Source organism: Neisseria sp. 27098_8_139 (assembly GCF_041433195.1).
In the GTDB taxonomy this organism is placed as follows: domain Bacteria; phylum Pseudomonadota; class Gammaproteobacteria; order Burkholderiales; family Neisseriaceae; genus Neisseria; species Neisseria subflava.
In genome coordinates this window covers 1-57671 of the sequence record NZ_JAPWBA010000006.1, presented here as the reverse complement: position 1 = coordinate 57671, position 57671 = coordinate 1, and the positions used below count along the sequence as shown (strand labels likewise).

50 protein-coding genes and 1 pseudogene (1 of these 51 running past the window's edge) are annotated in these 57671 nt (G+C 49.5%); 25 read left to right on the top strand and 26 right to left on the bottom strand.

Translation table 11 applies throughout. The features are described 5' to 3' along the window. The 4 genes from gyrA to O3660_RS07385 all read left to right on the top strand — a co-directional run. Positions 1 to 2357: the 3' portion of a DNA gyrase subunit A gene (gene gyrA, locus O3660_RS07400; RefSeq protein WP_049351047.1), read on the top strand. It extends 415 nt beyond the left edge of the window; the window shows 2357 of its 2772 coding nt (coding positions 416-2772); its start codon lies beyond the left edge, outside the window; the stop codon is at positions 2355 to 2357. A gap of 64 nt (positions 2358 to 2421) precedes the next feature. Next, positions 2422 to 4263 (top strand): excinuclease ABC subunit UvrC, encoded by a 1842-nt coding sequence (gene uvrC / locus O3660_RS07395; protein WP_049351046.1) that lies wholly within the window; start codon positions 2422 to 2424, stop codon positions 4261 to 4263. 26 nt (positions 4264 to 4289) lie between these two features. Next, positions 4290 to 5039: a type I 3-dehydroquinate dehydratase gene (gene aroD / locus O3660_RS07390; RefSeq protein ID WP_049351045.1), complete on the top strand. Its 750-nt coding sequence runs from the start codon at positions 4290 to 4292 to the stop codon at positions 5037 to 5039. Between the two features lie 134 nt (positions 5040 to 5173). Further along, a complete protein-coding gene (locus tag O3660_RS07385; protein ID WP_049351044.1) occupies positions 5174 to 5743 on the top strand; it encodes a GPR1/FUN34/YaaH family transporter in 570 nt (189 codons plus the stop codon). A gap of 77 nt (positions 5744 to 5820) precedes the next feature. Here the strand turns inward: O3660_RS07385 and yfaE are convergent, their stop codons facing one another. The 3 genes from yfaE to nrdA form a co-directional block, all read right to left on the bottom strand. Beyond that, on the bottom strand, positions 5821 to 6120 hold the full coding sequence (yfaE, locus tag O3660_RS07380) for a class I ribonucleotide reductase maintenance protein YfaE (protein WP_003686421.1): 300 nt from the start codon (positions 6118 to 6120) through the stop codon (positions 5821 to 5823). Between the two features lie 105 nt (positions 6121 to 6225). Further along, positions 6226 to 7359, bottom strand: coding sequence for a class Ia ribonucleoside-diphosphate reductase subunit beta (nrdB, locus tag O3660_RS07375; RefSeq protein WP_152333318.1), 1134 nt, complete (start codon positions 7357 to 7359; stop codon positions 6226 to 6228). Positions 7360 to 7895: 536 nt separating this feature from the next. Next, a complete protein-coding gene (gene nrdA, locus O3660_RS07370) occupies positions 7896 to 10175 on the bottom strand; it encodes a class 1a ribonucleoside-diphosphate reductase subunit alpha (RefSeq protein ID WP_049351042.1) in 2280 nt (759 codons plus the stop codon). A 392-nt stretch (positions 10176 to 10567) separates the two neighbouring features. Here nrdA and O3660_RS07365 point away from each other — a divergent pair, with 392 nt between their 5' ends. Beyond that, entirely contained in the window at positions 10568 to 10900 is a 333-nt protein-coding gene (locus tag O3660_RS07365; RefSeq protein ID WP_049351041.1) for a hypothetical protein, read from the top strand. Positions 10901 to 10951: 51 nt separating this feature from the next. Here O3660_RS07365 and O3660_RS07360 read toward each other — a convergent pair whose 3' ends face one another. Together O3660_RS07360 and O3660_RS07355 are read right to left on the bottom strand one after the other, a co-directional pair. Continuing rightward, positions 10952 to 11686: an epoxyqueuosine reductase QueH gene (locus tag O3660_RS07360; RefSeq protein ID WP_049351040.1), complete on the bottom strand. Its 735-nt coding sequence runs from the start codon at positions 11684 to 11686 to the stop codon at positions 10952 to 10954. 112 nt (positions 11687 to 11798) lie between these two features. Further along, positions 11799 to 13232, bottom strand: coding sequence for a patatin-like phospholipase family protein (locus O3660_RS07355; RefSeq protein WP_371464792.1), 1434 nt, complete (start codon positions 13230 to 13232; stop codon positions 11799 to 11801). Positions 13233 to 13372: 140 nt separating this feature from the next. Between O3660_RS07355 and recO the strand changes: the two genes are divergently transcribed. From recO to O3660_RS07305, 10 genes are all read left to right on the top strand, one after another. Beyond that, positions 13373 to 14116, top strand: coding sequence for a DNA repair protein RecO (recO, locus tag O3660_RS07350; RefSeq protein WP_371464791.1), 744 nt, complete (start codon positions 13373 to 13375; stop codon positions 14114 to 14116). A 68-nt stretch (positions 14117 to 14184) separates the two neighbouring features. Continuing rightward, entirely contained in the window at positions 14185 to 14913 is a 729-nt protein-coding gene (pdxJ, locus tag O3660_RS07345) for a pyridoxine 5'-phosphate synthase (RefSeq protein ID WP_049351038.1), read from the top strand. An 88-nt stretch (positions 14914 to 15001) separates the two neighbouring features. Then, positions 15002 to 15379 carry a holo-ACP synthase gene (gene acpS, locus O3660_RS07340; RefSeq protein WP_003686416.1) on the top strand — a complete coding sequence of 126 codons (378 nt, stop codon included), beginning with the start codon at positions 15002 to 15004 and terminating at the stop codon, positions 15377 to 15379. A 153-nt stretch (positions 15380 to 15532) separates the two neighbouring features. Next, a complete protein-coding gene (locus tag O3660_RS07335) occupies positions 15533 to 16336 on the top strand; it encodes an NUDIX domain-containing protein (RefSeq protein WP_318250440.1) in 804 nt (267 codons plus the stop codon). A 1-nt stretch (position 16337) separates the two neighbouring features. Next, complete coding sequence (locus O3660_RS07330; protein ID WP_049351036.1) at positions 16338 to 16760, top strand: hypothetical protein; 423 nt, start codon at positions 16338 to 16340, stop codon at positions 16758 to 16760. 763 nt (positions 16761 to 17523) lie between these two features. Next, complete coding sequence (prpB, locus tag O3660_RS07325; RefSeq protein WP_049351035.1) at positions 17524 to 18399, top strand: methylisocitrate lyase; 876 nt, start codon at positions 17524 to 17526, stop codon at positions 18397 to 18399. 84 nt (positions 18400 to 18483) lie between these two features. Beyond that, positions 18484 to 19638 (top strand): 2-methylcitrate synthase, encoded by a 1155-nt coding sequence (prpC, locus tag O3660_RS07320; RefSeq protein ID WP_049351034.1) that lies wholly within the window; start codon positions 18484 to 18486, stop codon positions 19636 to 19638. 400 nt (positions 19639 to 20038) lie between these two features. After that, complete coding sequence (gene acnD / locus O3660_RS07315; RefSeq protein ID WP_049351033.1) at positions 20039 to 22645, top strand: Fe/S-dependent 2-methylisocitrate dehydratase AcnD; 2607 nt, start codon at positions 20039 to 20041, stop codon at positions 22643 to 22645. Positions 22646 to 22762: 117 nt separating this feature from the next. Then, positions 22763 to 23932: a 2-methylaconitate cis-trans isomerase PrpF gene (gene prpF / locus O3660_RS07310; RefSeq protein WP_049351032.1), complete on the top strand. Its 1170-nt coding sequence runs from the start codon at positions 22763 to 22765 to the stop codon at positions 23930 to 23932. Between the two features lie 212 nt (positions 23933 to 24144). After that, a complete protein-coding gene (locus tag O3660_RS07305; RefSeq protein ID WP_049351031.1) occupies positions 24145 to 25356 on the top strand; it encodes an acetate kinase in 1212 nt (403 codons plus the stop codon). Between the two features lie 75 nt (positions 25357 to 25431). Here O3660_RS07305 and purM read toward each other — a convergent pair whose 3' ends face one another. After that, on the bottom strand, positions 25432 to 26466 hold the full coding sequence (purM, locus tag O3660_RS07300; RefSeq protein ID WP_049351030.1) for a phosphoribosylformylglycinamidine cyclo-ligase: 1035 nt from the start codon (positions 26464 to 26466) through the stop codon (positions 25432 to 25434). Between the two features lie 205 nt (positions 26467 to 26671). Between purM and O3660_RS07295 the strand changes: the two genes are divergently transcribed. Next, entirely contained in the window at positions 26672 to 27742 is a 1071-nt protein-coding gene (locus O3660_RS07295; protein ID WP_049351029.1) for an AI-2E family transporter, read from the top strand. Between the two features lie 66 nt (positions 27743 to 27808). Continuing rightward, entirely contained in the window at positions 27809 to 28525 is a 717-nt protein-coding gene (locus O3660_RS07290; RefSeq protein WP_049351028.1) for an S-methyl-5'-thioinosine phosphorylase, read from the top strand. A 46-nt stretch (positions 28526 to 28571) separates the two neighbouring features. Here the strand turns inward: O3660_RS07290 and O3660_RS07285 are convergent, their stop codons facing one another. From O3660_RS07285 to O3660_RS07275, 3 genes are all read right to left on the bottom strand, one after another. After that, positions 28572 to 29066, bottom strand: a complete 495-nt coding sequence (locus O3660_RS07285) for a hypothetical protein (protein WP_049351074.1) — start codon at positions 29064 to 29066, stop codon at positions 28572 to 28574. 145 nt (positions 29067 to 29211) lie between these two features. Continuing rightward, positions 29212 to 29646: a hypothetical protein gene (locus O3660_RS07280; RefSeq protein WP_049351027.1), complete on the bottom strand. Its 435-nt coding sequence runs from the start codon at positions 29644 to 29646 to the stop codon at positions 29212 to 29214. Further along, positions 29639 to 30946 carry a homoserine dehydrogenase gene (locus tag O3660_RS07275; protein WP_049322346.1) on the bottom strand — a complete coding sequence of 436 codons (1308 nt, stop codon included), beginning with the start codon at positions 30944 to 30946 and terminating at the stop codon, positions 29639 to 29641. Before O3660_RS07275 ends, O3660_RS07280 begins: the two co-directional genes overlap by 8 nt. A 206-nt stretch (positions 30947 to 31152) precedes the next feature. Here O3660_RS07275 and O3660_RS07270 point away from each other — a divergent pair, with 206 nt between their 5' ends. Then, the gene (locus O3660_RS07270; RefSeq protein ID WP_049328664.1) at positions 31153 to 31527 is read left to right on the top strand and encodes an Mth938-like domain-containing protein; all 375 of its coding nucleotides are present in this window, start codon (positions 31153 to 31155) and stop codon (positions 31525 to 31527) included. A gap of 376 nt (positions 31528 to 31903) precedes the next feature. Here O3660_RS07270 and O3660_RS07265 read toward each other — a convergent pair whose 3' ends face one another. The 7 genes from O3660_RS07265 to O3660_RS07235 form a co-directional block, all read right to left on the bottom strand. Beyond that, positions 31904 to 33082, bottom strand: a complete 1179-nt coding sequence (locus O3660_RS07265) for a zonular occludens toxin domain-containing protein (protein WP_371464790.1) — start codon at positions 33080 to 33082, stop codon at positions 31904 to 31906. A gap of 10 nt (positions 33083 to 33092) precedes the next feature. Then, positions 33093 to 33413, bottom strand: coding sequence for a DUF2523 domain-containing protein (locus O3660_RS07260; RefSeq protein WP_371464789.1), 321 nt, complete (start codon positions 33411 to 33413; stop codon positions 33093 to 33095). Positions 33414 to 33416: 3 nt separating this feature from the next. Beyond that, on the bottom strand, positions 33417 to 34994 hold the full coding sequence (locus O3660_RS07255) for a virulence factor TspB C-terminal domain-related protein (protein WP_371464788.1): 1578 nt from the start codon (positions 34992 to 34994) through the stop codon (positions 33417 to 33419). A 63-nt stretch (positions 34995 to 35057) separates the two neighbouring features. Next, positions 35058 to 35360, bottom strand: a complete 303-nt coding sequence (locus O3660_RS07250) for a hypothetical protein (protein ID WP_371464787.1) — start codon at positions 35358 to 35360, stop codon at positions 35058 to 35060. A 15-nt stretch (positions 35361 to 35375) separates the two neighbouring features. After that, positions 35376 to 35594, bottom strand: a complete 219-nt coding sequence (locus O3660_RS07245) for a major capsid protein (protein WP_371464785.1) — start codon at positions 35592 to 35594, stop codon at positions 35376 to 35378. Between the two features lie 62 nt (positions 35595 to 35656). Next, a complete protein-coding gene (locus tag O3660_RS07240) occupies positions 35657 to 35962 on the bottom strand; it encodes a hypothetical protein (RefSeq protein WP_371464783.1) in 306 nt (101 codons plus the stop codon). A 1-nt stretch (position 35963) separates the two neighbouring features. Then, a complete protein-coding gene (locus tag O3660_RS07235) occupies positions 35964 to 37262 on the bottom strand; it encodes a replication initiation factor domain-containing protein (protein WP_371464782.1) in 1299 nt (432 codons plus the stop codon). A 172-nt stretch (positions 37263 to 37434) separates the two neighbouring features. Here O3660_RS07235 and O3660_RS07230 point away from each other — a divergent pair, with 172 nt between their 5' ends. After that, positions 37435 to 37626, top strand: coding sequence for a hypothetical protein (locus O3660_RS07230; RefSeq protein WP_049227479.1), 192 nt, complete (start codon positions 37435 to 37437; stop codon positions 37624 to 37626). A 267-nt stretch (positions 37627 to 37893) separates the two neighbouring features. Continuing rightward, positions 37894 to 38223: a hypothetical protein gene (locus O3660_RS07225; protein WP_371464780.1), complete on the top strand. Its 330-nt coding sequence runs from the start codon at positions 37894 to 37896 to the stop codon at positions 38221 to 38223. Between the two features lie 246 nt (positions 38224 to 38469). Here the strand turns inward: O3660_RS07225 and O3660_RS07220 are convergent, their stop codons facing one another. The 7 genes from O3660_RS07220 to O3660_RS07190 form a co-directional block, all read right to left on the bottom strand. Beyond that, entirely contained in the window at positions 38470 to 39087 is a 618-nt protein-coding gene (locus O3660_RS07220) for an NAD(P)H-binding protein (protein ID WP_049351026.1), read from the bottom strand. Between the two features lie 92 nt (positions 39088 to 39179). Then, positions 39180 to 41000, bottom strand: coding sequence for a heme anaerobic degradation radical SAM methyltransferase ChuW/HutW (gene hutW / locus O3660_RS07215; protein ID WP_049351025.1), 1821 nt, complete (start codon positions 40998 to 41000; stop codon positions 39180 to 39182). A gap of 274 nt (positions 41001 to 41274) precedes the next feature. Beyond that, positions 41275 to 42000: an ABC transporter ATP-binding protein gene (locus O3660_RS07210; protein WP_049351024.1), complete on the bottom strand. Its 726-nt coding sequence runs from the start codon at positions 41998 to 42000 to the stop codon at positions 41275 to 41277. Positions 42001 to 42046: 46 nt separating this feature from the next. Continuing rightward, a complete protein-coding gene (locus O3660_RS07205; RefSeq protein WP_049329734.1) occupies positions 42047 to 42988 on the bottom strand; it encodes an iron ABC transporter permease in 942 nt (313 codons plus the stop codon). 149 nt (positions 42989 to 43137) lie between these two features. After that, complete coding sequence (locus tag O3660_RS07200) at positions 43138 to 43929, bottom strand: ABC transporter substrate-binding protein (protein ID WP_049351023.1); 792 nt, start codon at positions 43927 to 43929, stop codon at positions 43138 to 43140. A gap of 72 nt (positions 43930 to 44001) precedes the next feature. After that, on the bottom strand, positions 44002 to 46200 hold the full coding sequence (locus O3660_RS07195) for a TonB-dependent hemoglobin/transferrin/lactoferrin family receptor (protein ID WP_049351022.1): 2199 nt from the start codon (positions 46198 to 46200) through the stop codon (positions 44002 to 44004). 312 nt (positions 46201 to 46512) lie between these two features. Beyond that, on the bottom strand, positions 46513 to 47364 hold the full coding sequence (locus tag O3660_RS07190; RefSeq protein ID WP_049351021.1) for an MBL fold metallo-hydrolase: 852 nt from the start codon (positions 47362 to 47364) through the stop codon (positions 46513 to 46515). Between the two features lie 97 nt (positions 47365 to 47461). Between O3660_RS07190 and O3660_RS07185 the strand changes: the two genes are divergently transcribed. Next, positions 47462 to 48448, top strand: coding sequence for a helix-turn-helix domain-containing protein (locus tag O3660_RS07185; RefSeq protein WP_049351073.1), 987 nt, complete (start codon positions 47462 to 47464; stop codon positions 48446 to 48448). Positions 48449 to 48458: 10 nt separating this feature from the next. Here O3660_RS07185 and O3660_RS07180 read toward each other — a convergent pair whose 3' ends face one another. Continuing rightward, positions 48459 to 48608, bottom strand: coding sequence for a hypothetical protein (locus tag O3660_RS07180; protein WP_318250436.1), 150 nt, complete (start codon positions 48606 to 48608; stop codon positions 48459 to 48461). Positions 48609 to 49080: 472 nt separating this feature from the next. On the opposite strand from O3660_RS07180, the pseudogene O3660_RS07175 reads away from it, so the two are divergent. Next, a pseudogene (locus tag O3660_RS07175) lies at positions 49081 to 52164 on the top strand (TonB-dependent receptor domain-containing protein). A 218-nt stretch (positions 52165 to 52382) separates the two neighbouring features. On the opposite strand, the gene nadC reads toward O3660_RS07175, so the two are convergent. Both nadC and O3660_RS07165 read right to left on the bottom strand, forming a co-directional pair. Next, on the bottom strand, positions 52383 to 53264 hold the full coding sequence (gene nadC, locus O3660_RS07170) for a carboxylating nicotinate-nucleotide diphosphorylase (RefSeq protein ID WP_371464777.1): 882 nt from the start codon (positions 53262 to 53264) through the stop codon (positions 52383 to 52385). A gap of 75 nt (positions 53265 to 53339) precedes the next feature. Further along, positions 53340 to 54278 (bottom strand): membrane protein, encoded by a 939-nt coding sequence (locus tag O3660_RS07165; RefSeq protein ID WP_049227238.1) that lies wholly within the window; start codon positions 54276 to 54278, stop codon positions 53340 to 53342. A gap of 200 nt (positions 54279 to 54478) precedes the next feature. Here O3660_RS07165 and nadA point away from each other — a divergent pair, with 200 nt between their 5' ends. From nadA to nadB, 3 genes are all read left to right on the top strand, one after another. After that, positions 54479 to 55591, top strand: coding sequence for a quinolinate synthase NadA (gene nadA, locus O3660_RS07160; RefSeq protein WP_371464776.1), 1113 nt, complete (start codon positions 54479 to 54481; stop codon positions 55589 to 55591). A gap of 156 nt (positions 55592 to 55747) precedes the next feature. Next, positions 55748 to 56077 (top strand): multidrug efflux SMR transporter, encoded by a 330-nt coding sequence (locus tag O3660_RS07155; protein WP_065424158.1) that lies wholly within the window; start codon positions 55748 to 55750, stop codon positions 56075 to 56077. A 48-nt stretch (positions 56078 to 56125) separates the two neighbouring features. Further along, positions 56126 to 57634, top strand: coding sequence for an L-aspartate oxidase (nadB, locus tag O3660_RS07150; protein WP_371464775.1), 1509 nt, complete (start codon positions 56126 to 56128; stop codon positions 57632 to 57634). Positions 57635 to 57671 lie beyond the last annotated feature (37 nt).

Sequence of the window (57671 nt, the reverse complement as noted above, 5' to 3'; positions counted from 1 at the left end):
CCCATGAAATGCTGGCGGATATTGAAGAAGAAACCGTTAATTTTGGTCCCAACTATGACGGCAGCGAACATGAGCCGCTGGTGTTGCCGACCCGTTTCCCTGCATTGTTGGTAAACGGTTCGTCCGGTATTGCCGTCGGTATGGCAACCAATATCCCGCCGCACAATTTGGGTGATACCATCAATGCCTGCCTGCGTTTGTTGGACGAGCCTGAAACTGAAATCGACGAGCTGATCAATATCATCCAAGCGCCCGATTTCCCAACAGGCGCAACTATTTACGGCTTGAGCGGTGTGCGCGAAGGCTATAAAACCGGCCGCGGCCGCGTGGTGATGCGCGGTAAAACCCATATTGAGCCTATCGGCAAAAACGGTGAACGCGAAGCCATCGTTATCGATGAAATCCCATATCAAGTCAACAAAGCCAAGCTGGTTGAGAAAATCGGTGAGTTGGTACGCGAAAAAACGTTGGAAGGCGTATCCGACCTGCGCGACGAGTCCGATAAATCCGGTATGCGTGTCGTGATCGAATTGAAACGCAATGAAAATGCCGAAGTCGTTTTGAACCAACTCTACAAACTGACCCAGCTGCAAGACAGCTTCGGTATCAACATGGTGGCCTTGGTTGACGGCCAGCCGCGCTTGCTGAACCTGAAGCAAATCCTGTCCGAATTCCTGCGCCACCGTCGTGAAGTCGTTACACGTCGTACTTTATTCCGCCTGAAAAAAGCGCGTCATGAAGGTCATATTGCCGAAGGTAAAGCAGTTGCCTTGTCCAATATCGACGAAATCATTCGTCTGATCAAAGAATCTGCCAACGCGCCGGAAGCCAAAGAAAAACTGCTGTCCCGCCCATGGCGCAGCAGCTTGGTTGAAGACATGCTCAGCCGTACGGATTTGGATCTGCAAATGATGCGCCCTGAAGGCTTACCAGAGAATTTGGGTCTGCACAGCCAAGGCTATTATCTGAGCGAATTGCAAGCTGATGCCATTTTGCGCATGAGCCTGCGTAACCTGACCGGCCTCGATCAGGAAGAAATTGTCGGCGAATATAAAAACCTGATGAGCAAAATCATTGATTTTGTGGATATTCTTTCCAAACCAGAGCGCGTTACCCAAATCATCCGCGAAGAATTGGCAGACATTAAAGCCAACTTTGGCGATGAGCGTCGCAGCGAAATCAATCCGTTTGGCGGCGATATTGCCGATGAAGACCTGATTCCGCAACGCGAAATGGTCGTTACCCTGACTCATGGCGGCTACATCAAAACCCAGCCGACGACCGATTATCAGGCGCAACGTCGCGGCGGCCGCGGCAAACAGGCAGCGGCAACCAAAGACGAAGACTTTATCGAAACCCTGTTTGTTGCCAACACGCATGATTATTTGATGTGCTTTACCAATTTGGGCAAGTGCCATTGGATTAAAGTGTATAAACTGCCGGAAGGCGGCCGCAACAGCCGCGGTCGTCCGATCAACAACGTTATCCAATTGGAAGAAGGTGAAAAAGTCAGCGCCATCTTGGCCGTGCGCGAGTTTCCGGAAGACCAATACGTCTTCTTTGCCACTGCACAAGGCATGGTGAAAAAAGTCCAGCTGTCTGCGTTTAAAAACGTCCGCAGCCAAGGCATCAAAGCCATTGCGCTTAAAGAAGGCGATTACTTGGTCGGCGCAGCGCAAACCGGCGGTGCGGACGACATTATGCTGTTCTCCAACTTGGGCAAAGCCATCCGCTTTAACGAATATTGGGAAAAATCCGGTAACGATGAAGCAGAAGATGCCGATATCGAAATCGAAAACGAAGATTCAGACGGCCTGGATGATGAAAATGCCGAAAACGCATTGCCAAGCGGCAAACATGGTGTCCGTCCGTCCGGCCGCGGCAGCGGCGGTTTGCGCGGTATGCGCCTGCCGGCCGATGGCAAGATTGTCAGCCTGATTACCTTCGCCCCTGAAGCCGAGCAAAGCGATTTGCAAGTATTGACCGCTACCGCCAACGGCTATGGCAAACGCACCCCGATTGCCGATTACAGCCGTAAAAACAAAGGCGGCCAAGGCAATATCGCCATCAATACCGGCGAGCGCAACGGCGATTTGGTTGCCGCGACTTTGGTCAGCGAAACCGACGACCTGATGCTGATTACCAGCGGCGGCGTCCTGATTCGTACCAAAGTTGAGCAAATCCGCGAGACCGGCCGTGCTGCCGCAGGTGTCCGCCTGATTAATCTGGACGAAGGCGAAACCTTGGTCAGCTTGGAGCGCGTGGCTGAAGAGGCTGAAGATGAAGCCGCTTTAGAAAGCGATGCAGCTGAAAACCAAGCGGTAGAAGCTGAAGATACTCCGCCCCAAGAATCTTAAACGTCAATGAAAAAGGCCGTCTGAAAAGTTTTCAGACGGCCTGCTTATTCCAAAAGAAAATCCCGTGAGCGCAACCGAACCGTTCGATTTACCTCTTTTTCTGAAAAATCTGCCCAATCTGCCGGGCGTGTACCGTTTTTTTGACGAAGACAACAATGTTTTGTATGTCGGCAAAGCGGTCAATCTCAAGCGGCGCGTTTCTAGCTATTTCCAAAAAAACGACCATTCGCCGCGCATCGCATTGATGGTAAAACAGGTTCACTATATCGAAACCACCATCACGCGTTCCGAAGCCGAAGCGCTGATTCTCGAAAACAACTTCATTAAAGCCCTGTCGCCCAAATACAATATCCTTTTCCGCGACGACAAAAGCTATCCCTACCTCATGCTCAGCGGGCATCAATATCCGCAGATGGCGTATTACCGCGGCACGCTGAAAAAGCCCAACCAATACTTCGGCCCCTATCCCAACAGCAACGCCGTGCGCGACAGCATCCAAGTCCTGCAAAAAGTCTTCATGCTGCGCACCTGCGAAGACAGTGTGTTCGAACACCGCGACCGCCCCTGCCTGCTGTACCAAATCAAACGCTGCACCGCACCCTGCGTCGGACACATCAGCGAAGAAGACTATCGCGACAGTGTGCGCCAAGCCGCCACCTTCCTCAACGGTAAAACCGACGAACTGACCCGCACCCTACAACACAAAATGCAGACCGCCGCCGCTAACCTGCAATTTGAAGAAGCCGCCCGCTACCGCGACCAAATCCAGGCACTCGGCATCATGCAGAGCAACCAGTTCATCGACAGCAAAAACCCCAACACCCCCAACGACATCGACCTGCTTGCACTCGCCATTTCAGACGGCCTCGTCTGCGTACACTGGGTCAGCATACGCGGCGGGCGGCACGTCGGCGACAAAAGCTTCTTCCCCGACACCAAAAACGACCCCGAACCAAACGGACAAGACTACGCAGAAGCCTTCGTCGCCCAACACTATCTGGGCAAAAGCAAACCTGACATCATCATCAGCAACTTCCCCGTGCCCGACGCATTGAAAGAAGCCTTAGAGGGCGAACACGGCAAACAAATGCAGTTCGTAACCAAAACCATAGGCGAACGCAAAGTCTGGCTGAAAATGGCGGAACAAAATGCACAAATGGCGATTGCCCAACGCCGCCTGCAACAAAGCAGCCAGCAACACCGCATCGACGAGTTGGCAAAAATCCTGAACATGAATTCAGACGACCTCAACCGCCTCGAATGCTTCGACATCAGCCACACCCAAGGCGAAGCCACCATCGCCTCCTGCGTCGTGTACGACGAACAAAACATCCAACCCTCGCAATACCGCCGCTACAACATCACCACCGCCAAACCCGGCGACGACTACGCCGCCATGCGCGAAGTGTTGACGCGCCGTTACGGCAAAATGCAGGAAGCCGAAGCCAACGGCGAAAGCGTCAAATGGCCGGATGTCGTGTTGATTGACGGCGGCAAAGGGCAAATCGGCGTAGCCGTATCGGTATGGGAAGAGCTCGGGCTGCATATTCCTTTGGTCGGTATCGCCAAAGGCCCTGAGCGCAAAGCCGGTATGGAAGAACTCATACTGCCTTTTACCGGCGAAGTCTTCCGCCTGCCGCCCAACAGCCCGGCCTTGCATTTATTGCAAACCGTACGCGATGAGTCGCACCGCTTTGCAATAACAGGCCACCGCAAAAAACGCGACAAAGCACGCGTTACTTCCTCACTCAGCGAAATCCCCGGTATCGGCAGCAAACGCCGCCAAGCATTGCTCACCCGATTCGGCGGTCTGCGCGGCGTGATTGCGGCCAGCCGCGAGGACTTGGAAAAAGTGGAAGGCATCAGCAAAGCATTGGCGGAAACCATTTACGAGCATCTGCACTGATTGGCTTGAACAGCAAAAGGATCAATATGAAACCTGTCATCATCAAAAATATCGAGATCGGCAAAGGCCTGCCTAAAATTGCCGTGCCGCTGGTGGCCGCCAATACGCAGGAATTGGAGCAGGCTTTGCGCGTATTGAAAGAGACGGCTTTTGACATTATTGAATTTCGTGCGGATTTTTTTCAAGAAGCGCTTGATGCCGATTTTATTGCCGAGCAATTAGGCATTGTCCGACAGGCTTTTCCTGATAAGCCTTTGCTGTTTACGTTTAGAAGGGCGCAAGAGGGCGGTAATACGCCTTGTTCTGACGACTATTATTTTGAATTATTGGAAAAAATCATCTGTTCCAAACAAGCCGATATTATCGACATCGAGCTTTTTGCCGAGGAAGGCGGCGTAAAACAAGCCATTGCTTTGGCGCATGAGTATCAAACTGCCGCTTTACTTTGCAATCACGATTTCCAAGCTACGCCGTCTTTGGCAGATATTACAGGCCGTCTGAAAACAATGGCCGAGTGGGGCGCGGATATCTGCAAAATTGCCGTGATGCCGCAATCTCCGCAAGATGTATTGACCTTATTACAGGCAACATATAATGTTTCACAAATTATCGACCGCCCGATTATTACTATGTCTATGGGTAAAATCGGGGCCGTCAGTCGCTTGGCCGGCTCGACTTTCGGCTCGGCCGTTACCTTTGGTGCAGCAGGAAAAACGTCGGCCCCCGGTCAAATTGATGCCAATGAATTGAGGAAAATCTTGGCAATTTTAGGATAGTTTAATTATTAACATTTAAGGCCATCTGAAAAATATTTTTCAGATGGCCTGATTTTTTTAAATTTATTTCTTTTAATTTTAAATAAAACCTGTAACAATAGGCTTCCTATTTTAATAACTAGAGGAGAAATAAAATGACTACTACTAAAGAAAACCTTGCGAATCCAGGTCCAGTAGGCCTGTGCGGCTTTGCATTGACAACTTGGCTGCTCAGTCTGATTAACGGCGGCTTTTTTACTGCTCAAGAGGGTGTCGGCTTAGTTTTGGGTATGGCTCTCGCTTTTGGTGGTATCGCCCAAGTTATTGCCGGTATGTTTGAGTTCAAGAAAGGTAATACGTTTGGCTTTACCGCTTTTATCAGCTATGGTGCATTCTGGTGGACATGGGCTTTGTTTACCATCTTTTTCAAAGGTGAAACAGCTCCGGCATTTATCGGCTGGTATCTCTGCGCATGGGGTATGTTTTCGCTGATGATGTTTGTGGCCACCTTGACCAAGCCTAAAGTATTGAGCGGTATTTTCTTTTGCTTGACACTGACTTTCTTTGCACTGGGTATTGGCGATAGCATGGAAAATCATAGCATCGTCCATATCGGCGGTTGCTTAGGCTTGGTAACTGCTCTCGGTGCGTTCTACTTGGCAGCGGCAGAGGTTATCAACGAATCTTTCGGCAAGACGGTTTTGCCGGTTGGCGAACGTAAATAAGGTTGCTTAAACAAAATACCGTCTGAACGGTGGAAATGAAATCAAAGATTTCGGCCACAATGTTCAGACGGCATTTTTTATTTGTCTTCAAATAAATCGACATCAAATAAATCCGGCTCTTTGATGCGCTCCCGACAATCGAGCTTGATGTCTTCAGTAACCCGACAGCAGCACGGCAAAATTTCTCCGGGCGCGACAAAAGCGAGCGGAAAATTATCATAAGAGACTTTTCCATCCAAGATTTTGACCCGGCATGAACCGCAATAACCGCTGCGACATTGGTATTCAACCTCGTGTCCAGTGCGCTCCAAGCCCTCCAATAAGGTTTCGCCTTGTTGGAGTTGGAAGGTTTTGTCGTGTGTGCTGATAAGTGCCATATGATTCGTTTGGATTGGAAAGGCCGTCTGAAACGGTGTAAAGACGAAATCAAAGATTTCTGCCACACCGTTCAGACGGCCTTGATCATAAAACCGAATGTTCGATTACAGCTCGAAATCGCCCAAATCGTCGGCATTGACTTCCGAATCAATCTGACCAATCAGGTAAGAGGAAATTTCCACTTCCTGCGGCGCAACCTGTACATTATCAGAAGACAGCCACGCGTTAATCCAAGGAATCGGGTTTTGGGTTGCACCTTCAAATCCGGCAGGAAGGCCAACCGCCTGCATACGCAGATTGGTAATATATTCAACGTATTGAGCCAGAATTTCTTTGTTCAGGCCAATCATTGAGCCATCTTTAAACAGATAGGCCGCCCATTCTTTTTCCTGCTCCGCCGCTTTTTTGAAGAGTTTGAAACATTCGTCCTGCAATTCATTCGCAATTTCAGCCATTTCAGGATCATCGGCACCTGCACGCATCAGGTTGAGCATATGCTGGGTGCTGGTCAGGTGCAGGGCTTCGTCACGGGCAATCAGCTTGATGATTTTGGCGTTGCCTTCCATCAATTCGCGCTCGGCAAAGGCGAAAGAGCAGGCGAATGAAACGTAGAAGCGGATGGCTTCCAATACGTTGACGCACATCAGGCAGAGATAGAGTTTTTTCTTCAACTCGCGCAAAGACACGGTAACGAGCTTGCCGCCGACATTGTGCGTACCTTCGCCCAACAGATTGTAATACTGAGTGTATTCAATCAAATCATCGTAATAGCAGGCAATGTCTTCGGCGCGGGCAATGATGTATTTGTTTTGCACAATATCATCGAACACGACTGACGGATCATTCACGATATTGCGGATGATATGAGTGTAGCTGCGCGAGTGGATAGTTTCGCTGAAGCTCCACGTTTCAATCCAAGTTTCCAGCTCGGGAATAGACACCAAAGGCAAGAACGCAACATTCGGGCTGCGGCCTTGGATGGAATCGAGCAAGGTTTGGTATTTCAGATTGCTGATGAAAATATGTTTTTCATGTTCGGGCAGATTGGCGTAGTCGATACGGTCGCGCGACACGTCGATTTCTTCCGGACGCCAGAAGAAAGACAATTGTTTTTCGATCAGTTTTTCAAATACTTCGTATTTCTGCTGGTCATAACGAGCAACATTTACCGGCTGACCAAAAAACATTGGCTCTTTCAGCGCGTCGTTTTTGGTCTTGGAAAAAGTACTATATGACATAGATAAATGTTCGCATGACATTGTAGAAATCCTTTAAATATAAAAAAACCAGCCCGCAGTTAAAAAAACTGCGAGCTGGTTATTATAACCGATTACCGTAATGGTGGTCGGCGAAAATGCTTGCGAACCTGTTCGAAGTTGCCATTACGGAAACGACGATAAGCTCTTACAGGAACAGTTTTCCCGCGCATTCAAGCTCCTTTCATAAAGCACAAAGTGTATTTTTTATGTAGAAAACTAAACTCTACAAAAAATAAACACTTATATTGAGCTCATGAGATTTAGCTTGTACTAACCTTAAAATCGCAGTATCATTCGAATTCTAGCAATAAACCTAATGAAATCATACGATTGAGTTAGGTCTTTAGGTTCTCATGAATGACCTAAAGAAATTTTTAACGTACGCCAATACGTTAAAAATCTTTCAATAGCTTGATACACGCCAATGTATCAAGCTATTTTCATTTTTTAGAGAACTTCTTTATTTTCAGACGACCATTTAAATATGCAAAAAGGTCGTCTGAAATCTCCCATTATCAAATCTTACAAGCCCCGCCTGCGCAGCCGTCATCCTGAATATCGGTCTGCGTATCGTCCGCGCCGTCTCGGGTGTTGTGGTAGTACAGGGTTTTGACGCCGTATTTATAGGCGGTTAGCAGGTCTTTCAGCATTTGTTTCATGGAAACTTTGCTGCCTTCAAATTTATTCGGGTCGTAGGCGGTATTGGCGGAAATCGATTGATCGACGAATTTCTGCATTACGCCAACGAGTTTCAGGTAGCCTTCGTTGCCCGGAAGCTGCCACAGGGTTTCGTAGGCATCTTTCAGGGTTTCAAACTCCGGTACGACTTGTTTCAAAATACCGTCTTTCGATGCTTTGACCGTTACCAATCCGCGCGGCGGCTCAATGCCGTTGGTGGCGTTGGCAATTTGCGAGCTGGTTTCAGACGGCATGAGTGCGGTCAGGGTAGAGTTGCGCAGGCCGTATTTGACGATGTTGGCGCGCAGGCTTTCCCAGTCGTAGTGCAAAGGCTCGCTGCACACGGCGTCCAAGTCTTTTTTATAGGTGTCGATAGGTAGTTTGCCTTGCGAATAAACAGTTTGATTAAACAGCGGGCATGCGCCGTATTCTTTGGCAAGGTTTACCGATGCTTTGAGCAGGTAATACTGCATGGCTTCAAAGGTACGGTGGGTCAGGCCGAGGGCGGAGTCGTCGCTGTAACGTACGCCGTTTTTCGCCAAATAGTAGGCGTAGTTGATGACGCCGATGCCGAGTGTGCGGCGGTTCATGGTCGCGGTGCGGGCGGCTTCGACCGGATAGTCTTGATAATCCAGCAAAGCATCGAGTGCGCGCACGGTCAAATCGGCAAGCCCTTCCAGCTCATCCAAGCTGTTTAATGCGCCCAAGTTGAAGGCAGACAGGGTACACAGGGCGATTTCACCGTTCGGATCGTTGATGTTATCCAACGGTTTGGTCGGCAGGGCAATTTCCATGCACAGGTTGGACTGGTGAACGGGGGCGACGCGCGGGTCAAACGGGCTGTGCGTGTTGCAGTGGTCAACGTTTTGGATGTAGATGCGTCCCGTTCCGGCGCGTTCCTGCATCAGCGTGGAGAACAAATCGGTAGCCGACAAGGTGCGCTTGCGGATGTTCGGGTCTTGTTCGTATTTCGTGTAGAGACGCTCGAATTCGTCTTGGTCAGCAAAAAATGTGTCATACAGGCCGGGAACTTCGTTAGGCGAGAACAGCGTGATGTTGCCACCTTTAATCAGGCGGGTGTACAGCAGGCGGTTGATTTGCACGCCGTAATCAAGCTGGCGGATGCGGTTATCTTCCACGCCGCGGTTGTTTTTCAACACCAACAGGCTTTCGGCTTCGATGTGCCACAAGGGGTAGAACAAAGTTGCCGCACCGCCGCGCACGCCGCCTTGCGAGCAGGATTTAACCGCCGCTTGGAACATTTTGAAAAACGGAATGCAGCCGGTGTGTTGCGCTTCGCCGCCGCGGATTTCGCTGCCCAAACCACGGATGCGTCCGGCGTTGATGCCGATACCCGCACGTTGGGAAACGTATTTCACAATCGCGCTGGTGGTAGCATTGATGGAATCCAGACTGTCGTCGCATTCAATCAATACACAGCTTGAGAACTGGCGTGTAGGCGTGCGCACGCCGCTCATAATCGGGGTTGGCAGTGATACTTTAAACGTAGAAACGGCGTCGTAAAAACGTTTGACGTAATCCAAGCGCGTCTCTTTCGGGTATTTGCTGAAGAGACACATCGCCACCAAGATGTATAAAAACTGCGGCGTTTCATAAATCTGGCGGGTCACGCGGTTCTGCACCAGATATTTGCCTTCGAGCTGCTTCACGGCGGCATACGAGAAGGTCATGTCGCGGCTGTGGTCGATATAGGCATTCAGCTCGTCAAACTCTTCACGGCTGTAATCTTTGATGATGTGGCGGTCGTATTTGCCCGCATCGGTGAGTTTTTTAACGTGATCGAAGAGATGCGGCGGTTCGAACTCGCCGTAAGCGATTTTGCGCAGGTGGAAAATCGCCAGACGCGCGGCGAGATATTGATAGTCGGGCGTATCCTGCGAAATCAGGTCGGCAGCCGCCTTGATAATGGTTTCGTGGATGTCGTCGGTACGGATACCGTTGTAAAACTGAATATGTGATTTGAGCTCGACTTGCGATACGGAGACGTTTTGTAAGCCTTCCGCCGCCCAAGTAACAACGCGGTGGATTTTGTCTAAATTGATATCTTCCAAGCGTCCGTCGCGTTTGGTTACTTTAATATTCGTTGCTGCATTCATTATTCAGTCTTCCCATTAAAAAAACACAAGATACGGTATGTGATTGCTTTGAATGGCACAATATAATGTATTTTTCTTTGTTTAACTAGACTTGACAATGTGCTTTTTTCGGGGTGTGGATTAGGGGATGGGAGGCTTAAACTAGATTTTATGTGGCTTTGTGGCGATTTGGCATTATTTTGAGTTTGCATCACATTTGGCCAGACATTGGCTAGAGGCTTATGAAATAAAGAGATTTATATTCAGGTTTCGTCTAAATGGAAGGTGTGTTAAATTTTGCAAAGCAAGTAGTATGATGTAGTAATTAACCACATTTTTGTCATGTAAAAAATGGGCGTTTTGCCGGAGCCCTGGCGAAACATATAATGGAAAAACTATTTAGGAGGCGAATCATGTTAATGTTGAAAAATTTAGGTTCTGCACTGGCGGCGGTTGCCGTATTGAGCTTGGGTACTTATTCTGCCGAAGCGGCGGCCAAACCGCATGGCCATCATGTGAGCAAACACCAGCAGGTGAAGAAATACAAATTGCATCCTGCTTGCAAGAGATACCTTGAGCGCCGTGCCGCTTGGTATCGTTACAAAGGCAATAAGGCCGAGTTGAGGGAAAACCGAAAAGCGGCAAAAGCGTTCCGCAGTTTACCTTATGCCGAGCAAAAAATTCAATGCCAAGCTGCTTATCAGGCATTTGATGATTTTGATCACGGTAAATTCCGCCGCCGTTAATCATCTGATTTAAACAAAGGCCGTCTGAAACATTCAGACGGCCTTTGATATTTATTTCTCAACAATGATTTTGTTTTCGGCTTGAGGCTCGTATTGGGTGGATTCATCACCGTAATACAACACGCCCAGCTTGATGGGGATGCGGCCTTGCGATTTGCGGTGGGCATTGGAATCGCGCAGTGAGTAGGCGCAACCGCAGTATTCTTGTTGGTAGAAATGCTCGCGCTTGCTGATTTCAATCATGCGTGCGCTGCCGCCGCCTTTGCGCCAGTTAAAATCCCAATAAACCAAGTCATCGTACGGTTCGGCGGCGCGATGGCCGCAGCCGTTGATCTGTTTCATGTCTTTCCAGCGTGAAATGCCCAGTGAGCTGGTGAAGACATGGAAGCCATTTTCATGGGCGTATTGGGCCGCTTTTTCAAAACGCATGTCGAAACACATGGTGCAGCGGATACCGCGTTCGGGTTCGAATTCCATGCCTTTGGCTTTGGCGAACCATTCTTTACGGTCGTTTTCGTAGTCGTCGTCTTTATCGACAAAGGGGATGCCGAATTTGTCCGCAAAGCGCATATTTTCTTCTTTGCGCAACATATATTCTTTGTGCGGATGGATATTGGGGTTGTAAAAATAAATGGTGTAGTCGATACCGCTGGCAAGCATGGCTTCCATCACTTCGCCGGAACATGGGGCGCAGCAGGAATGCAGTAGGACTTTTTTATGGCCTCCCGGTGGAACGAGGACAGGGCGGTCAATATCGGTAACGATGGGAGTGTTTAATTCGGTCATGGTTGGATTCTATTTATTGTTAAGTGTTTCAGACGGCCTTGGGTATTGAGGCCGTCTGAAATATAAGATGAAGCATATATTTTAACAGAGCTACACTTTATGGAACAGTTTGCTACTGCTTTTCTTTTTCGTTCAATGGCTTGAACTCTTGCGCATCTAGAGGCGGGGCTGCGAAGATGGTGTCTGGATTGGGGTGTGCCGCAAATTCTGCCAGCAGGTTGCGATAGTCCAGCGACTGCTTCATCAGTTCGGCGGCGGTGCGCAGATTGTCCACATCTTCCGGCGGCAGATAGAAACTGGTCGGAATATTCAACACCTTGTCCCTCAGCTGGGATGGCGGAAGGTCTTTGAGATTCAGGCTGACGAAAGAGAAATAGATGTCTTCGTTCTGTTTGTCTTTGTTCCATTGGTCGACAAAAGCCCTGAAGCGACGCAAAGATTCTTGCGAATGTTGGTCGATCGGGATATTCACGATGGCGGAAACAACATCGCGGAAACCGGGTACGGCCGCGCTTTTATCCAAATCGCTGCTGACTTCGTTTTGGGCATTGACGTTGATGACGACAATATGGCGGATTTTGTTTTGTTTGATTTTATGCGTCAGGAGTTTTTCCGGATACATTTCCGTCATGTCCAAAAGGCTGCGCATACCCAGATTGTCGGTCAAGCCGCCGTCGATAAGGTGGATGTAGGGACGGTTTTTGCTGTCGCTGTATTTTTGGAAACGCTCGAGAAATTCTTTTCGGGTTTGCAGTTGTTTTTTACCGGCTTCGCTGTCGGAGACAATTTGCAGCGGCGGCGTGTATTGGCAATGGCCGCCGTTGTTATTGAGCGTAATCGGTGCAAACACCATAGGCACGGAGCTTGAAGCGGCAACGGCGCGGGCAAGTCGCAAGTCGGCCAAGTCGATACACATCGGGTCGAAATATTCCTGCGTGAAATTAAAACGCTCGCCTATGCCCATATCGGTGGCGGAAATGATGGCAAACGGGCCTTTGGCATTTTTTTCCAAATCGCGGAAAGTGGTTTTGCCGAAAAGGTAGTTTTCAAACTGCTCCTGTAACAGATCGCCGCGTCCGTATTCAGGCGAGGCCAGTCGGGGCAGGTTGGACATGGAAAATGCTTGTTTGACGACTTGGCGTTGGAAGTTTTGGTGTAGGAAACGTTTATAAAACAGCGGAATGGTTTCTTCACCCTTGAGTGCAAAATAAGCCGCCAAAACCGAACCGCCGGATACGCCGACCACCACATCGACATTCGACATCAAAGACTGTTTTTTGCCGCCTATGGTAATCTGCTGCTTATGAAGCTGCTCCAACACGCCATAACCCAAGGCTGCCGCGCGCGTACCGCCACCTGAGAACATCAACACAATAAGCGTATCGTCTTCGTCGTTGTGCTGAAGCCGGCTGGTCTCAAAACGATAGCCGCGTTGTAGGTCGACCGTATCAATACCGGCAACAGGCTGATATTTCACCAGCGAGCAGGCGGACAATAGGGCTGCGGAGAGCAGGGAAAGGGCGGATTTAAAAGGGAATTTCGGCATAAACATAGGAAAGTCGGTTGTTCATTCAAAACGGATTATAAAGGTTTTCAGACGGCCTTTATAGAAGGCGGACTTTCAGACGGCCTTTTTGCGTCGATTTTCCGTTATAATCGACACAATCTTTATCTTTCCAAACCCTTATGGCGCAACCAAACCGCATCAACCACGAACCTATCTTTCTGCTTGCTTCCGCCCCGTGGCGCGAGAGCAGCTTGTGGGTGGAGGCTTACAGCCGCCGTTATGGGCGGGTGGCTTTGTTGGCCAGAAGCGCGCGCAAACGGCAGAGTGAATTGCGCGGCGTGTTGGTGCCGTTTGTGCCGGTGAACGCGTCTTGGTATGGTTCGCAAGAGTTGAAGACCCTGCATCGCGCCGAATGGATAGGCGGGTGGCCGCAGCCGCAGGGCAGGGCTTTGTTCAGCGGATTGTATGTGAACGAGTTGATGCTGAAGTTGACCGTCCGCGAAGATCCGTTGCCCGAGCTTTACGATGTTTTGGCGGAAACCATGAAAACCATTTGTTGCGAGGCCAACCATATTGCCGCTTTACGCCGTTTTGAGTGGACGTTGTTGACACGCTTGGGATTTGCCCCTGATTTGTTTCATGACGGCAACGGCAATGAAATCAATGGAGAAGAAACATATTGGCTCACGGCTGAAGAAGCTGTGGTTTCCCTGGCCGAGGCCGACCGTTTCCATGCGCTCAATAAGGGCGTTGCTGTATTGGGTGCGACCTTAATCGATTTGAGGGAAGGTAGTTTCGTTCATCAGGAAAGTCTGGGGCAGGCTTTGAAAGTAACGCGGCTTTTGATTGACAACCTTCTACCCGAGGGCATCAAATCAAGACAGGTTTTGCAGCAGTTGCAGCAGTTTGGTTTGGGCAGTTGAATTTTTTCAGACGGCCTTTGATAGGTAATGACTCAGGCCGTCTGAAACCTTAAAGAAAGGACATTATTATGTTATTAGGCGTAAACATCGACCATATTGCCACCGTCCGCAATGTGCGCGGTACGATTTATCCCAGCCCTGTCGAAGCGGCACTGATTGCGGAAACCCACGGCGCAGATTTGATTACCATGCACTTGCGTGAAGACCGCCGCCATATTAAAGATGCGGATGTGTTCGCCGTTAAAAACGCCATCCGCACGCGCCTGAATTTGGAAATGGCGCTGACGGAAGAAATGCTGGAAAACGCGCTCAACGTCATGCCTGAAGATGTGTGCCTCGTGCCTGAAAAACGTCAGGAAGTGACCACTGAAGGCGGTTTGGACGTATTGGCGCAACAGGATAAAGTGGCAGAGTTTACTAAAATCCTGACCGACGCAGGCATCCGCGTGTCCTTGTTTATCGATGCCGACAACGCGCAAATCCAAGCCGCTTATGATGTCGGTGCGCCCGTTATCGAGTTGCACACCGGTGCATATGCCGATGCGCACAGCCATGCCGAGCAAATGAAACAATTCGAGCGGATTCAAAACGGCGCGCATTACGCCAGCGATTTGGGTTTGGTCGTCAACGCCGGACACGGCCTGACCATTCACAACGTTACGCCGATCGCTCAAATTCTCGCCATCCGCGAACTGAACATCGGCCATTCGCTGATTTCCCAAGCACTCTTCCTCGGCCTGCCTGAAGCTGTCCGCCAAATGAAGGAAGTCATGTTCAGAGCCAGAATGCTGCCTTAACGGCATCAGCCATACCGGCTAAGGCAATTGGCTTTGGCCGGTATCCACACTTTCAGACGGCCTGACTATTTAAACAAGGAGCAGACCCATGATTTACGGAATTGGTACAGACATTGTTTCCCTCAAACGCATTATCCGCCTGAACAAAAAATTCGGACTGGCATTTGCGCAACGCATTCTCAGCCCGGAAGAGCTGTTGGAGTTTCCACAGGCAGGCAAACCGGTCAACTATCTTGCCAAACGCTTTGCTGCCAAAGAGGCTTTTGCCAAAGCCGTCGGTACAGGCATACGCGGCGTGGTGTCTTTCCGCAATATCGGTGTCGGACATGACGCATTGGGCAAACCTGAATTATTTTTTGCACCGGCTTTGACTAAATGGCTGGAAGAACAGGGTATCCGAAGCTGCCATCTCAGTATGAGCGATGAAGAGGATACCGTCATGGCTTTTGTCATTGCGGAAAAATAAGGCTGGATTTAAGTAGTTTGAAATAGAAAATCCTTTTCAGACGGCCTGAAGGGTTAGGTATTTGTTGAAGGTCGGGCGTATAGGCCCGACATCGTTTTTGTACGTATAAATTGGCAGGTGTCACTGCCTACCGCATATAAGAATAATCTCATGATGACTGAAGACACACGTCCATTGGTGCAGGTGGTTGCCGGAATTTTGCTCGACCAAAACGGCCGCTACCTGCTCAGTTCCCGCCCTGAGGGCAAACCGTATGCCGGTTATTGGGAATTTGCCGGAGGCAAGGTTGAGGTAGGCGAAAGCGATTTTCAAGCCTTGCAACGCGAGTTTGAAGAAGAACTCGGCATCCGTATCCTTGTCGCTACGCCGTGGCTGACCAAAGTCCATTCCTACGAACACGCACATGTACGCCTGCATTTTTTATGGGTAGAAGCCGACCAATGGACAGGCGAAATCCAATCGAGGGAAGGGCAGAAATGGGCATGGCAAAAGGCAGGGGATTTTACCGTTGCGCCGATGTTGCCTGCCAATAGCGCATTGTTACGCTCCCTATCTATTCCGCGCCAGCTTCAAGGCCGTCTGAAAAGCGGCTTGAGCGGTCAAAACAGCATGGGCGAATATTATGTTGCGCCGTATCTGTCGGCTCAGCATCAAACCGCCTCTGCCGTATTGCTGGATTTTGCCGATTGGCAACAAGGCAAGCCGATAGAAGCGTCCAGCGTGTGGCCAGTCATTGAAAACGCCGAACAATGGTTGCAGGCACAAAATGCTGATGCTGTCGTTTGGAAAGTGGCGAATGAAGCGGCAGCCAAGCAAGTTGTCGATATTTTGGCGCAAGGCGTAGCTATACCGCTGATTGTGGCAGCTCCCGAAAGTATGGTTTCCATTTATCGCGAACAGTGGCAGAGCATGGGTGTGCATGCCGTTTTGACCGATAATGACATTGAGGCCGTCTGAAATGAGTAAAAATCAAAAACTACTGATTGCCGCTGTTTTACTGATTGTGTTTGCGGCGGTCAAACTGCTGCTTCTGGATTGGTGGCAGCGGCAACAGACAAAAGCGAATGTAGTCGAATGTAGTCTGACACAAGGCTGCGTCCTGCCTGACGGTTCAAAAGTGCGAGCGACCTCCATCAATACACACGATCCGTTTGATATTGTGGTGGAAAATGTGCCGAAGAATACGGGCGCGGTCAGTATCAGTTTCAGTATGAAAAACATGGACATGGGCTTCAACCGCTACAACCTGACGCAACAATCGCCGCAAAGTTGGCAGGCTGCGCAAGTCCGCTTGCCGTTTTGCGTAGAAGGCCGCCATGATTACACTGCCGACATTACCATTGGCAAACAGACTTTTCAGACGGCATTTAGTGCAGAGTAGTCATCATGCAAAGGCCGTCTGAAAATTTAAAGGCAAAATTTTTAATTTTTTCAGACGGCATATTTAAAAGTTCCTTACAAATGAATCAATTATAAATTATTTTTAGACAGATTGTTTACAATCATTCTGACTATCAGTCAAAAGTACAAAACGGACAGAAGCTAGGATACATAAGGATTTGATGTGGTATAGCCTGTCCGTTTTTTATATTTGTTGCAAAAAAATCGTTTATTAATAACTGAATTTTTTATAATTTTTTTGAAAAAAGTGTTTGACAAGACCGGTTTTATTTTTTAAATTTGTTTCCATAAATAAAAACTACATCGCACTACAAAGGAACATCATCATGAATCTGTATCAAACCACTCTCTCTTGTTATAGATTTTCTCCCATCTCTGCCGCTCCCGTCGCTGCCAGCTTATTGGCAGTCCCGACGGTCTGAAGGCTCTCAACCCGAATCCAGTTTCCGCATTCCTACGAACGCTTCGGGTTTTAAAATATCTGTATCCCCAACAGCATTCATATATTGATTAATAAAAATTAAAAAACGTATACCTCCGCTTCAGCCTTATTGTATTTATTAGTTTTGATAACTATTTGTATTTATTGATTTTAAATTTTTAGATGGTTGATGATTGAAATTTTACAGGCCGTCTGGAAACAGTTTTTAGAACGATTGTTCCTTTTTAAACGGTTCGTTTCAATTTGTGAAAAACTGAGCCGTCCGATTAATACTGAAAAAAGTCTATAAAGGAGAAATATGATGAGTCAACACTCTGCCGGAGCACGTTTCCGCCAAGCCGTGAAAGAATCAAACCCTCTTGCCGTGGTCGGTTGCGTCAATGCTTACTTTGCACGATTGGCCACTCAAAGCGGTTTCAAAGCAATCTATCTGTCTGGCGGCGGCGTGGCAGCCTGCTCTTGCGGTATCCCTGATTTGGGCATTACCACAATGGAAGACGTGCTGATCGATGCGCGACGCATTACGGACAACGTAGATACGCCTTTACTGGTGGACATCGATGTAGGTTGGGGCGGTGCATTTAACATTGCCCGTACTATTCGTAACTTTGAACGCGCTGGTGTTGCAGCGGTTCACATCGAAGATCAAGTAGCGCAAAAACGCTGCGGCCACCGTCCGAACAAAGCCATCGTTTCTAAAGATGAAATGGTCGACCGTATCAAAGCTGCCGTAGATGCGCGTGTTGATGAGAACTTCGTGATTATGGCGCGTACCGATGCGCTGGCGGTAGAAGGTTTGGATGCCGCTATCGAACGCGCTCAGGCTTGTGTCGAAGCCGGTGCGGACATGATTTTCCCTGAAGCCATGACCGATTTGAAAATGTACTGCCAATTTGCAGATGCAGTGAAAGTGCCTGTATTGGCCAACATTACCGAGTTTGGTTCTACTCCGCTTTATACCCAAAGCGAGCTGGCTGAAAACGGCGTGTCGCTGGTTCTGTATCCGCTGTCATCGTTCCGCGCAGCAAGCAAAGCCGCTCTGAATGTTTATGAAGCGATTATGCGCGATGGCACTCAAGCCGCAGTGGTTGACACTATGCAAACTCGTGCCGAATTGTATGAGCATCTGAACTATCATGCCTTCGAGCAAAAACTGGATAAATTGTTTCAAAAATAAGTAACCGCTTTCAGACGGCCTTTCAACAAATCCGCATCGGCCGTCTGAAAAATAAAACCCATAAAAATACAAAGGAGAAATACCATGACTGAAACTACTCAAACCCCAACGTTCAAACCTAAAAAATCCGTTGCGCTTTCTGGCGTTGCGGCCGGTAATACCGAATTGTGTACCGTTGGCCGTACCGGTAACGATTTGAGCTATCGCGGTTACGACATTTTGGACTTGGCACAAAAATGCGAGTTTGAAGAAGTCGCCCACCTGCTGATTCACGGTCATTTGCCCAACAAATTCGAGCTGGCCGCTTATAAAGCCAAGCTCAAATCCATGCGCGGCCTGCCTATCCGTGTGATTAAAGTTTTGGAAAGCCTGCCTGCACATACCCATCCGATGGACGTGATGCGTACCGGCGTATCCATGCTGGGCTGCGTTCATCCTGAACGTGAAAGCCATCCGGAAAGTGAAGCGCGCGACATCGCCGACAAACTGATCGCCAGCCTCGGCAGCATCCTCTTGTACTGGTATCAATATTCGCACAACGGGAAACGCATTGAAGTTGAAAGCGACGAAGAGACCATCGGCGGTCATTTCCTGCACCTGTTGCACGGCAAACGTCCAAGCGAATCACACATCAAAGCCATGCACGTTTCACTGATTCTGTATGCAGAACACGAGTTCAACGCTTCTACCTTTACCGCCCGCGTGATTGCCGGTACAGGCTCTGATATGTACTCCTGCATCACCGGCGCCATCGGCGCGCTCAAAGGTCCGAAACACGGCGGCGCAAACGAAGTGGCTTACGATATTCAAAAACGCTACCGCAATGCCGACGAAGCCGAAGCCGACATCCGTGAACGCATCGGCCGCAAGGAAATCGTGATCGGTTTCGGTCATCCGGTGTACACCATTTCCGACCCTCGCAACGTTGTCATTAAAGAAGTGGCACGCGGTTTGAGTAACGAAACCGGCGATATGCGCCTCTTTGACATTGCCGAACGCTTGGAAAGCGTGATGTGGGAAGAGAAAAAAATGTTCCCGAATCTGGACTGGTTCTCTGCCGTTTCCTACCAAAAATTGGGCGTACCGACCGCTATGTTCACACCGCTGTTCGTGATTTCCCGTACAACCGGTTGGAGCGCACACGTTCTCGAGCAACGCAAAGACGGCAAAATCATCCGTCCGAGCGCAAACTACACAGGCCCTGAAGATTTGGCATTCGTGGAGATTGAAAACCGCTAATATGCGTAACAGCAGGGTGGGCCGCCTGCCCGCCCCATCTCGAAATGCCGTTTGAAAACAATGAATAAATGATGTTTTCGTTTTTCGACGGCCTAGTGCAGTATGCGAGAGAGAGAGCCGGCCGTTTGGAAAACATGCTGCTCTGCTGTCGTCATTCCCATACAGGCAGAAATTCAAAAGGTGAAATGTTCTGCTGTAAAGAGTACTGAAAGATTTAAGTTTGGATTTCCGTCTATACGGGAATGATGGTAGCGGAGCAGCAATTTTTTTTCATACCGCGAATAGATTTCAGACAACAAGCAATAAAACAGAATTTATGATTTCAGACGGCCTGAAGGTCCGAATCAACAGGCCGTCTGAAACCTCAAACCAAAAAAATAATAGATTTAGGAGAACCGACATGACTGCCAACCAACGCTACCGCAAAGCTTTGCCCGGTACGGATTTGGAATATTACGACGCGCGTCAGGCGTGTGAAGACATCAAACCAGGCTCTTACGACAAGCTGCCGTACACAAGCCGCATCTTGGCGGAGAACTTGGTCAACCGCGCAGACAAAGTCGACTTGCCTACGCTGCAAAGCTGGCTGGGCCAGCTGATTGAGGGAAAACAGGAAATCGACTTTCCTTGGTATCCGGCACGCGTGGTGTGTCACGATATTCTGGGTCAGACAGCGTTGGTAGATTTGGCAGGCCTGCGTGATGCGATTGCAGAAAAAGGCGGTGATCCTTCCAAAGTGAATCCTGTGGTGCAAACCCAGCTTATCGTCGACCACTCTCTGGCCGTTGAATGCGGCGGCTACGATCCTGATGCCTTCCGTAAAAACCGTGAAATCGAAGATCGACGCAACGAAGACCGTTTCCACTTCATCAACTGGACAAAAACTGCATTTGAAAATGTGGACGTGATTCCTGCAGGCAACGGCATTATGCACCAAATCAACTTGGAAAAAATGTCGCCCGTTGTCCAAGTCAAAAACGGTGTAGCGTTCCCTGATACCTGTGTCGGTACAGATTCACATACGCCGCACGTCGATTCATTGGGCGTGATTTCCGTAGGCGTGGGCGGTTTGGAAGCCGAAACCGTAATGTTGGGTCGTGCATCCATGATGCGTCTGCCTGATATTGTCGGCGTTGAGCTGACCGGCAAACGCCAGCCGGGCATTACTGCCACCGACATTGTGTTGGCACTGACCGAATTCTTGCGTAAAGAGCGCGTGGTTGGCGCATTTGTCGAATTTTTCGGTGAGGGCGCAAGAAGTTTGTCCATCGGCGACCGCGCGACCATTTCCAACATGACGCCGGAGTTCGGTGCGACTGCCGCGATGTTCGCTATTGATGAGCAAACCATTGATTATTTGAAACTGACCGGTCGTGACGACGCGCAAGTGAAATTGGTAGAAATCTACGCCAAAACCGCAGGCTTGTGGGCAGATGCCTTGAAAACCGCCGTTTATCCTCGCGTATTGAAATTTGATTTGAGCAGCGTAACGCGCAATATGGCAGGCCCAAGTAACCCGCATGCCCGTTTTGCGACTGCCGATTTGGCCAGCAAAGGCTTGGCTAAACCTTATGAAGAGCCTTCAGATGGCCTCATGCCTGACGGTGCAGTGATTATTGCCGCGATTACTTCGTGTACCAATACTTCCAATCCGCGCAACGTTGTCGCCGCCGCACTGTTGGCACGCAATGCCAACCGCCTCGGTTTGAAACGCAAACCTTGGGTGAAATCTTCGTTTGCCCCGGGCTCAAAAGTAGCCGAAATCTATTTGAAAGAAGCAGGCCTGCTGCCCGAAATGGAAAAACTCGGCTTCGGCATCGTCGCCTTTGCCTGCACCACCTGCAACGGCATGAGCGGCGCGCTCGACCCGAAAATCCAGCAGGAAATCATAGACCGCGATTTGTACGCTACCGCCGTATTGTCAGGCAACCGAAACTTCGACGGCCGTATCCATCCGTATGCGAAACAGGCTTTCCTCGCTTCGCCTCCGTTGGTCGTTGCCTACGCGCTGGCAGGCAGCATCCGTTTCGATATTGAAAACGACGTACTCGGCGTTGCAGACGGCAAAGAAATCCGCCTGAAAGATATTTGGCCTACCGATGAAGAAATCGATGCCATCGTTGCCGAATATGTGAAACCGCAACAATTCCGCGACGTTTATATCCCGATGTTCGACACCGGCACAGCGCAAAAAGCACCAAGCCCGCTGTACGACTGGCGTCCAATGTCCACCTATATCCGCCGCCCACCTTACTGGGAAGGCGCACTGGCAGGGGAACGCACATTGAGCGGTATGCGTCCGCTGGCGATTTTGCCCGATAACATCACCACCGACCATCTCTCACCGTCCAATGCGATTTTGGCCAGCAGTGCCGCAGGTGAATATTTGGCAAAAATGGGTTTGCCTGAAGAAGACTTCAACTCTTACGCAACCCACCGCGGCGACCACTTGACCGCCCAACGCGCAACCTTCGCCAATCCGAAACTGTTTAACGAAATGGTGAGAAACGAAGACGGCAGCGTACGCCAAGGTTCGCTGGCACGCGTTGAACCTGAAGGTCAAGTGATGCGTATGTGGGAAGCCATCGAAACCTATATGAACCGCAAACAGCCGCTCATCATTATTGCCGGTGCAGACTACGGTCAAGGCTCAAGCCGCGACTGGGCTGCAAAAGGCGTACGCCTCGCCGGCGTGGAAGCGATTGTTGCCGAAGGCTTCGAGCGTATCCACCGCACCAACTTGATCGGTATGGGCGTGTTGCCGCTGCAGTTCAAACCGGGTACCAACCGCCACACCCTGCAACTGGACGGTACGGAAACCTACGACGTTGTCGGCGAACGCACACCGCGCTGCGACCTGACCCTCGTGATTCACCGTAAAACCGGCGAAACTGTCGAAGTTCCGGTTACCTGCCGCCTCGATACTGCAGAAGAAGTATTGGTATATGAAGCCGGTGGCGTGTTGCAACGTTTCGCACAAGACTTTTTAGAAGGAAATGCAGCGTAAGGTAAATCGGGTATCGTCAAAATGCCCGGGCTACGCTCAAAAAGGTTTTCAGACGGCCTCGAATGTTTGAGGGGTCGTCTGAAAAAACCATACTAGAAATACAAAGGAGAACTCGAAATGCCGCAAATTAAAATTCCAGCCGTTTACTACCGCGGCGGTACATCTAAAGGCATTTTCTTCAAACGTACCGATCTGCCGGCTGCTGCGCAGGAAGCAGACGAGGCACGCGACAAAATCCTCTTGCGCGTACTCGGCAGCCCAGACCCTTACGGCAAACAGATTGACGGTTTGGGTAACGCCAGTTCATCCACCAGCAAAGCCGTGATTTTGGACAAATCCGAACGCGCCGATCACGATGTCGATTATTTGTTCGGACAAGTTTCCATCGACAAACCTTTTGTCGATTGGAGCGGCAACTGCGGCAATCTGACCGCCGCCGTGGGCGCATTTGCCATCGAGCAAGGCTTGGTCGATAAATCCAAAATCCCTTCAGACGGCCTGTGTACCGTCAAAATCTGGCAGAAAAACATCGGAAAAACCATTATTGCCCATGTACCGATGCAAAACGGCGCAGTTTTGGAAACAGGCGATTTCGAGCTTGACGGCGTAACGTTTCCGGCTGCCGAAGTACAAATCGAATTTTTAGATCCGGCCGATGGCGAAGGCAGTATGTTCCCAACCGGCAATTTGGTCGATGAAATTGATGTGCCGAATATAGGCCGTCTGAAAGCCACGCTTATCAATGCCGGTATTCCAACCATTTTCCTGAATGCCGCAGATTTGGGCTATACAGGCAAAGAGTTGCAAGACGACATCAACAACGATGCCGCAGCCCTGGAAAAATTTGAAACCATCCGCGCATATGGCGCGCTGAAAATGGGTTTGATCAGCGACGTATCCGAAGCCGCCACCCGCGCCCATACTCCGAAAGTCGCTTTTGTCGCCCCTGCGGCCGATTACACCGCTTCAAGCGGTAAAAACGTCAAAGCTGCCGACATCGACTTATTGGTACGCGCGCTGAGCATGGGCAAATTGCACCACGCCATGATGGGCACCGCTTCAGTTGCCATCGCTACCGCCGCCGCCGTGCCCGGAACGCTGGTCAACCTTGCAGCCGGAGGCGGAGCGCGTAAAGAAGTCCGCTTCGGTCATCCATCAGGTACGCTGCGTGTAGGTGCCGCCGCTGAATGTCAGGATGGGCAATGGACGGCTACCAAAGCAGTTATGAGCCGTAGCGCACGCGTGATTATGGAAGGACAAGTCCGAGTGCCGGAAGATTGCTTTTAAGTTTTCAGACGGCCACGCCATTAAACAAGGCCGTCTGAAAACCAAATAAGCAGATTTTAGTTGGGTAGCGATACCTGCAATGGAGATTAGGATTGGGCATGAAGCCTGACTAAACACCAAACCAAAGGCAATCTGGAAAGCTCTCAAATGTTTTTGCTCTTTTCAGACGGCCTGAAGCCAAAAAAACAATTAAAATTCAAAGGAGAAACACCATGTCCGACCAACTCATCCTCGTTCTGAACTGCGGCAGCTCCTCGCTCAAAGGCGCCGTTATCGACCGCAAAAGCGGCAGCGTCGTCCTAAGTTGCCTTGGCGAACGCCTGACCACGCCCGAAGCCGTCATCACTTTCAACAAAGACGGCAACAAACGCCAAGTTCCCCTGACCGGCCGTAACTGCCACGCCGGTGCAGTGGGTATGCTGTTGAACGAACTGGAAAAACACGGCTTGCACGACCGCATCAAAGCCATCGGCCACCGCATCGCCCACGGCGGCGAAAAATATCACGAGTCTGTCCTCATCGACCAAGACGTCCTTGACGAACTGAAAGCCTGCATCCCGCTCGCCCCGCTGCATAACCCTGCCAATATCAACGGCATTTTGGCTGCGCAAGAGCACTTCCCGGGTCTGCCTAATGTCGGCGTGATGGATACTTCATTCCACCAAACCATGCCGGAGCGCGCCTACACTTATGCCGTTCCGCGCGAATTGCGTAAAAAATACGCCTTCCGCCGCTACGGTTTCCACGGTACCAGTATGCGTTACGTTGCCCCTGAAGCCGCACGCATCTTGGGCAAACCGTTGGAAGAGATCCGCATGATTATTGCCCACTTAGGCAACGGCGCATCCATTACCGCCATCAAAAACGGCAAATCCGTTGACACCAGTATGGGCTTCACGCCGATCGAAGGTTTGGTAATGGGTACGCGCTGCGGCGACATCGACCCGGGCGTATACAGCTATCTGACTTCACACGCCGGTTTGGATGTTGCCCAAGTTGATGAAATGCTGAACAAAAAATCAGGCTTGCTCGGTATTTCCGAACTCTCCAACGACTGCCGTTCTTTGGAAATCGCCGCGGATGAAGGTCATGAAGGCGCACGTTTGGCTTTGGAAGTCATGACTTACCGCCTTGCCAAATATATTGCTTCGATGGCTGTGGCTTGTGGCGGCGTTGACGCGCTTGTGTTTACCGGCGGTATCGGCGAAAACTCGCGTAATATCCGTGCCAAAACCGTTTCCTACTTGGATTTCTTAGGTCTGCACATCGACACCAAAGCCAATATGGACAAACGCTACGGCAACTCCGGTATCATCAGCCCGACAGGTTCTATGCCGGCTGTTTTGGTTGTTCCAACCAATGAAGAGCTGATGATTGCCCACGATACGGCTCAGTTGGCCGGTTTTATGGAAGAAGCAGGCTAGGGCGGAGATTTGCTTAGACCATAAACAATAAAAAAGTGCGGATTCATTATCCGCACTTTTTTAATTACATCTTAATCAAGCCACTTGGGTTTGATGTTCGTCGCCATTGCGCTCACGAACTGCGCCCAAACGGTAAACGGTTTCGCCTTGTTCGCTCAAGAATGCCTGTACTGCATCGGCATCTTCTTTGGCAATGATAACAACCATGCCGATACCGCAGTTGAAGGTACGGTACATTTCTTGGGTTTCCACATTGCCTGCTTTTTGCAGCCATTGGAACAGTTTAGGCAATTCCCACGCTTTGGCATCGATTTGTGCAACGGTATTTTCAGGCAAAACGCGAGGTACGTTTTCGGTAATACCACCGCCGGTAATATGGGCCATGCCTTTAATGGTGAATTTTTCCAAAGCGGCAAGGATAGGTTTTACATACAGGCGGGTAGGGGCGATGATGGCTTCGCGCAAGGTTTTGCCGTTGTCGAATTCCGCATCCAAATCGGGGTCGTCGCGCTCGATGATTTTGCGTACCAAAGAGTAGCCGTTGGAGTGTGCGCCGTTGGAAGCCAAGCCCAAAACAACGTCTCCGGCCTGAATGCTGCGGCCGTTGATGACGCGTTCTTTTTCAACCACGCCGACAGCAAAACCGGCCAAGTCGTATTCGCCTTCGGGATACATGCCCGGCATTTCGGCAGTTTCACCGCCAATCAAAGCGCAACCGGATTCTTCGCAGCCTTGGGCAATGCCTTTAATCACATCAGTCGCGCGGGCAACATCCAGCTTGCCGCAAGCGAAATAGTCCAAGAAGAACAAAGGTTCAGCACCTTGAACCAAAATGTCGTTGACGCTCATGGCAACCAAATCGATACCGACAGTATCGTGTTTATCCCAGTCGAATGCCAGTTTCAGCTTGGTGCCGACGCCGTCCGTACCGGAAACCAATACCGGATTTTTGTATTTTTTGCCGATTTCGACCAAAGCGCCGAAACCGCCCAAATCACCCAACACTTCAGGGCGCATTGTACGCTTGGCAAAAGGTTTGATGTTTTCGACCAGTTGATCGCCTGCGTCGATATCCACGCCTGCGTCACGATAGCTCAAAGAAGTGCTCATTGGATTTCCTTATTCGGGTATGGGGGTAGATTGTCGGAGCGTATTTTATCTTAAATTGGAGGATTCAGGCTGAATTTTTTGGCATTATTGTCAACAATTTTTATTTTATCTTAATAGCCGTCTCACTTTCAGACGGCCTTTGTGAATCTGTTATACTGCTTATTGATTTTGAAAACCTTAAGCATCAACTGGGGAACACCTTTTTATGTATCAAAAGAAAACGCGCGGCGCAAAACCGTGGATTATTATGGCTTGCGTCATCGCAGCCTTTATTTGGCTTTTATATGCTTTGGGCGATGTTTTGACGCCGTTTATTGTGGCCGCCGTTTTGGCCTATGTTTTGAATCCCTTGGTCGAGTGGCTGCAATTGAAGCGTATCCGCCGCGCGCCGGCCTCTATGATTATTATGGCGTTTGCCTTACTGGTATTGCTGTCGTTGGTACTGATTATCGTACCTATGTTGTTGAACCAGTTTAACAATCTGGCCGAACGCCTGCCGCAAATCGTGGGCTTTGTTCAAAACAAACTGCTACCGTGGCTCAACAGCATCAGTGGGGATTATATTCAAATCGATCAAGAATCAATCATCGCATGGTTGCAGTCGCATACGGATGAATTGAGTAATACGCTCAAAGCATGGATTCCGACCTTGATGCGTCAAAGCGGCAACGTGATCAGCGGCGTCAGCAATTTGGTGTTGTTGCCTTTGTTGCTGTATTACTTCTTGTTGGATTGGAAACGCTGGTCTTCCGGAGTCAGCAAACTGGTTCCGCGTCGTTTTATCGAGACCTACACGCGTATCAGCGGCAATATGGATGAAGTTTTGGGCGAGTTTCTGCGCGGCCAGCTGATGGTTATGATGATTATGGGCTTGGTTTATGGCTTGGGCTTGATGCTGGTCGGTTTGGATTCCGGCTTTGCCATCGGTATGATTGCCGGTATTTTGGTATTTATTCCGTATTTGGGCGCATTTACCGGCCTTTTACTGGCGACAGTTGCCGCGCTTTTGCAATATGGCTCATGGCAGGGTTTGTTGATGGTCTGGGCTGTATTCGGTGTCGGCCAATTCTTGGAAAGCTTTTTCATTACGCCTAAAATCGTCGGCGACCGTATTGGTTTGTCTCCGTTCTGGGTGATTTTCTCGTTGATGGCTTTCGGACAGCTGATGGGTTTTGTCGGTATGCTTGCCGGCCTGCCGCTTGCCGCCGTAACATTGGTTTTATTGCGTGAAGGCGCATCTGCCTATTTCGGCAGCCATTTCTACAAACATAAATAAATCAATAATATTAAGGCCGTCTGAAATCCAAGTTTCAGACGGCCATTGATAACAAAGGAAGTCTATATGTTAGCCATTATCGGCGGCAGCGGTTTGACCAAACTGCCGGAACTTGAAATTACTGAGCGAAAAATCGTACGCACTCCATACGGCTTAACCAGCAGCCCTATTTTGTTCGGCAGGTTGGGGCGCTTGGATATTGTTTTCCTCGCCCGACACGGCTTTAGCCATACCATCGCGCCGCATGAAATCAACTACCGAGCCAATATCTGGGCGTTACACTCTTTAGGCGTCGAAAACATCATTGCCATTTCTTCAGTCGTCGGTATCAATCCCGATTTTGAAAACGGCAGTCTGGTGTTGCCGGACGATTTGATCGACTATACCTATGGCCGTAAAGATACTTTTTTTGAAGGCCAAGAATGTCCGGTTGTCCATACCGATTTTTTCAACCCTTATTGCGATGAATTACGACAAGAATTGTTGAATATCACGAAAGCGCACAATGTGCCGATTTACGACTCTGCCGTTTATGGCTGCCTGCAAGGCCCACGCCGTCCAACTCGTGCAGAAATCGCCCGTTATCGGCGTGACGGCGTAGATGTACTTGGGATGACCGGCATGCCCGAAGCCGTTTTGGCCAAAGAGTTGAAAATGGCCTATGCCCACTTTTGCAGCGTCAGCAGCATTGATTGCTTTGATAGCGGAGTAGGGACTGTGGGCTGTAATGAACAGACTTCTATGACGATGACCAAAATCCGACAATTATTGAATGGTTTGTAACTGATAATGCCGTCTGAAATGATGTTTTCAGACGGCATTGTTTTATTTAAGAAGCCGTTTCACGCGCCCAATGGGGTAGGGAGGCTGTTTGTTTGCGGAACGAAGCAAGTTGCATGCCCCGACATTTTTCAAAAATCAATTCGACCCCGCTTTGTAGCTGTAAAATCAAATTGGTATGCGTTTCCGTTTTAATAAAGTCAATATTGCGTTGTACCAAGCGCTGAATGACAGCGTATACATCAAGGCAGCCATTTGCAAAAAACCACGGATTCAACTTTACCCAACGGCCGCCGCTTAATGCAGCATCAGGCTGAAAATCAGCACGAATCTGTGTTAAACGATTGTCGAAGAAATGCAGTTCGATATCGCCATAAAGCCAAATATTCCAGCCTTTTTGCACCAACAAGCCTTTAGGGACGCAATCAGGCGCAGGAAACATCTGCAAAATGGACTCTGCCGATTGTCCGATTTCCAGATAGTCAAATCGGCCGGTATACAAAAAATCATAAATATCAACGGCAATAGGAAAGTGGTAGCGCATGGCAACAACCATAGAAAAGCAATTAACCAAGCTATCTTAAACTTAAACAATAATGAAATCAATTCTTATTACTATTTATTTAATATAAGAAAGGCCGTCTGGAATTTCAGACGGCCTTGTATATTTAGTTTAAATCGATATTGGTTTACTCAGCCTTTAAATCAGTCACGCATTGCTTATCGCGTGCCTCAAAAGCTTCCGCGCCACCCAAGAGCTTGAGCTGCTCCTCAGGGCTGATTTTGCCGAAGTTTCGGATTTGCTCGTCAGAGAGTTTGCTTAAAGGCTGATCCCACATGCAGACACAATAGTCTTGAGCCAATTTCTCGTTTTGCGCATCCAAACCTTTTGCTTTCAAATCAGCTTGCCATTTCTCAGCAAAAGGAATGTTTTTCACGCAAGATTCCACCACATTTTGTTTCATCTGCGGCTTGTTCATCGCGCATTGTGAGAGCAGGGCGGTCAGAGCCAGCAAAGACAAAATAATCCATGCCCAAATGCGGATGGTGCGGATTTTTGCCTTGGCTTTTTTTCTGGCCGCCAGTTGCTCTTCAGACGGCCTTTCCGTTTGTTGCTCAGTCATGCAGGCTTTCCATGCGGATCATGGTGATCGGAGCATCCACGCAGCTCAGCGCTTCAATCGCTGCGATAGCGCGTTTGACATTGTGTTCCACTGTGGTGTGGGTCAGAATTACGATTTCAGCAGTGCTTTGATTAATCACGCCTTTTTGAATCAGAGCCTCGATAGAAACATTTTCTTTGGCCAAGAGTGCGGCAATTTGACCCAAAGTGCCCGGTTCGTCAGTTGCTTGAACGCGCAAATAGTAGCTGCTGGTAATTTCATCCATAGGCAGAATATTTTGCGCTTGAACTTGTGAAGGCTGGAATGCCAAGTGAGGAACACGATGGTCAGTTTCCGCTTCAATCAGGCGGGCGATATCAATAATGTCTGCAACCACGGCAGAAGCAGTCGGCAATGCACCGGCGCCCGCACCATAATACAAGGTTTCTCCAACCATATCGGCATTGACACGGACAGCATTCATCACGCCATTAACGTTGGCCAGCAGACGGCTTTCAGGAATCAGAGTAGGGTGTACACGCAACTCGATGCCTTTGTCGGTTTTACGGGTAATACCCAACAATTTGATGCGATAGCCAAACTCTTCAGCGTATTTGATATCGCGACTATCGAGTTTGCTGATGCCTTCCAAATAGCAGGCAGAAAAGTTCATCGGTGTACCGAATGCCAATGCGCTCATGATGGTGATTTTATGGCCGGCATCATGACCTTCGATATCAAAAGTGGGGTCAGCTTCTGCATAGCCCAAAGCCTGAGCTTCTTTCAATACGTCTGCAAACGCGCTGCCTTTTTCACGCATTTCAGTAAGAATAAAGTTGCTGGTACCATTAATAATACCGGCGATACTGCGAATTTGGTTTGCAGCCAATCCTTCACGCAAAGCCTTGATGATAGGGATACCGCCGGCAACAGCAGCTTCAAATTGCACCATGACATTTTTTTCTTCTGCCAAAGGGAAAATTTCATTGCCGTATTCAGCTAACAGTTTTTTATTGGCAGTAACAATGTGTTTGCCGTTTTCAATCGCTTTTAATACCGCATCTTTGGCAATACCGGTACCGCCAAACAATTCAACAACGACATCAACATCTTGATGTTGAACTAGCTCAAACGGATCTTTGATAAAAGCAGCATTCGGGCAAATTTGTTTGGCTTTTTCTTCGCTCAAATCACAAACAGCAGAAATACGGACTTCACGTCCCAAGCGACGGCTGATTTCCGCAGCGTTGTCCTGCAATACAGTGGCCGTACCGCCACCAACTGTACCCAAACCTAAAAGACCGATATTTACTGGCTTCATTGTGTCTCCTTTTGAGCCGATACTTTAAAATAATCACGAAAAACCAAGGCTTGTTATAATCGCTTGCAATCGTAAATTCAGAGCAAAGCATCAATGCACAAGGTCAAACGTTGAATCCTACCTGATATTGCTTGATTTTGCACCTTTTTTTGCAAGGTTTCCCAAGGCCGTCTGAAAATCGTTCTACCATAAAAACAGGAATTGCCATGAAAATCACAGAAAACCATATTGATGAAACCGCATCATTTTTTTCATCCTCACAAGGCATATTGCAAATCGGTGAACAAACATACTCAGAACCCATTTGCTGGCAAAATGGCAAAGTGAGCATCATTCCTCAAACAACCATCGAAGAATTAAACGAACAAATTTTTATATCAGCAATTGAAACAGCAGAAAACCGTCCAGAAGTCATTATCATAGGTACAGGAGCAAAACAAAAATTTCTGCATCCCAAAATTGCTGCAGCCTTATCAGCCTACGGAATCGGCTTCGAATGCATGAACACAGCCTCAGCTTGCCGAACTTTAGTTTTACTGCAAGGAGAAGGACGAAGCACATGGGCTTGGTTGTGGCCATAATCTGTAGAAAAGACTATTGCATCACACTAGTCTAAGTTCGCATAATTTGTCGTTTCGTCAAATTTTCCTAAAACTACAAATTCTTTTTTTGCCTTCGGCGACGTTCGCCACGTGGCAGGGGGGCAGGAAATAAAACCCTTCCTGCCCACCTACCACAAGCGTGATTTTGTGCTTTAAAGAGTAAAGGGGGTATTCATAAAGATTGGGCAAAAAGCACGCCCAATCTTTACAAACCTTCCCCCTTGACTCTTTAAATCCCAATTCCTTAAAAACAAAGGTCGTCTGAATTTCAAACGACCTTTTATATTAACGAAAATTTAGCCTGGAAAAACTCAAGTCACTGAAAATGATTTAAAAAAACATCATTCAATTTAAATCAATTACTAGAGCCAACCACACCGCCACGCGCTGCAAACTGTTGACCCGCTTCAACGTATCCATCATACATCAAATTTTGAGGGCTTTTCCCACCTAAAGATACAATCTGACCGCTTTCGGCTGTTGACGGCTGAATTTGACGGTTTTGGGCGTATTCGCGGGGCTGTTCCTTGTATGGATTAAAGGGCAAGCCATTTTTCACGTATTCATTGCAAGTTTTTTTGTCTATCTCTTTTATGACTGTTCCTTGATAGCTATAACAAGAGCAACCCGACACGCCGCCTGAAATACATGCTACAGGATATTCAAGCTGTTTCACCTGTCTGATATTGTCATAAAGCGGTTTTGACTCGACCATGCCTTCTATTTTTGGCTCAAGCATTTCTTTCGTCAGGTTTTTATTCTGATTCTGCGATATTTGATGACCTATTTCACGAGCAGACGCCGCCGACCCCTGTTCAGCCGTCTTTTTGACCGTTTCGGAAGCTACAACAGATTTTTCAGACACTGACGAAACATCTTCAGACGGTGCGCCCAAACCTGTTAAAAGTTTGAAACCCCAATACGCCGTTATTCCGAATACTATAATAGATATAGGTATGACCCACAAAACACGACTTTTCGGCGTTTGAACTTTGGTATGAATCTCAGCCGACTTATACAAAGAGAATGCCTTTTTATCTAACTTGTACACTTCAGCACGAGCATTTTTCATATCGACTTTAGGATTATTGGCGCAATAATCCCAAAAATAACGCATACGGACACCAAGCGGCGTTTTATGTATATGATAGTGAGCTCCAACCAAATCGCGTACATGTTTATCAATCCTACCCGGCATTTGAGTTATCAAAATAATATCAATACCAGAATGCCTATGGATATGAAGCCATTCAATTAATTCAGGCGTTTTTGAACCAGCAGAGCGGGGCGGAAAAACGTTTTGTGCTTCGTCAATAATCACCACAGAACCATGATTTTCAGGATACTTAAGCCAAACATGCATATCTTTAATATCATGACCTTCAGGAATTTTTTCCGTCTTTATCGTCAATTCTGGAATGCCTTCAATAAAAATTTTTCTATTCGCCCATTCCTTTTTTACTTTTTTTGCCAAATCCGAAACAACCGACAAAGTTTTTCCAGATCCTGGAACGCCTGTAATCAAAGTAATCATTTTTTTTCCTTTATTTCAAAAATTTAAGTGTTCGATAAGATGACCATATACCCAATGAAAACGCGAAACCGCCAAAAATAATATTCAAGGCTTCGGGTATTCCCGCTAAACCAAGCAAACCTATTAAATCGGCAGGCATTTGGAAATAATTCCGTGTCACATAATCTAAAACCCCATCTACAGCAATTGACAAGCCTTCATAAGAGACAAGACTAACGCCCAAACCCAACAAAATTTGAAAAAAGGCGTTTTTAAGCATCGGAAGAAGAGCTATAAACAAACGGCCCAAATACTGAAGCAGTACACGTCCAAAAGCAGCCAAAGCAGGCATTTCCTATCCTTTCATACTGTTTACAGTTTTAAAAATCATCATTGCCGCCGTGAAATAAGCTAACGTTATAAAGACATATCGGAGTTTTTCAGCAGCTTCACACACGAAAGAAAGCGTTAAACTATGGTGACCAAACTGACCAAAATCCAACTGAATATCTTTAGGGCAATAACCGCCCGTAGAGAAAGCAGAGGAGGGCGAAAACTTGCCAAATCCACCATCCGACTTCAGACCACCCCAATCAGGTTCTCCACCTCCATCGGGCGCAGACGGCATATCGCCTAAATCGCCCGAACTATCTGAACCTGTTCCCGTTCCTGTTCCCGTTGTTCCTGTTCCCGTTCCTGTCGTCCCACTTTGACCGCTTCCGCTTTCCTTTCCGCCCCCTTGCATTCCGCCTTCGGGCGTGGTGGCGTGGGAAGCAGAGCTTCCACCACCGCCACCACCGCCCCCAGCGGACGAGCCATTAGGGCTTGATGAATCGCTGTCTTGCTTATTAGTAGAACTTGATGAGCCGGTAGAACCAACATTAGGACTTTCTTCTTTCGGCTTGTGCTTATAAGTACAAACGACGGAATAAGTGCCTCCACTTTTACGAGTAAATTTTCTACTAGAACCCGGGCCACAGTCCCCCTGTTGTAGTGTAACTGGTCCGTAAGATATATAAGGTCTACGTCCCATAGCTTGATGTTCTGATTCTCCTTTAACGTACATTTGACAATAATGGTAGCCATAGGGATGTAGTACATACCTCATTAGCATTCCTTTTTTAGAAATACCAGAGCAAGCGCCTTCTATGGTATCTGAATAAACTCCAGTTTCCTCATTAAAATACACTCCTGTTATTTTGTTTGATTGGCCTGAGCTTCCACCACCGGCATCACCACCGCCATTGCTTCCGCCACCGCCTGAACTTCCACCACCGCCGGAGCTACCACCACCGCCAGAGCTACCACCACCGCCAGAGCTACCACCACCGCCCGAGCTACCACCACCACCGGAGCTACCACCACCACCGGAGCTACCACCACCGCCGGAGCTACCACCACCGCCGGAGCTACCTGTTCCTGAATTTTTATTTTTTTCCTTTTCCTCTTCCTCTTTCTGCCTTTGCTGTTCTTTTTTAACTTGAATTTCTCTTAACAGTCTTTGGTATTCGTTCTCATCGTCTAAAGCCTTTTTTAATTTCTCCTTTTCTACACCTAGCTTTTTTGCATTTTCATCAACATCCTTATCGCCCAAACTTATTTTTTTATTACCCGAATTTTTAGGCAAAACATCTTCAATATCAAAAACTTGCATTTCTTGCTTTTTTCCTTGTGTCCCTTGATATTCAGTGCGATATAGGCATTGATCCAAAACACAAGCTACTTTTGTGATTGTCGTTATATGCGTGATTCCGGTTTTTTTATCCAAAATGCCTATTTGTTTAGGCTCCCATAAACTAGTCATATCGTTGAGCCTTTTATCAGTACGAAAACCCCAAGTAACATCGCCAACCTTTGCAGTTTCAGCAAAAGATTGAACCGGAAACAAAAAAGCGACCGCCAAAAATGCGACCGCCAGACTATTTTTTTTCATATCTACCCCTTAAACAAATAAATTAAAGAAACCACAGCGAAAAAACCAATCATAAAAGGAAAATCAACCAACATCTGAAACCCCCATACCACTTATAAATTTTGCCGCCAATCTAAATGCAAACATCAAAACAAAAATCATGACAAAAGACCCACCGATTAACGCCCCATCGGCAAACTGACTAACAGCCGAACATTCAGGAAACGAAAGCAACACTTTTTCGCCATTCAAAAACCACTCTTTCCCTACCTTCTCAGGAGCTATAATCTTTCCGTCTGCCGTTATAACGGGGGCTGTTTGAGACAATACATAGTCATTTGCAGTTTCGATATTGCCAAAGCACTGAAAACCAACTCGATATCCCATACAGCCCCCAATCAATTAACGACCGCCAACGAATGACGCGACGAGGCGGAACGCCTTCATCAATACATAGACGGCGAGCAACGCGACACCGACAGAAGTTACAACAGGAGCAACAGCATTTACTTGAGTTACAATCTGCGTACCGATATCGGCAATACCTTCAGCAGAAGCAGCAGCCGAACCAGTAGCCAACAGGGCAACAACGCCCGCTTTTTTAAAATTCAAGATTTTCATAAAATTTCCTTTTTTTAAAAAGTGAGTACCGTTTTCAAAAGGCAAACGGAAAGCCCTAAAAATCATGCTTTCGAAGCCGAATTCTGACCACCGGCAACCTTCATAGAATAAACTTTCTGAAGAACCTTTTTGCCTTTAATCTCAGGCATAAGTTCAATTTCAACTTCCACAGGGAGCTTGCCGCGCAAATGTTCCAATTCGACCTTTTTGGCTTCTTCGCCATATTCACACTGAATCAAATCAAAACCGAATTCGTTAGCCGAACTGTCAGAAATAGGGCGTTCAATAAAAACTCGCGTATAGTCAAAAATCACACCGTTATCCGTCTGACCTTTATTCCAAGTTACTTTTCTTAAAATTGCTTTCATTTCATTTCCTTAAGTTAAAATTCGGCGTATGGTGTTTACGCCACATATAGGCTAAATAATCGTCTTCCGACTCAAAATCACGCCCGAAATTTCCAAACTGTTCATTAATCTGACGTTTTTGACATTCGTTCAAATATTCGTCATATGTTCTATGTCTTATAGCACTTCGTTCACTGCCGAACATCATATCAATGACCGAATAAACATCACGCGGGACGCGATGACATTCGTGAATATAAGTCAGACTTTCCGTTGCACAGTCAAACGCCGCAGGATTCAAACGACGGGGCATTTTTTTTTTACCGTCTTTCAAAACTTCCACAATCGCATCAGCGTCAAGGCCCATACGCTCAAGCAAATTAACCACCCCCGAAACCTGAATCGCGCCATATTTAACACAGTGTTCTGCCGATACGTCTTGCTGCTTTTTTACCCGCTCAACTTTAGCCGGAGCTTCTTCATAAGATGAAAAAAGTCTTTCAAAAACTGGAAATGCGCCCGTCAAATACTGACCCGCATCTATCAGGATTTCATGAGGAATCACGATATCCCGATTGTGCAGCTCAAGCTCAACACGAACCCAAGGACTTTCAGAATCGCCAAGCTGTTTACCTTTCTCATACACCCGAACAAAACGGCTGGAATTTTTACGACTGCCGATATACAGAGTTTTTCCGGTGCCTAAATAATGAAGCCAGTCCCCACCGACACATTCCGCAATCGGCTTTGTATGTCTTGATGTATATCCGCCGTTTTCCCAATCTTTAAGAGCCATTTCAGGGTTATACTGACCTTCCAAAAAATCATGCGCCAAGTCAACGCGGGTTATTTTTGCGGTAGGAGCATCATTTTTAATAAATTCATAAAGGCGCGTTTCCCAACCATCAAAAACTGCCGTCAAACCTACACCCGTCAAGTTAAAGCAGACCGTTTCATTTTGACGTTTACCGCCAATGGCAAAAAAGCCGTAGTTCTCAACATCCGTCCCCATGTGATAGGACATCTTATAGCCATTACGGCCGCCCGAATTCTGTTTCAAAAAACCAAAGCCGAAAATTTCTTGAGCAACCGCTGAAGCATTGGCGGCTACTTCTTCTTCCGTTCCAAGTTGATCAGGACGTACAAAAACGCTTTCAGGCATGACAACTGTCAAAGTGTCAATAAATGCAGCAGTCGATTTACCGCGTTTCAAAAGGACTTCTTTGAGCTGTCCTTTGACAACTACGAAATATTCAAAAGTTTCGCTTTTCGGCAGTCCCCCCGTGTTACTAGCGGGGGGATAGATAACAGCTTCATTCATTTACACACCCTAAAATTACTTTTGCACTATTACAACACGTTAAATTAACGCGTTAACGCGTTAACAAATTTCCGTTATGTTAACGCGTTAACACATTAAGTCAACAACAAATTACTTGTTAACACACAAGACATTGTTTTATATTGCATAAAAGATTTAAGGAATATGAAAAATGAAAGCACTAAGAATCAAAGACGATCAGGAAGAAAAAATCAGACAGCTAGCCGTAGCAGCAAATAAAAAACTGATACAACTAGGAAGAGAGCCACTCAGAGACAGCGAGCTAGCTCATATGCTGTTAAACGAAGCCTTAAAAAGGGCATACATAAACGACGACGGCGAAATAGATATAAAGGACAAATAATGCTCAAAAAGGCATTAAAAATCCTAATTTTCGCTGTTTGTTTGATAATAAGCTGGATTCATGGATACTCGGAAGGCGCAATCAAAGGATACGAATGCCTAAGACCTGAAAATAAAAACCGAATAGACTGCATTGTTAATTCAGGAAATATAGAAATTATCGAACTTGACAAACTCGAAGAAATAAACCTACAAAATAAGGAGCAAACGCTCAAATAGAGAGCGTTTGCTCATTAAAGTAAAATAAGCCCCGGAAAGGGGGCTTATCATGGCAACACAATCCGAACTCATCGACCAAATCAAAGACAGACTTTTCATCCTGTCAGATTATGCCTTGGCTCAACGATGGCAGGTAGAGCCGACCCGAATCAGCCAATACAGACGAGACCGTCTTCGCCTGCCGATTAGGTTTATTGAAGACATTGCCGAACAAACCGGCATTGACGCGCTGACACTTATCAAAATGCTGGATACGGCGCGACTGACCAAAAATAACAAGGACGCAGCCAAAATCGTATTATGGCGACCAAACGAAAAAGTTAGGCGTTATCCGCCACCATGGGTAGATCGGAAACACTTTTTCAGACGAAAACGTTAATTCGCATAATTTATATTATGTTAAATTCATAAGTCTAATATTTTAGCCTGCCAACTCCTGTTTCTCTCAGTAGTACAATCACTTACAGAATTCAAACATAAAAGGCCGTCTGAAATTTTCATACGGCCTTTTTATTTATATCCTCCAGCCTTTTCTAAGCAAATCCTTTATTGTTTTGATCGGCTGCTAATCAATTACCTACTCCAACTTTAATAAAGAGAAAGTGGGCAATCTACTCAATCCGTTTTATGCCGCACCAACGCTATACGTTTCGCCCTTGCTGTCCGCTTGGCCGACAATGGCAGCAACGGCAGCGGCCAAGCCGTTGCGCGTCATGTATTTTTGCGGAATTTCTTGGGTATTTTGTGTCAAGGTATAGGTATTATCTTCGCCATCAGCAAGGCCGCAGGGGCGCAGGATGGTCCAATTCAAACCGCTTTGTTTGAGATAGATTTCAGCTTCTGTTTTGGCACGGACGGCTTCGCCGAGTGCCTGTTTGAACGGCTCGCTCATCATGTCCCATTGTTCACCGCAGCCCATGCTGGTAATCAGTACAAAGCGAGCTTGCGGATTGGCGGCTTTCGTAGCGGCAATGATGTTGATATTGCCCAGCGCATCGCTGCGGATGCCCTCTTCGTTTTTGCCGCCGACAAAACTGATCACAGTATCGGGACGATATTGTGCCAACGCTTTATCGAGCGCGTCGGCATCAAGCGCATCGGCGACGACGGTTTGAATATTGTGTGCGGCAAAAAAGCTGTCTTCAGACGGCCTTCTCAATACGGCGACGGTATCGGCTGAGTCAGTCAATGTGCGGATATAGGCGCGGCCGGACGGGCCGTTGGCTCCGAAGATGAGTTGCATGTTTGGGGTTCCTTTGTATGGTAGATGTTTGTTGTTAGAAAATCCGCTCCTCTATGCAACAAGGAACGGATTATCAGGCCGTCTGAAGCCGTTTAAGCGGCATCAAACAATTTGCGCATGGCTTCGATTTGGTGTTGTTTCAACTCGCCTGCCTCATCGCGGCCGACAAAAATTTTAAACATGGCGCCGCCGTTGCGGTTGATAAAGTTGAGCGAGCAAGTAGCTTTGCCCATGAACGGGCGTTCCAAAAGGTAGATGGAGGCGCAGTTTTCGTAATAGATATGACCGTGTACGCCGCCATCGGTTTCAGGATGGTCAAAGTTGTAGAAACCGCGGCCGACTTTGCCGTTAGGCAGTTTGCCGCTGACTTCGACGATGGCATCGGGGGTGTGGGCGATGAAGGTAACGGATTCATCCCATGCGGCAATGGCTTGGAGGATTTCGACTATGCGGCTGCCTTCGGTTTGGCGCACGTTCTCTTCTGGCAGACAGCGGATAACGTCTTCAAAACTGCATTGGTTTTGCGCTGCCAGCATTTCCAGTACTTGGCCGGGATTTTTTTCCAATGATTGACGCAACATGGTTTGTTGTTCGGCTGAAAGTTTTTGCATGGTTTGATCCTTTTCTTGAGTCGGAAGAGTGAGCATGAGTTTGCGGATAAGGGTGGGCGACCAATAACGGCCGCTGGTATTCAAACGGATAAGGCCGTCTGAATCAGGTTCTTTAAAAAGCTGCATTTCCTGCCATTGGGCAATCAGCTTTTGCGCTGCTTTGTTGCCGTCAAACAATAATGGATTCAGACGGCCTGTTTCAATATCGTGCTGGACTTTGCTGAGCAGTGCTTTATTTGGACTATGGCCGCTCATAAATGCGATGTTTTTCTCGCCTTTCGGCGTGGCAAGATAACTCTCCAAATCGCCCTGCACCTGATAGCTGAAACCGCCGAAGTTACCGCCAGCGCCGGATCCGAACGCCAAACAGGGAATGTCGGATTTGATCAGGGTATTGTAGCGGTTGCGCTCGCCGCGGCCAGGATAGGCGAAGTGGCTGTTGCTGACTTGTTCCCAGCCTTTTTCCAGCAGTGTTTCAACCGTGTAGGCATATTGGTCTGCCTGAATATCGAAACCCGGCGGTGTCGGAAATGCACCTTTTTCAATCATGCGGTTGATGGGGAGCATGGGATAAAGGTTGAACGCGTACGTATCCAAACCGGACAAGGGCAGCTCGGCGGCGCGGGCGATATCGTTTTGCCAAACGTCATCGGTTTGATTGGGCAGGCCGAACATCAAATCGGCCACAATCACGGCATCGAGTTCGCACAATTTTGCCAAATATTCAAACGCTTCGTCACCGCTGTGTTTGCGGCCGAGACGGCGGCGGATGGCGGTATTGAAGGTTTGCACGCCGATGGAAATGCGGTTGGCGCCTGCTTCGATGCAGGCCTGTGCTTTTTCCAAATCGAAATGGCTCATGCGCCCTTCGATGGTGAACTCGCAATCTTCGGCAAGCGGCAGATATTGGTAGCAGGCACGAATCAGGCGGACGAGGTCTTCCGTAAGCAACGCGGTCGGCGTACCGCCCCCGAAATAAACGGCTCGGATTTTGCCCTTGCCTGTACGGACTTCGGCTTCAGCTGCCATTTCTTCGATAATTTTGTCGGTATACACGCTGCTTTGGCTGTCCTTCCACGCATTACGGTAGAAGCCGCAAAAAACGCAATGGTTGGCGCAAAATGGAATATGCAGATAAGCAAGCGCATCCACATCGGTGGCATGGGGAAGCCTTTTCTTCCAAATGTTCTGCCACTGGGGACGCGGCATTGGAACACCGCCCCAAACGGGCATTAATGCCTGACGTTCAGGAAATGCCTTGGGTGCGGATTGTTTCGGAGTCCAAACAAGCTGCTGTACCATGATAATGATTAATAAAAATTATTAACAAGATTTATATATTAAATAACCATCATCGTTTTCTTGTCAATATTTTTGCGTAATTAAAAATTAGTATTATTTTAAAATATTGTATTCTATAAATAATTAAATGTATTTCTATTTGATGAAAATCGGCATTTTACTTGTGAAATGCGCAAAATTTGGTTCTTCAAGTCGGGAATATCCTCCCATCTCGTTTCATTTTTGAACGATAAAATAAATTTTCTTTATCGTTTTTCAGACGGCCTTTTGGCGTTCAGCTTCTGAAATAAAACCCCGCTTCATCTTCGCAACGGCGTATCTGCCAACCATAAACCGATTCAAGTAAGTCAGGGCGCATCACTTCGCCCACCTTGCCTGATGCAACTACTTTTCCCTTATTCATCAAAATAATATTTCCCGCATAATGCGCGGCGAGGTTTAAATCGTGCAATACCATCATTGATGAGGCACGGTTTGAATGCCCGACCAAATACTGCATCAGGCGGTGTTGGTGGCGGATATCGAGATGGTTGCACGGTTCGTCCAAAAGCAAGACCGGCGCATTTTGCAACAGGGCGCGGATGATGTTGGCGCGTTGTTGCTCGCCACCTGAGAGCTTGCCGATGCGCTTATCCGCCAACGCCGTCAAATCAAAATAATCGAGTAACTCGTCCGCCCATTCATGGTTCAGACGGCCTTTTTGTACGAATGACGCCAACGCAATGTATTCGCGTACGGTCATCGGCATGTTGTAACGGCCATGCTGCCCGACCCATGCCACCCTGCCCGCGCGGATTTGCGGCGCAACAGCCTCACCTAAAAGCGTGATTTCCCCCTGCCCCGTTTGCCCGATTAAGGCACGCAGTAAAGTGGACTTGCCCGCGCCATTCGGGCCGATAATGACAGTCATGCCCGAAGGTATATCCAGTTGATCAATTTCAAGCAGGGTTTTGTCTTGGACGCAGACGGAAAGATTACGGATTTGAAATAAGGTGTGCATGGCAAAAGATATGGGGCAATGAAGTTTCAGACGGCCTAATAAGGCATCAACGGCTTTTTAAAGGCTTGATAAACAAATACATAAAAAACGGTCCGCCCAATAAGGCAATCACGATACCGACCGGCAGATCGACAGGGTATGTCAGCCAGCGCGCCGCGCCGTCCACCACCATCAAAAACACTGCGCCTAACCAAGCCGACAGAGCGATCAGTTTGCGGCGGCTGCCACCGACGGTTTGCGCCAGCACATTGGGGATCATCATGCCGAGAAAACCGATGATGCCCGAAAGCGATACCGCCGCCCCTGTCATCAATGCCGCGCCGATTACGGTTTGCACACGCAATGCCCCAACTGATACACCCATACTGGAAGCCGTGTCTTCCCCCGTCATCAAAACGTCCAGCCGCCTGCCTGCGGACAACAAAATCAGAAAACCGGGCAACATGACCGCGATTGCCGCAACAGGCGATGAGAAACCGGCTTCGGCAAGGCTGCCCGACAGCCATGTGGTCGCACTGCGCAATACTAAATCGTCAGATAAAAACAAAATCATGCTGACCACCGCGCCTGAAAACGCGCTCAACACAAACCCCAACACCAGCAATCCCAAAGTACCGCCGCCGAGCAGTTTGTGCACTGCCAAAATCAGCAGGCACACGCCCAGCGCACCGAAAAAGGCCGCCGCAGGTACGCCAATCGTACCACCGCCCAAAGCCAATAAAACAATCACGCCCAAAGCTGCACCGCCCGACGTCCCGATCAAACTCGGATCGGCCAGCGGGTTCTCAAATAAAGCCTGCAATGCCGCCCCCGAAGCGGATAAACCGGCTCCAACCAAAAGCGCGGTATAGATACGCGGCAGACGGATTTGGCGGACGGTTTCATCCATCGCCAACGGCGATTCCCACGCGCCAAAGCCGATGCCGCAACACAAATAAACGGCGGCGGCAGTAAGCAACAGGCAGAGGGTAAGGGTATGCGGTTTCATGGCGCAATGCGTTTCAAGCGGATCGGATAACGGTTTCAGACGGCATTTTGAGAACAAGCCTGCACAGAGAAGGAATAAGCGGGGGCGTTTGAACAGAGGCCGTCTGAAAAAGCAAACATCAATCCAGCCTCTTTTCGAAGCAGGCGTATTTATTTCGCCAAACCGTGCAAACGTTGAACCACTTGCGGCGTATCCAACCCGTAACGGAACATATCATTGGCCTTCCACAAATAAATCTTGCCGTTTTTCGCCGCAGGCGAGCCGGCGATTTCGGGGCGTGCGGCAAAGGTTTTGACGTTGCCTATCATGGCCGTGTTGTGATCGGCAATGATAATGATGTCGGGCTTGGCCGCTATCCATGCCTCACGCGTCATCGGTTTGAAACCGTCAATGGCGGCTGCGGCATTGATACCGCCGGCACGGCGGATGATTTCGTCGGCAGCGGTATTCTTGCCCGATACGATGCGCCCATCGTAGCTGAAGAGGTAGCGTTTGCCGCTGGAAGGCTGCTGTTTCATATCCGCCTGCCACTTACTGGCCAATTTGTCCGCCTGCGTGCTTTTACCGATAAGCCGGCCGATGTTGCGGATACTTTGCGGATAGGCGGCGATGCTGTCATCAGGCGCAACATTGACGGCTTTAATGCCTGCTTTTTGCAGGTGGGTAAAAATATCGGCAGGCTGCGCCATCCATGAACCGATGGCGATGTCGGGTTTGGCGGCCACAATCGGTTCAACCGTCAGGCGGCGATGAATGCCGATACTGGGCTTGTTTTTCAATGCCGGATTTTGAACGGTCTGATCGCGGCCGACGATTTCGTCCAATGCGCCGAGTGCGGCAACAATGTCTGCCGTATCGGGGGTTAACACGACGATGCGTTGCGCGTGTGCAGTGCCGGCCAACGAAATAAACGCGGAAAGCAGAAGGAGTTTGAGTTTCATTATTTTTCCTTATCGAATGCTTTCAGACGGCCTGCTCATTTTCTCAGGCCGTCTGAAAACGGTTGAATCACATTAGAACTTCAGTTGTACGGTTGCGGCGAAATTGCGGCCGGTTTCGGTGTACAAGTCCATCACACTGGTACGGCTCATACCGGCAACGTCTGCGTGCTGCCAGTATTTTTTGTTGCCGACGTTGTAGATGTTTGCGCCGATTTCGAGGTTTTTAAACGGTTTGTACCACGCGCCGACATCCCATACGCCATAACCCGGCGCTTGGAAAACAGTATCGCTGCTGACGCGGCTGTGTTTTTTCGACCAGCGCAGCTTGGTGCCGACACCCCATTTTTCCTGCGTGTAGTCCAAACCCAAAACACCGTTGAGAGGATAAGCGGAATCCAACGGTTTGCCGTCCTGCTGCTCACCGCGCATCCAAGCGATGCTGCCGGAGACTTGCCAGCCCGGCAGGAATTTGTAGGCGGCGGAGGCTTCGGCACCGTAGGTTTTGACCCTATCCAGATTTTGATATTGGTACTGGATAATCGGGCGACCGCCTATGGTGGCAGTGCCGACTTCGGTGCGGTTGATGAAGTTGCGGTAACGGTTGTAGAACGCGGTGACTTGCGCACGGGCGCGTTCGTTTTTGAACTTCATCCCCAATTCGAAGCTGTTGGAGCGTTCGGATTTGAGATCCGCATTCGGGATGACGGCATAGCCGTAGGTCGTGTTGGCAAACGCCATGGTCGCGCTGTCAAACGGCGGCGTGCGGAAGCCTTGTGAATAAGTGGCGAAACCGGTGAACTGCTCACCCATCGGAACGCTCAGGCGCAGGCTGGGCGTAAGCGCGGAATCGTTGAAGCGGGTTGCCGTGCCGTCGGGGTTGGCATTGAGATAGGCTTGGTCGGTTTCAGTGTTCAGTTTGTCTTTTTCGTAACGCAGGGCAGGGGTCAGGACGATGCCGTTGCCGAAGGTCAGGCTGTCTTGCGCGTACAGGCTGAGGGTTTTGCGTTTGCTGTCGGGAAAGGTTTTGTTCGGATAGGTGCTGCCCGCATAGACTTTGCTGACGGCGCCGGTCAGGTTGTCCACGGTCAGGCTGTCGCGCGGACGGGCGGTCTCGGTATGTTTGTATTCAGCTCCGGCAACGACGGTTTGTTTGACCGCGCCATCAAATTCCCACACGCTACGTTCGTTCAGCCCACGTATGGTCTGATTGAAACCGTAGTCGGAATAACGGGTCGAGTTACCTAATTGGCGCGCGCCCATACGCGTAATGCTCGCATCGACAGCATCGTCTTCCGTGCGCAGTTTTTGCTGATAGGCGGTCAGGTTCGCTTCTTTCAGACGACCCTCGCCGGTGTAGCGGTAGCCCGCTTCAATGCGTTGGCGGCGGATGCGGTCGCGGGCGTTGCTTTCCGAAGTCGTCACCGTTACCGGCCCGCGCGATTGCGAACCCAAGCCGTTTGCCAATACGGTATCGTTGGCGTGGTAATACTGTTCGTACAAAGTTTCAAAGCGGTGGCGTTCGTTGCCGATATTGCCTTTCGCCAAGATATTGTAGGCATTGTTTTTCTGAGGGTTGGTGGCGGTGCGCGAAGTCGAGTAGCTTTTGTCGCCGCCCATGTTTTCCGTTTCGTGGCCTTGGCGGCGCGTCAGCATCAGCAGACCTTCGGCGTTTTCATGGAAACCGGCGGCTGTTGCCGTCACGCCGTGGCTGCGGTCGCGGCTACGGTAGCCGTATTTCAGCCCAAAATAACCGCGTTTGCCCTTATCGACGAAATCACTCGGAGAAAGCGTCACCATATTCACCACACCGCCGAGTGCATCGCTGCCGTACAGCGCGGAATAAGGACCTTTGACAATATCGACCTGCTTGAGCGTGTCGCTTTCGACCATATCGCGTCCCGAAATCGCGCCGTTGGAGCCGCCGCCCGCGTAGGATTCGGGAATGCGCACGCCGTCCACCATCATCAGGATGCGGTTGCCGTCTATGCCTCGAATATTGATACCCGCATGACCGCGACGGTTATTGTCAGACGGCACGCTGACGCCGGATTCATACATCACGATATCGTCCAGATTCTGCGCCGAGGCTTGATTCAAGGTTTTGCGTCCGACAACCGACACATTCGGCGCGGCTTTATCCAAGGTTTGCGCATTGCGGTCGGCCGTAACCACCACAGGCTCTATTTCTGCCTGAGCCACCGGCATCTGAGCCGCATATAACTGTCCGGAAAAAACCGCCCCTACTACACAGACAATCGCTTTCTTTTTCATTACATAACCTTATCATTTGAATAATAATGGTTTGCATTTATAAAACAAATAGGCAGTTTTTGCAAGTTTGGGAACTGCAAGACAGCACTAACAAAGGTGCGGAGCATATGTATTCGTCTGACTACGCCTGCCTGCTCTAACCTGCCCATGATTGACTGATACGGCAGCGATGCGGCCGTTAAGCCATAAACGCAGTTTTCAGGCTATCTGAAAACCCTGTGCAGACTGCTTTTAAAGGCCGTCTGAAATCCGAAAAGCAGCCTGCACTTTGAAAAGCAAGGTGCAGGCTGCTTTAGGGTAATAAGCCGTTTATCAATCCAGCTTCACGATTTCTCCGTCTTCCGGAACGTTCACACGGCTTTCAATGCCTTGACCGCGTATAAATTTACGCATATCGGCGCGGCTGACAGCGGTATGATTCACGGTATCCATGTGTACGGTGATGATTTTGGCTTTAGGCATGACTTGGCTGGCTTTTAATACATCAGCCGTCCCCATAATAATGCCGTCTGAAATGCCTGAAATCAGCGCGTAGCCCGTGTTCATAATCAGATAATCGGGTTTGTAGCGGTTCAATGCTTTGTTTACATCTGCCGTCCACACAGTATCACCCATAATATAAGCGGTTTTGTGTCCGCTGCTTTGGAATACCACACCCATTGCATCGCCTAAGATTTCGGCTAGCTGCGGGTTGGCATACATGGCTTCTGTACCATGTACACCGCCGGTTTTGCTGATGGTTACACCGTTGAATACAGTGCTGCCGTTCAACACGCGTACATCAGTAAAGCCTTGGCTGCGGATTTTTGCCGCGTCGGCTTGGTGCTGCACATATACGGGCAGGTTTTTCGGAATGGAATGTGCGGCGGTTTCGTCCCAATGGTCTTCGTGAGTATGGGTAACGATAACTGCATCCACACCGTCCAAAATTTTATTCACGCTCATCGGTAGCCCGACCAGCGGCATTTTGGCTTGGTTATTGAACGTGCCGGCAAAGCCGTTCATGGAATGCTTGGGGGCGAAAAACGGGTCAATCAAAAACGTCTGCCCCGCATATTCGACTTTGGCGGTAGCGTTACGGATATGTTGGTATGAATCGTCTGCCCAAGCAGAAAAGGCAGTTGCACTTAAAACAACTGAAAGAATAAATTGATTTAATTTCATGATATTGCTCCTTAAAAAATCATGGAGCGTATTTTAAACAGCAGACGCATCGGCTAAAATGGGCAATATTGCCAATAAACGTAAGAATAGTGCCAAAATGTCGTCTGAAAACGAGCGTAACGAGTTTCTCCAAAATCAAACTGTTCCCAAAATCGTGCTATATGCTCAATCGGGCATGAATGATTTTGTCTTCAACATTCCCTTTTCTGTTTTTCAGACGACCTATCGGGACTATCCGCTCTTTGACATGAAAATCTGTTCCGATGACAGCAAAGACGTCATCACGGCACTGGGCGCAAGCATTCCCGTACACGGCGGCTTGGATTTGACGGAAGAAGCCGACATCATCGTCATCGCAGGCTGGCGCAATATTGAAGAAGCCCCGACACCCGAGTTGAGCGCGCATTTACAGAAAGCGGTACAACGTGGTGCGCATATCACCGCCCTATGTTACGGCACTTACGCCCTTGCCTACACAGGACTTTTAGACGGCAGAACCGCCGCCACCCACTGGCTTGCCGAAGACGACTTTGTCCGCCGTTTCCCTAAAATTCATCTGGATACCAACCGCCTATATGCGGAAGACGGCAACTTTTTAACATCGGCAGGTGCGGCGGGCGGGCTGGATTGCTGCCTGTACCTCATCCGCAAAATCCACGGTGCAACCGTTGCCAACGACCTTGCCCGTACCTTGGTTGCGGCACCACACCGCGAAGGCGGGCAGGCACAGTTTATCCACCGACCTGTCGAACGTCGTACCGCCGATGACAAAATCAATCACTTATTGGACGAACTGCGCCAAAACCTTGCGACCCCATACCGCTTGGACGATTTGGCAAAAAAATTAGCTGTTTCCCGCCGAACCTTTATCCGCCATTTTTCTCAAGCCACAGGCATGAATTTCGGTGAGTGGCTCACAACAGAGCGGCTATGGCAGGTACAGGATTTGTTGGAAAATACGGATTTGCCGATAGAACGCATCGCCGAACAAAGCGGCTTCGGCAGCGCGGCAAACCTACGTTTGCAGTTCAAAGCCAAGTTTAAAATCAATCCGAATGCCTGGCGGAAAGTATTTGGCAGATAGCTCGCGTTAGTCAATCCAAAATACCTGGGTGCGGGCTGCTTCGGAGGTCTCCACTGAAACCGAGTTTCCCGCCAAACTGCCGCAGGCGGAATAAAACGTGAAAGTCAGACAAATACTTGCCCAAGGCAGGCGTATTAACTTCATCTAATTCACGCCGCATACGGTGATTTCCGCTCTCTCTACAAAGGAACAGAGCATATGTATTCGTTACGCCTACCTGTACAAACACCACCAGATGACATTCCATCACAGCACCGTTTACCGCCACCTTCATCAAGATAATCGACAAAGATCGAAAGGCGCATCGCCGAAAAAACATTTAGCCACGGAACGCCAAGTGTTTTATTCTTGAATCTGTTCCAACCACTGGTACCCGAATGTTGCATTTGAAATCTGAATCCAAGCCTGTCTGAAATTTTCAAACAGGCTTTTATTTGTTCCACTTATCCCTCACCCTTCTATTTACCTCAAACTCAAAAAACATTTCTATATTATTAAAAATTAGTTAGAATTTCACAAAATCATAAATAATAATCAAACTTATTTGTATTATTTTAGTCAGAGTGTAATCGCATCTATTCGATCTGTCTCATTCAGATGGCCTTACCAATCAAGTTATATGGATACATTCTATGCAACCGATTAAAGTCACCACCCTCTCCGCCTGTATCGCCGCCATTGGTTTCGTCCCTGCCGTTTATGCTGCAGACAATTCGACAGTTATTCTCGATACCATCACGGTCAAAGGCACACGCAATAAAGACAAAATCGGTAAAAACCGGGTTTATACCCGAGAAATCGTCAATCTTTACAAAGGCAAAAACGAAGTTGAGACCTTCAAAGGCAACACCGTATCCGACCTTTTGAGCGGTATGTTCGGCGTGTACAGCAGCGCGCTGGATCCCAATATACGCGGCGTACAGTGACAGGGACGGATTCCCGTTACCATCGACGGCACGGAGCAGGCGATTACCGTCTGGCGCGGCTACGCAGGCGCAAACAACCGCAACTACGTCGACCCCAACATCATCAGCAGCGTTTCCATCGAAAAAGGCCCATCGTTCAGCCGTGATATGAAAAGCGGCATAGGCGGCTCCGTCGCCCTGAAAACCATCGATGCCGACGATATTGTCCCCGAAGGGCAGAAATACGGCTTTGAAGTGAAGGCGGAGGCTGCCAATAATTCCATCAAACAACGTGCCAATATCTATGAAAAATCAGTCGATTATCGGACATTGGATGATCCTACCGTCGCACTCGGCGGTATTTGGCGGGCAATGTTGGACGATACCGACCGAGTCAGCCAACGTTTTAGCGGACGCAATAAATTTGGTGAGGATAAAGCCTACCGTATTGCCGCCGCCACCAAGCAGGACAATTTCGATGCCATGCTCGCCTATGCCTACCGCAGTAAAGGCAATTATTTTTCCGGTAAAAAAGGGGCGGAGCGCTACGGCTATATCGGCCCTTGAACAATGGAGACGGTCAATGAATTAAACAGACAGATTGCAGATGCCGCTGCAAGAGGCGAAAAATTCTACGGAAGCGAGGCAATGTTGGGCGCACCTGATATTGCGAGAATTGGGCTTTCCTACCATCCGGGCGGCGAAGTAACCAATACTTCGCTGGAAAATAAATCATGGCTAGGCAAAACTACCTTCCGCTTGCCCAACCGCCAAACCTTGAAATTCGGACTGCGTCATACAGACTCCATTTTTGGTGAAATCATGCCCTCCCGCGTCATTGGTCCGCTATTCAGTACGCCGGATAATCTGAATAAAATTGCCGAATGGCCGAGGGCATGGGTCAAACAGCGTTCCTACAATATCGATTATTCATGGAAGCCCGAAGGCAACCGTTGGATAGATTTCGATGCGTCATTGTGGACGACCCGTACCAAATCCAAAACCAATACCGCAGGCGGTTCGCCCGGTGATGCCATGTATGAAGACAGGACGGATGGTGTCGAACAGCTTCCAAACACCAACGGACGCTTCAATACCATAGAGGGTAATGCCTACTATGCCAACAATACCCGCAACGGTTTCAACTTTTCCAACCGTATGAAATTGCACGATAAGCTGACGCTGACCTTAATGGGAGATTTCCAAAATGAAAAATTGAGATCCCGTAATGAGTTTTCAGAAGAATTAAGTCATGATGGTTTGGATAAATACAGGGAAGAAATAGAGGCATCACAATTGGCTACCAATACCGAACTGACAAGATTCGGCGAGCCGAGGAACGGTAGGCGCAGAGAATGGAATTTTGGTTTCAATTTCCGCTACCAGCCGATGAGCTGGCTGACTCTGACGGCAGGAGCGCGCTATACCAACTTCAAGATACAGGACGACAACGAGCGGCTGAAAACCGGATTTGACAAATACAACAATCCCTTAGAAGTTAATCGAGGTCAGGTATTTCGGTTTACCCGTGTAGCAACCGAGCAGGAATATCGTGATTATCTGAATGCGATCAACAATGATGAATTCAATGCGGCAAGAGACAGTATCGTAATAGATGAAAGAGGGGTGGCAATATTAAATCCCACTCCCCATAATGACGACAACAGACCAAGGCTGGATAAGCTGACATACTATTGGCTGAAAGACGACAAAGGTCGTCTGAATCCTGCCAATCATCCTTGGTTTGCCATTCCCGAGTTGCATAGTCAAGCCGTCAATCCTGCTTATGATCCAAGCAATCCTGACAGTCCGCGCGTAGTTCAAAAATATATACCTAATTACGACACTCTAAGGTTTTATAGGTCTCCTATTACATCTAACGAACTGCAGCGCGCCCGCAAACAGGGCGGCAGCGGCTGGGCGCCAGCTTTCTCCGCGACCATCAATTTTACAGACTATGCCCGCACCTATCTGCGCTATACCGAAACCCTGCGCTTTCCCAGCATATTTGAGGGAACATACGGCTTTTCAAATGTGGCAGGATCGTTTGCCCGCATGGGTTACGGCTGGCAACCCGAACACGCCAAAAACTGGGAGGTTGGCTATATTCATGATTTGACAGGGCTGTTTCCCAAAATGAAAAGCGCGGATTTCCGTGTCAACTACTTCCACAACAAAACCAAAAACATTATCGACAGGGACGAGAATTTTGAATTCGAGCAATTCGACAAACAAATCCGTACCGGCGTGGAGTTACAGGCACGCTTCGACAGCGGCAGGTTTTTTGGAGGAGTCGGCGTATTGCGTACGCTCAAAAACAAAGTTTGCGACAAATCTTTTGCCGTTTCCAGTGTAGATAATTCGAGTTATTTGAGCGGTGGCGGCTTTATTCCCGCGCCCGAATGCAATTACGGCGGCTTGACTGACAACGGCTATCTTGCCAGCATGGTTCAACCGCGCTGGTCGATTGATGCTGATTTGGGCGGACGCTTCTTCCGCAACAAGCTGGAAAGCGGCATCCGCTTCCATTACCACAGCCGTGTCTATCAAAACCGCCGTACCATATGGCAGGCTTATTACGACCAACTAAACCGTGTCAATGGCTCCAACCTTCAAGCGGACACCGATACTATGCGTTGGCAGCCTGTCGCCGTATGGGACGCCTATTTGCGCTACAAAATCGGCAAGAACCTGACTGCCGAGCTTGTGGGCAGCAACCTGACCAACCGCTACTACCTCGACCCGATGAGCCGCTCTTATCTGCCTGCACCTGGTAGGACAATCCGCATTGGGATAACTGGAAAATGGTAATGATCAATTAATCATTTGGGGAGTAAAAAGCCGTCTGAACATTGGGTTTCAGACGGCTTTTTACATGATGGCTTAGTTATGCCCTACTCTTTCATGTTATATGAAAGTTAAAGCTAACCTGCATAATTTTTATATCTTCTGCTTTGGAATTAAAAAGGCTGTTTGAAAATGAAACGTCTATATTTCAGACGGCCTTTGCTTTATAGCAAACTCAAAATTTAAGCCACGAAATCCAACCCTATGTCCAGCGAACGGCTGCTGTGGGTCAGATAGCCGAGGGCGATGCCATCCACGCCGGTTTGTGCCACGCGCTTCAGGCGGTCGAAGCCGATGCCGCCCGATGCTTCGCAATAGATGGTGTGTGTGTGGGCGGTTTGTGTGTGGCAGCGGTTTGCCGCTTCTTTCAAGGTTTCGTCGTCCATGTTGTCCAGCAAAATCCGTTCTGCGCCCGCTGCGATGGCTTCGTCCAGTTGTGCCAACGTGTCCACTTCGATTTCTACACAAGTCAACGGTCCGACCGCCTGTTTTGCCTGCCGAACTGCTTGGGCGATGCTGCCGCAATAGCCGAGGTGGTTGTCTTTGATGAGCACGGCGTCGTCCAAGCCCATGCGGTGGTTCACGCCGCCGCCCGCCCTGACGGCGTATTTTTGCAGGACGCGCAGCAGGGGGATGGTTTTGCGGCTGCACACGATGTCTGTGCCGTATTCGGCGACCTCGGCGACGGCACGCGCGGTGGCGGTGGCGATGCCGCTCAAGTGCGTGAGGTAGTTGAGCGCGGTGCGTTCGGCGGCAAGCAGGGCGCGGGCGTTGCCTTCGACGGCAGCCAGCGTCTGACCTGCGCGGACGGCTTGCCCGTCTTGGATTTCGGCTTGGAAGCGGACGGACGGATCCATCGTCTGAAAGGCGAGGCGCGCCAAGTCCATGCCGGCGATAACACCGTCTTCGCGGCTGACGAGGAAGAGTTTGGCGGTTTTGTCGGGGGCGATGACGGCGGCGGACGTAATGTCGCCGCGCCTGCACAAGTCTTCGCTCAGGGCTTGTTCGACTACGGGGCGCAACAGGGTGTCGGGCAGGGGGAAGAGGGTGTTTTCAGACGACATGGGGTTTCCTTTGTTGAAAAAGATTGATGTTGCACCGATGGGGCAAAACTTCATTTGAGGTCGTCTGAAAACGGGCTAACGGCTGCCCAGCGGCAGTCCGATATCCGAAATCAGCCTGTCGGGCAGGACGTCGTCGCGGAAGCGGTAAAGCTGCGCGGGACGGCCTTTGCTGCCCGATACGCCGGTATCCGACGGCTCGATGAGGTTTTGCTGCTGGATCTGGCGGCGGAAGTTTTGCTTGTGCAGCAATCTGCCGCTGATGGCTTCGACGCTGTTTTGCAGTTGCAGCAGCGTGAATTCGGGCGGCATCAGTTCGAAAATCACGGGGCGGTATTTGATTTTGGCGCGCAGGCGGGACAGGGCGGTCGCCAGTACGCGGCGGTGGTCGTGGCGCATGGGCTGCCCCGTGAGCGCGAAGTCGAAGTTTGCCTGCGGCTCGGCGGCTTCCGCTATCAGGCCGCTTTCATACAGCATTTCATAGCGTTGCAAAACGTATTCTTCCGACCAGTTTTCCGGTTCGACCCCCCAGCACAAATGAATGCGCTTGAGCCGCTTTTGGCGCACTTCCTCCGTGTCCGCCGAGTTTGCCCAAATGCGCAGGCGGCTGACGATGGCATCGCGCTGCCCGCCGTCGGTGCGCAAGTCTTCCCATGGGAAATAGCCGTAGCAGTCCTGCCATTTCGCGTCAGGATGCAGGATGCTGTCGGCTGCCTCGCGCACCAGTCCCAGATAGCTGACGTACAGCACGGGCATGCCGTGTTCGTTGCGGCGGTGGGTATCGACAAAGGTGTAAAGCTGTTCCACATAGCCCATAGGCTGCGAAGTCTGCTTGGCGACCCACAGCTTCACGCCCGCCTGCAGGGAATTGCGCAGTGGGGAGAGCGGGCCGTTGGGCAGGAGCGTGCCTTGGGCGACGGTCAACACCCGCAGGCCGCCGTCGGTGACGGCAATCAATACGGGAACCAGCTCGACGATGCTTTGCGGCGGGGCTTCGGCTTCGGGGTAGGCGTCCATGCTCGGCTTTCTGTGGGTGGGAAAGGCTTTATTGTAAACCAAAGCGGTTTGTCGGAACGAAGCGGGTCGGTTTTGCGGTATCTCAAACCTGTTTTCAGACGACCTTGCATATTATACTCAACTTGAGCATAATATAAAACAGTTTGAAAAACAGATGGCAAACCTTCATGCCGTCTGAAAAACAGTTACAAGGAAACATCATGCAAACCGCCGCCCGCCGCTCGTTCGACTACGATATGCCCCTCATCCAAACGCCGACTTCCGCCTGCCAAATCCGTCAGGCGTGGGCGAAGGTTGCCGACACGCCTGACCGCGAGACGGCAGGTCGTCTGAAAGACGAAATCAAGGCTTTGCTGAAGGAGAAAAATGCGGTCTTGGTGGCGCATTATTATGTTGATCCGCTGATTCAGGATTTGGCTTTGGAAACAGGCGGATGCGTGGGCGATTCGTTGGAGATGGCGCGCTTCGGCGCGGAACACGAAGCCAATACGCTGGTGGTGGCGGGCGTGCGCTTCATGGGCGAGAGCGCGAAAATCCTCTGCCCTGAAAAAACGGTGCTGATGCCTGATTTGGAAGCGGAATGTTCTTTGGATTTGGGTTGTCCCGAAGAAGCTTTTTCAGCGTTTTGCGACCAACACCCCGACCGTACGGTGGTGGTGTACGCCAACACTTCCGCCGCCGTGAAAGCGCGTGCCGACTGGGTGGTAACGTCTTCGGTGGCGTTGGAAATCGTGTCGTATTTGAAATCGCGCGGCGAGAAACTGATTTGGGGACCCGACCGCCACCTCGGCGACTACATCCGCCGCGAAACGGGCGCGGATATGCTGTTGTGGCAGGGTTCGTGCATCGTCCACAACGAATTCAAAGGGCAGGAGCTGGCGGCGTTGAAGGCGGAGCATCCCGACGCGGTGGTGCTGGTTCATCCCGAATCGCCGCAAAGCGTCATCGAACTGGGCGACGTGGTCGGCTCGACCAGCAAACTGCTCAAAGCCGCCGTATCTCGTCCCGAAAAAAAATTCATCGTGGCGACCGACTTGGGCATCCTGCACGAAATGCAAAAACAGGCGCCCGACAAAGAATTTATCGCCGCACCGACGGCGGGCAACGGCGGAAGCTGCAAAAGCTGCGCGTTCTGCCCGTGGATGGCAATGAATTCGCTGGGCGGCATCAAATACGCCCTGACAAGCGGACACAACGAAATCCTGTTGGACAGAAAGCTGGGCGAAGCCGCCAAACTGCCTTTGCAGTGCATGCTCGACTTCGCGGCAGGACTCAAGCGCGGGGATGTGTTCAACGGCATGGGACCCGCCTGATTTGCCGTTCGTAATGGGTGCAGCCTGAAAATACCGCCCGCCTGCTTTCCCAAGACCGGGTTTGCGCACAAAAAATCTTTAAAAACAAGACTGTTTTTTATTTTATTGCATTGATATAATTATACTTTCTTTCATTTATCAGGTAAAAACATGCAAATGCACTGGCTCTTTCTGACTGTAGCAATTTTAAGCGAAGTCTGCGGTTCTTCCATGCTCAAACTGAGTGGCGGGTTTAGCAAACTGTGGCCTTCTATTGGCGTGGTAGTCAGCTTTTCGGTGTGTTTTTGGGCCTTGTCTATGACACTGAAAACCATGCCGCTGGCTACAGCATACGCCATTTGGGCAGGCGTGGGACTGGTTTTAACGGCTTTAGTCAGCGTGGTGTTTTTCGGTGAGAAAGCTGATTTCATTGGGATTGTCAGCATCGGTTTGATTTTGCTGGGCGTGGTGCTGCTCAATACCATGTCGCATATGTCGGGGCATTGATTAATCCACTATACCGTTTCAGACGACCCCTCAAACAAGGACAACACCATGCAAACCGATTGCGACGTATTGATTGCCGGAAACGGGCTGGCGGCACTGGCGCTCGCCCTGTCGCTGCCTGAATCGTTCCGCATCGTCATTTTGTGCAAAAACCGGCTGGACGACACCGCAAGCCGTCATGCGCAAGGCGGGATTGCGGCAGCGTGGTCGGGAGAGGACGACATCGAAAAACACGTTGCCGATACCTTGGAAGCGGGCGCGGGTTTGTGCGACGAAGCCGCCGTCCGCACCATCCTGTCGCAGGGCAAACCGGCAATCGAATGGCTGCTGGCGCAGGGTGTGGCGTTCGACCGGAATCCTGACGGCTTGCACCTGACGCGCGAAGGCGGGCATACCTGCCGCCGAATCGCCCACGTCGCCGACTACACGGGCGAAGCCGTCATGCAGAGCCTGATTGCCCAAATACGCCGCCGCCCGAACATCCGCGTTTGCGAGCGGCAGATGGCGTTGGACATCCAAACCGAATCAGGCTCGGCGTGCGGGCTGACCATCCTCGACTGTCGAACGCAAGAAACCTACCGCATCCGCGCCCGCCATACCGTACTCGCAGGCGGCGGCTTGGGGCAGATTTACGCCGCCACCACCACGCCGCCCGAATGCACGGGCGACGCCATCGCCATGGCGATACGCGCAGGCTGCGCAGTCGAAAACCTCGAATTTATCCAATTCCACCCCACAGGTTTGGCAAGGCCGTCCGAAAACGGTCGCACCTTCCTAATTTCCGAAGCCGTGCGCGGCGAAGGCGGTATCCTGACCAACCAGTCGGGCGAACGGTTTATGCCGCATTACGACCGCCGCGCCGAACTCGCGCCGCGCGACATCGTTGCCCGCGCCATCGCCGCCGAAATCGCCAAGCAAACGCAAGACTTCGTCTCGCTCGACATCAGCCATCAACCCGCAGAGTTCGTCCGTCAGCATTTCCCGTCCATCCATCGACACTGTTTATCCCAATGCGGTTTGGATATCACGCGCCAAGCCATCCCCGTCCGTCCAGTGCAACACTACACCTGCGGCGGCATCCAAACCGACCCCTGCGGCAGAACTTCCCTGCCACAGCTCTACGCCTTAGGCGAAACCGCCTGCACAGGGCTGCACGGAGCCAACCGCCTCGCCAGCAACTCCCTGCTCGAATGCGTCGTTACCGCCAGGCTTGCCGCCCAAACCATCGCAGACGGACAAGCGTTCCAAACCGCACTGCCCCAAAGGTCGTCTGAAAACCCCTCCGCCGAAGCAGGCATCTTTTCAGACGACCTCCAAAACACATTCAGCCGCCCCGTCCTGCAAGCCTTCAACCAACACCATCTCGGTATCCTCCGCAACGATACCGGCCTGCGCCGCGCCATCGCCCAACTGCGGCTTTGGAAGCAAAACCAAGCCGAACCGCACACCGCGTCCGAATACGAAAACCGCAACCTGCTCGAATGCAGCCTCGCCGTCGCCCAAGCCGCATACAGGCGGAGACAGAACATCGGAGCACATTTTAATAGTGATTGTTAAGGCTGATAGTGAAAACATTTCTTCAATAAATAAAGTC

Bases quoted from the DNA above. Each gene is read 5' to 3' on its own strand.
- aroD (WP_049351045.1), top strand. From the start codon at position 4,290: ATGAAACCTGTCATCATCAAAAATATCGAGATCGGCAAAGGCCTGCCT.
- O3660_RS07385 (WP_049351044.1), top strand. From the start codon at position 5,174: ATGACTACTACTAAAGAAAACCTTGCGAATCCAGGTCCAGTAGGCCTG.
- yfaE (WP_003686421.1), bottom strand. From the start codon at position 6,120: ATGGCACTTATCAGCACACACGACAAAACCTTCCAACTCCAACAAGGC.
- nrdB (WP_152333318.1), bottom strand. From the start codon at position 7,359: ATGTCATATAGTACTTTTTCCAAGACCAAAAACGACGCGCTGAAAGAG.
- nrdA (WP_049351042.1), bottom strand. From the start codon at position 10,175: ATGAATGCAGCAACGAATATTAAAGTAACCAAACGCGACGGACGCTTG.
- O3660_RS07365 (WP_049351041.1), top strand. From the start codon at position 10,568: ATGTTAATGTTGAAAAATTTAGGTTCTGCACTGGCGGCGGTTGCCGTA.
- O3660_RS07360 (WP_049351040.1), bottom strand. From the start codon at position 11,686: ATGACCGAATTAAACACTCCCATCGTTACCGATATTGACCGCCCTGTC.
- O3660_RS07355 (WP_371464792.1), bottom strand. From the start codon at position 13,232: ATGCCGAAATTCCCTTTTAAATCCGCCCTTTCCCTGCTCTCCGCAGCC.
- recO (WP_371464791.1), top strand. From the start codon at position 13,373: ATGGCGCAACCAAACCGCATCAACCACGAACCTATCTTTCTGCTTGCT.
- pdxJ (WP_049351038.1), top strand. From the start codon at position 14,185: ATGTTATTAGGCGTAAACATCGACCATATTGCCACCGTCCGCAATGTG.
- acpS (WP_003686416.1), top strand. From the start codon at position 15,002: ATGATTTACGGAATTGGTACAGACATTGTTTCCCTCAAACGCATTATC.
- O3660_RS07335 (WP_318250440.1), top strand. From the start codon at position 15,533: ATGACTGAAGACACACGTCCATTGGTGCAGGTGGTTGCCGGAATTTTG.
- O3660_RS07330 (WP_049351036.1), top strand. From the start codon at position 16,338: ATGAGTAAAAATCAAAAACTACTGATTGCCGCTGTTTTACTGATTGTG.
- prpB (WP_049351035.1), top strand. From the start codon at position 17,524: ATGAGTCAACACTCTGCCGGAGCACGTTTCCGCCAAGCCGTGAAAGAA.
- prpC (WP_049351034.1), top strand. From the start codon at position 18,484: ATGACTGAAACTACTCAAACCCCAACGTTCAAACCTAAAAAATCCGTT.
- acnD (WP_049351033.1), top strand. From the start codon at position 20,039: ATGACTGCCAACCAACGCTACCGCAAAGCTTTGCCCGGTACGGATTTG.
- prpF (WP_049351032.1), top strand. From the start codon at position 22,763: ATGCCGCAAATTAAAATTCCAGCCGTTTACTACCGCGGCGGTACATCT.
- O3660_RS07305 (WP_049351031.1), top strand. From the start codon at position 24,145: ATGTCCGACCAACTCATCCTCGTTCTGAACTGCGGCAGCTCCTCGCTC.
- purM (WP_049351030.1), bottom strand. From the start codon at position 26,466: ATGAGCACTTCTTTGAGCTATCGTGACGCAGGCGTGGATATCGACGCA.
- O3660_RS07295 (WP_049351029.1), top strand. From the start codon at position 26,672: ATGTATCAAAAGAAAACGCGCGGCGCAAAACCGTGGATTATTATGGCT.
- O3660_RS07290 (WP_049351028.1), top strand. From the start codon at position 27,809: ATGTTAGCCATTATCGGCGGCAGCGGTTTGACCAAACTGCCGGAACTT.
- O3660_RS07285 (WP_049351074.1), bottom strand. From the start codon at position 29,066: ATGCGCTACCACTTTCCTATTGCCGTTGATATTTATGATTTTTTGTAT.
- O3660_RS07280 (WP_049351027.1), bottom strand. From the start codon at position 29,646: ATGACTGAGCAACAAACGGAAAGGCCGTCTGAAGAGCAACTGGCGGCC.
- O3660_RS07275 (WP_049322346.1), bottom strand. From the start codon at position 30,946: ATGAAGCCAGTAAATATCGGTCTTTTAGGTTTGGGTACAGTTGGTGGC.
- O3660_RS07270 (WP_049328664.1), top strand. From the start codon at position 31,153: ATGAAAATCACAGAAAACCATATTGATGAAACCGCATCATTTTTTTCA.
- O3660_RS07265 (WP_371464790.1), bottom strand. From the start codon at position 33,082: ATGATTACTTTGATTACAGGCGTTCCAGGATCTGGAAAAACTTTGTCG.
- O3660_RS07260 (WP_371464789.1), bottom strand. From the start codon at position 33,413: ATGCCTGCTTTGGCTGCTTTTGGACGTGTACTGCTTCAGTATTTGGGC.
- O3660_RS07255 (WP_371464788.1), bottom strand. From the start codon at position 34,994: ATGAAAAAAAATAGTCTGGCGGTCGCATTTTTGGCGGTCGCTTTTTTG.
- O3660_RS07250 (WP_371464787.1), bottom strand. From the start codon at position 35,360: ATGGGATATCGAGTTGGTTTTCAGTGCTTTGGCAATATCGAAACTGCA.
- O3660_RS07245 (WP_371464785.1), bottom strand. From the start codon at position 35,594: ATGAAAATCTTGAATTTTAAAAAAGCGGGCGTTGTTGCCCTGTTGGCT.
- O3660_RS07240 (WP_371464783.1), bottom strand. From the start codon at position 35,962: ATGAAAGCAATTTTAAGAAAAGTAACTTGGAATAAAGGTCAGACGGAT.
- O3660_RS07235 (WP_371464782.1), bottom strand. From the start codon at position 37,262: ATGAATGAAGCTGTTATCTATCCCCCCGCTAGTAACACGGGGGGACTG.
- O3660_RS07230 (WP_049227479.1), top strand. From the start codon at position 37,435: ATGAAAGCACTAAGAATCAAAGACGATCAGGAAGAAAAAATCAGACAG.
- O3660_RS07225 (WP_371464780.1), top strand. From the start codon at position 37,894: ATGGCAACACAATCCGAACTCATCGACCAAATCAAAGACAGACTTTTC.
- O3660_RS07220 (WP_049351026.1), bottom strand. From the start codon at position 39,087: ATGCAACTCATCTTCGGAGCCAACGGCCCGTCCGGCCGCGCCTATATC.
- hutW (WP_049351025.1), bottom strand. From the start codon at position 41,000: ATGGTACAGCAGCTTGTTTGGACTCCGAAACAATCCGCACCCAAGGCA.
- O3660_RS07210 (WP_049351024.1), bottom strand. From the start codon at position 42,000: ATGCACACCTTATTTCAAATCCGTAATCTTTCCGTCTGCGTCCAAGAC.
- O3660_RS07205 (WP_049329734.1), bottom strand. From the start codon at position 42,988: ATGAAACCGCATACCCTTACCCTCTGCCTGTTGCTTACTGCCGCCGCC.
- O3660_RS07200 (WP_049351023.1), bottom strand. From the start codon at position 43,929: ATGAAACTCAAACTCCTTCTGCTTTCCGCGTTTATTTCGTTGGCCGGC.
- O3660_RS07195 (WP_049351022.1), bottom strand. From the start codon at position 46,200: ATGAAAAAGAAAGCGATTGTCTGTGTAGTAGGGGCGGTTTTTTCCGGA.
- O3660_RS07190 (WP_049351021.1), bottom strand. From the start codon at position 47,364: ATGAAATTAAATCAATTTATTCTTTCAGTTGTTTTAAGTGCAACTGCC.
- O3660_RS07185 (WP_049351073.1), top strand. From the start codon at position 47,462: ATGTCGTCTGAAAACGAGCGTAACGAGTTTCTCCAAAATCAAACTGTT.
- O3660_RS07180 (WP_318250436.1), bottom strand. From the start codon at position 48,608: ATGCGGCGTGAATTAGATGAAGTTAATACGCCTGCCTTGGGCAAGTAT.
- nadC (WP_371464777.1), bottom strand. From the start codon at position 53,264: ATGTCGTCTGAAAACACCCTCTTCCCCCTGCCCGACACCCTGTTGCGC.
- O3660_RS07165 (WP_049227238.1), bottom strand. From the start codon at position 54,278: ATGGACGCCTACCCCGAAGCCGAAGCCCCGCCGCAAAGCATCGTCGAG.
- nadA (WP_371464776.1), top strand. From the start codon at position 54,479: ATGCAAACCGCCGCCCGCCGCTCGTTCGACTACGATATGCCCCTCATC.
- O3660_RS07155 (WP_065424158.1), top strand. From the start codon at position 55,748: ATGCACTGGCTCTTTCTGACTGTAGCAATTTTAAGCGAAGTCTGCGGT.
- nadB (WP_371464775.1), top strand. From the start codon at position 56,126: ATGCAAACCGATTGCGACGTATTGATTGCCGGAAACGGGCTGGCGGCA.